Source organism: Pseudomonas sp. BP01 (assembly GCF_022760795.1).
Lineage (GTDB): Bacteria > Pseudomonadota > Gammaproteobacteria > Pseudomonadales > Pseudomonadaceae > Aquipseudomonas > Aquipseudomonas putida_Q.
On the sequence record NZ_JAFBKA010000023.1, the window covers coordinates 1 to 56,845 of the forward strand.

Below are 56,845 nucleotides of genomic sequence, written 5' to 3' on the forward strand. Positions count from 1 at the left end.
GCAGATGCCCGGCCCTTTCATTTTCAGGAATATGTCATGACCGTCGCCGCCTTGAGTGCCATCCTGGCTCAACGCAGCATTCACAGTCTGTTTCAGCCGATCATGTGCCTGAGCGAGCAACGGGTTTACCCGCGAAGACCCGCGATCAATCAAGGCGCACAAGCGCCCGCTCTGCGAAACAGTTGGCGCTTTTTTGTGCCCGGCTGTTTCGTTTTATGGCGGCTGTGCGTAGGGCGCCTCGACAAAAGGCTTACCTGATCCCCCCGCCCGCGCCACCACGGCATCGTCCAGTTTCTCCACTTGCGAATGCAGCCATCCGCCGCTGTTTGCCGTGCTCAAGGCGTTGGAACTGGCCAAGGGGACCTGTCGTGATCTGCTGTTGAGCAACGACCATGGGCTGGATTCGGCCAAGGCGGTGGTGGAGGCGCTGCTGGATGGGGTAGAGGGGCAACAGTTGACCGTGAGGGGGTTGAGGGCAAGCCCACCTTAAGAGGTAAGGCGCCGATCTTAAGATCAGGCGGTCTCTGTAGGAGCGGCCTTGTGTCGCGATGCGCCGCGCGGGCGGCGCTCGATTCATGCGCCCACACAAAACCTCAGCCGAACACCCGGCGATCCATGACACCCCCCTCAACCCATCAACCAGATGACGCCCAGCCATTTCTCCCGCACACTGCGGAAAATTCCCAAGCCCGTACCCCGCCACCTTGCAGGGCACAGCCGGAGTAGAAAATGGCGCGACAACTAATAACAAACGCCCACGACCCGCTGCACGAATCCCGCCAGGCCCGCCTGAAGCTGGCCAGCGAAGGCGAGCTGCCGCTGGGCATGCTGCGCGACGAGATCGACGCATCCTGGCGCCGCAGCCTGGGCCATGGCCTGGATTGCCTGCAGGGCGAACAGGTTGGCCTGGGCCTGGAACACGGCCACGACCTGCGCATGCTGCTGGAGCGCAATCGCCTGCTGGTCGACGCCGTCACCCCGGAACTGGACTACCTGGTCGCGCGCCAGGGCAAGGCCGGTATCGTCATCCTCGGCGACGCCCAGGCCAACGTGCTGGCCATCGAGGGCCAGACCCACGTGCTCAGCCGCGAGGGCCTGCGCGACCTGCACCCGGGCAGTTGCTGGAGCGAGTCGCTGCGCGGTACCAATGCCATCGGCACCGCCGTGGTGGAAGGCCGGCCGACGCTGATCAACTGCGGCGAACATTACCTTGACCGCCTCAGCCCGTTTTCCTGCACCTCTGTACCCCTGCGTGACCCACGTGGCGAGGTGATCGGCGTGCTCGATATCACCCGTGAAGGGGTGATGGCGCAACCGCAGGACAGCCTGTCGACACTGATGCTGGCCGCCGGCAACATCGAGAGCCGCATGTTCGGCCTGTGCCACCCAGAGCAGCTGGTGCTCGCCTTCCACAGCCGTCCGCAATACCTCAACAGCGCCTGGCATGGCCTGTTGGCGCTGAGCCTTGATGGCGAGGTGCTGGCTGCCAACGACAGTGCCTGCCAGTTGTTGCAGGTGCCGCGCCACGAGCTGGTTGGCCGGCGCAGCACTGACCTGCTCGGCGAGCGCTCACCTGCGTTTATCGCACGCCTGTGGCAGGGTGGGGTGAGCAGTGTGCAGACGGCCAAGGGCGAGTTCTACTTCCGTGCCCTGCAGCTGCCGCGCCATGGCCGGCTCAATGGCAGCACGCCGGCAAGCAAGCCGGCGCTGGGCAAGCCGTCGCCGGCACTCGACGCCCTGGCCGGTGCTGACCCACGGTTGGCGCGCAACCTGCGCATGGCGCGCCTGGGGCTGGGCAATGGCCTGCCGGTGCTGCTGCTGGGCGAGACCGGTACCGGCAAGGAAGTGGTCGCCCGGGCCCTGCACCAGGCCAGCCCGCGCGCTGACAAACCGTTTGTGGCCGTGAACTGTGCAGCCATCCCCGAAGGCTTGATCGAGTCCGAGCTGTTCGGCTACCGCGAGGGCGCCTTCACAGGCTCCCGCCGGGGCGGCATGGTCGGGCGGCTGATGCAGGCCCATGGTGGCACGCTGTTCCTTGACGAAATCGGCGACATGCCGCTGGCCTTGCAGGCGCGCCTGCTGCGGGTATTGCAGGAACGCCGGGTGGCGCCGCTGGGTGCCGGCGACGAGCAGGACATTGATGTGGCGCTGATCTGCGCCACCCACCGCGACCTCAAACGCCTGGTGCAGGAACAGCATTTTCGCGAAGACCTGTACTACCGGGTCAATGGCGTATCACTGCGCTTGCCGGCGCTGCGCGAGCGTGATGACCTGGGTGAAATCATCCAGGGCCTGCTGGACAAGGCCGGTGCCCGCGGTATAACCCTGGACCCGGCGCTGGCCGCATTACTTGAAGGCTTCGACTGGCCGGGCAACATTCGCCAGCTGGAAATGGTAGTGCGCACGGCGCTGGCCATGCGCGAGGACGGCGAGCAGGTGCTGACCCTGGACCACCTCACCGACTGCCTGCTGGACGAATTGGCCAGCGGCACGGCGCCCTCCGGCAGCCTCAAGGACAACGAGCTGGAATTGATTCGCGGCGCCCTGGCGCGCCATCAGGGCAACGTTTCCGCCGCGGCCGAGGCCCTGGGGATCAGCCGGGCGACGCTGTACCGCAAGCTCAAACAGTTGCGCGGCTAACCATGGGCCCATTGTTCGCAAGGCTGGTGGACTCCAGCGACCCTGCGCTCATGCGCCAGGCGTTGGCCTGGCTGTATGGTTTCGTACGCCCGCATCGGCGTGCCATCGGCCTGTTGCTCGGCTTGTCGCTGGGCGCCTCGCTGCTGGCGCTGGCCCAGCCCTGGCTGGTCAAGACGCTGATTGACGAGGGGCTGTTGGCCAAGGACTACCAGACCCTCTGGCACATGGCGGCGATCATGATCGGTGCGGGCCTGTTGGGTACGGTGCTGGCCGGGGTCAACCGCTACCTGCACACGCGGCTGTCGGGGCGTATCCTGTTTGCCCTGCGTGATGACCTGTACCGCCACCTGCAGCAGTTGTCGCCGACGTTCTATGGGCGGCGGCGCATGGGCGACATTCTTTCGCGGCTGGATGGCGATGTGGCGGAGATCCAGCGCTTTGCCGTGGATTCGTTGTTCTCGGCTGTATCTGCGGTCATTGGCCTGGTGGGCGCGGTGGCGTTGATGCTGATGCTGTCATGGCAGCTGTCGCTGTTGCTGGCACTGCTGGTGCCGATCGAGGTGCTGTGGCTGCGCTGGATGCGGCGCAAGGTGGAGCGCGAAGTGCGCAGCCTGCGCGAGCGTTCGGCGGATGTGTCGTCGTTCCTGGTCGAAACCTTGCCGGCGATGAAGTTCATTCAGGCGGCCGGCCAGCAAGGCCGCGAAGCAGGTAGGCTGGATCAGCTCGGCCAGGGTTACATGCGCCAGTTGCTGAAGGTGCAGGTGACCGAATTCTTCACCCAGGCCATCCCCGGCACGCTCACGTCCTGGTGCCGCGCTTGCGCGTTTCTGGTCGGCGGTTGGTGGGTGATCCAGGGGACCTGGCAGTTGGGTGCGCTGATCGCCTTTTCCACCTACATGGGCATGGCAGTAGGCCCGGTGCAGAGCCTGCTGGGCCTGTATGTGGCGGTGCAGCGCATGGCGGTGAGCCTCGGGCGGGTGATGGAGCTGAAGCGCGAGGCCGTGGCCGTGCGCCCGGCAGCCAACCCGCTGCCCATGCCCGACGGGCCGGGCGAATTGCGCCTCGAGGCGCTGAGCTTCGCCCATGAAGGGCGGCAGGGCGCGGTGCTGAACAACGTGCAGGTGTGCGTGCCGGGTGGCCTGAAGGTGGCCATCAGCGGTGCCTCGGGGGTGGGCAAGTCGACCCTTATTGACCTGCTGCAACGTTTCTATGACCCGGACGCCGGGCGCATCCTGCTGGATGGCACCGACCTGCGCGAACTCGACCTGGCCGCGCTGCGCCGTCGCATAGCCGTTGTCAGCCAGGACATCGTGCTGTTCCGAGGCACGCTTGCGCAAAACCTCGCCTACGGCGTGCCAGACGCCAGCCGCGCAGAACTGGAGCGGGTAGTGCGCCTGGCGCGGCTGGACAGCCTGGTCGACAGCCTGCCGTTGGGCCTGGACGGCCTGCTGGGCGAGCGTGGCCAGCAGTTGTCCGGCGGGCAGAAGCAACGCATCGCCATCGCCCGTGCGGTACTGCAAGCCCCGGCGATTCTGGTGCTGGATGAGGCCACCTCGGCAGTGGATGAAGCCACCGAGCGCGAAGTGATCGCGGCCATCGATCAGCTGTTTGCCGGTCGCACGCGCATCCTGATCAGCCACCGTGCTTCGACACTGGCCGATGCCGACCTGCATTTGCAGCTACATAATGGCCAGTTGCAGGTGCTGCCGCAGCAGGTGATAAAGCATGGGCACTGACGTGTGCGTTGGCATCATCGACAGCGGCTGCTCGGCGGAGCAGGCCAGCGGTTTGCTTGGCGCCCGCCGTTTCTGGCTGGAAGACGGCCAGTTGCGTGAAGGCGAAATGCTGCCCGACCAGCTAGGGCATGGCAGTGCAGTGCTTGCAGGCTTACGACGCGAGGCTGGACCAGTGCCGTTGCTGGTGGCCCAGGTATTCGGCGCCCAGGCCAGCACCAGTGCGTTACAGGTTGCTGCCGCGCTGTTGTGGCTGGTGGAGTCGGGGGCAACGCTGATCAATCTCAGCCTGGGCTTGCAGCAGGACCGGCCTGTACTGCACCAGGCTTGCGCTGAAGCCTTGGCTGCGGGTGTGCTGTTGTGTGCATCCAGCCCGGCGCAGGGCGGGCCTGTGTACCCGGCCAGCTACCCTGGGGTAATTCGGGTTACCGGTGATGCCCGTTGCGCGCCTGGGCAGTGGTCCTGGCTCGGCACCCGGCAAGCAGACTTTGGCGGTTATGTCGGGGCTGGCGGCAGGGCGGGGGCGAGTTTGGGCTGCGCGGCCTTGAGCGGCAGGATCGCGGCACTGCGGCATGAGCAGCCGGGTATGGACCGTCAGCAGGTGCACGACTGGTTGCGCAGCAATGCAGCGTTCACCGGCCCTGAGCGACGAGGTGCCAGCCATGCCTGAACCGCGCATTGTGGTACTGGGGGCCGGCCCTGCGGGTGCCGCCACGGCCATTGGCCTGCGGCGGTTGGGCTACACGGTGACGGTGGTATCGCAGTGGCGCCGTTTCGCGGCAGTTGAAGGCGTTTCGCAAAGGGTGCTGGAGGGCTTGCGGCATGCGGGCCTTGGTGGGGCCTTGAACCAGGCGGCCATGCCGGCAACCCGGCAGGTGCACTGGAACGGCCAGCACCTGCAAATGAACCAGGAATTTCTGCTGGATCGGCAACGGTTTGACCGGGCGCTGCGCGACGACCTTCAGCGTGCAGGTGTAAGTGTGGTCGAGGGGCGGGTGCGCAATGTCGTGCACGAGGGCTGTCATCAAGTTTGTCTGGATGATGGTCAGGTACTGATCGCTGATTTCCTCGTCGAGGCACGCGGTCGTCAGGCACCGCTTGCTACGGACCGCCTGCGCGGGCCGGAAACGGTCAGCCTGCTCAATGTCTGGCAGGGTAGCCCCAGGGCGCCTGCGTCGGCGGTGGAGAGCCTGGAGGATGGCTGGGCGTGGATGGCGCGCCTGGAAGATGGCCGCTGCTACTGGCAAGCCACCTTGGACGCCGGAGGGCTGCCGGGCAAGGCTGGCCTGGCGGATTACTGCGCGGCGCGGCGTGCCAGCAGTGCGCTGGTGGCCGAGCTGTTCGATGAGCGGGCGCGGGTGCCAGCCCAGGTGCATGCGCGCAGCAGTACGGCGATTTTGGCGGGCGAATGTGTCGGGCAGGGCTGGATACGGGTGGGTGATGCCGCGATGGCTGTGGATCCGCTGTCGGGCAACGGTATCTTCCAGTCGCTATCTTCGGCGTTACAGGCACCGGTGGTGATCAATACGTTGCTGCGCAGGCCTGACCGGGCCGAGTTGGCGCGCCAGTTTCACCAGCAGCGGGTCGAGCAGCTGTTCTTGCGCTTTGCCCGCATTGGGCGGGATTTCTACGGGCAGGAGCAGGGGCGGGCGGGGCAGCCGTTCTGGGCCAGGCGCCAAGGCTGGCCGGATGCGCAGCCACTGCATCAGGCGGCTGACTGGCAAGCAGTACAGGTTGAGCGGCGGCCGGTGCTGCGTGATGGGCTGGTGGATGCGGCCGAGGTGGTGGTAACGGCGGATCAGCCGTTGGGGGTGTGGCATTTGCAGGGCGTGGAGTTGGCGCCAGTGGTGCGGGAAATACGTAGTGGCCGGCCTGTCGAGGCAGTGTTGTCGGGGCTTGCGGGTGAACAGCAGAGAATGGTGCGGCGGTGGTTGGCGGAGCAGGGGTTGGTTTGATATTGCCGGGGCCGCTTTGCGGCCCATCGCGACGCAAGGCCGCTCCTACAGGGACCACGGAGGCGTCTTGTGTCGCGGGGGGCTGCGGGACAGCCGCGAATCTTTTAATTCAGAAGAACGTTCCGACGATCAACTGCATATAGGCCCCGGTATCCCGTCCACCCAGCTGCGTGCCGCCATTGGCCGCACTGCGCTCAGGCTTGTAGAACCCCACCAACGGGCTGATCAGCAAGTGGTCGTTGACCATCCATTCTACATACAGGTCCAGCTCACGCCCGCCGAGGTTGCCCTGGTCGGTGTCAAGCGTGTCGAAGTCGAAGTACAGCGCGCCGACGGTGAGATTGTCCCGCGGCTTGCCCTTCAGCGCCACATGGTGCACCTGGCTGTTCTTGTTGAACGGCCCGGCATAGTTGGCTGCCACTTCACCTTGGAACCAGGTGCCGTAGCCTCGGCTAAGGCCGTAGAACAGTGGGTCGAAACCTTCGGAGAAGCGGCTGTAGCGGTAGGTGGCGGTGGGTGACCAGGGGAGCTCGGAGAAGGTCCAGTTGCCCTCCAGGTACCAGGCATTCTCGCGCCCGCCGGTCTTGTCCTGGGTCACGTACTCGGCAGCCAGTTCAAGGTCTTTCACGCCCAGGTTGCCGCGCCCGCGCAGGCTGGCGGTGTCCATGCCGTCGCGGTGCTCAAGCCCCATGATCTGCGCGTAGCGCTGGTCCACGTCCAGGCCGCGGATCCAGCTCAGGCCGACAGTACCGGTATCGGCGACGTGTTCCAGGTTGGCCACCGCCAGGGAGGTGTCGGCCTGGTAGTGGTTGTCGGACTTCAGCCACATCAGGTCGCCGCGCCAACCCTGTTTGCCGCCCAGGCGCAGCACGGCGGTGCGGTCGAAGGCCTTGCGGGCAGCCAGGTAGTAAGCGCCGCCGCGGTCGAAATTGGCGCCCAGGTCGACCTTGCCGAGGTTGACCGGGTCGCCCTGGATCAGGAAGCCGTCACCCAGCGTCACCACCTGGCGGCCGCCAGAAATGTCCACGCCGTCTTCGCCCAGCGCCGGGAACAGGTTGGCCGAGCGCCAGCCCAGGTACAGGTCTTCGATGGCGGTGCGACGCTCATCGCCCAGGGTCAGGCCGGCGGCGTCGCCATCGCCCCAGGTGGCGGAACTGAGCAGGTTGAAGGCGCCGTAGAGGGCGCCGCTGTCGGCAAGGGCCTGACTGCCGCTGAGGCCATATTTGACGTAACCCTCCTGCCAGGCGGTGCCGCCGGGTTGGCGGTTGCCGGCCTGGTTGAAACTTTCGTCGCTGTGGAACGTGCCGAACAGGGCTTCGAGGTCGGCGTTGAGGGTGGTGCCGTTCTGGTTGTACAGCTCGTAGGCTTGGCTGGCGGGTGCGGCGAGCAGCAGGGCCAATGTGCAGGCGAGTGTGTGCCTCATGGTTTTGCTCCATGGTTTTTATTGTTGTTTTGTATTCCCTGTACCGGCCCTATCGCCGGCAAGCCAGCTCCCACAAGTACGGCACAGGACCTGAGGGCAGTGGATACCTGTGGGAGCTGGCTTGCCGGCGATAGGGCCGGTACAGGCAGAGGATCAGAGCTTGATCAGCACCGACTTGAGCTCGGTGTAGTGGTCGATGGCCGCTGCGCCCATCTCACGACCCACGCCAGACATCTTGTAGCCACCAAACGGCAGCGCCGGGTCCAGCGCGCTGTGGCAGTTGACCCACACCGAACCCGACTTGATCCGCGGGATCATGCGGTGCACCGCAGCCAGGTCGTTGGACCAGATGCTCGCGCCTAGGCCATAGGGGTTGTCGTTGGCCATACCGATCACTTCGTCGATGTCATCGAACGGCATCGCCACCAGCACCGGCCCGAAGATTTCTTCCTGCACCAGGCGGTGACGCTGGTCGACATCGACGATCACCGTGGGTTTGACGAAGTAACCCGGCCCAAAGCCTTCGCCGCCACAGGCAATGGTCGCACCCAGTTCGCGGCCAAGCTCGATATAGCCGGTGACGCGGTCCTGCTGCTTGGCCGAGATCAACGGGCCCATCTGCACGGCCGGGTCCAGCCCGTTACCCAGCTTCATGCCGTTGGCGATGCCGGCGATGTCGGCCACCACGTTGTCGAAGTGCTTGCGGTGCACGTACAGCCGCGAGCCTGCGCAGCACACCTGGCCCTGGTTGAAGAAGATCGCCGTGGCGGCGCCGGCAGCAGCTTCCTGCAGATTGGCGTCGGGCATGACGATGGTCGGCGACTTGCCGCCCAGCTCCAGGGTGACGCGGGTCATGTTGTCCATGGCCGCCTTACCGATCAGCTTGCCCACTTCGGTGGAACCGGTGAAGGTCAGCTTGTCGACGCCGGGGTGGCGGCTGAGCGCGGCGCCGGCGTTCAGGCCGGTGCCGGTCACCACGTTGAACACGCCTGCCGGGTAGCCAGCTTCGTCTACCAGTTCAGCCAGCTTCAGCACGCTCAGTGGGGTTTCATCGGCGGGCTTGAGCACGATGGTGCAGCCGGTGGCCAGGGCCGGGCCGAGCTTCCAGCAGGCCAACAGCAGCGGGAAGTTCCAGGCGACGATGGCGCCGACCACGCCGATGGCCTCACGGCGCACAAAGCCGTGGAACTGGTCGTTGGGCATCAACGGCATGGAGGCTTCGACGGTGCTACCCTCGATCTTGGTGGCCCAGCCCGCCATGTAGCGCAGGAAGTCGATGGCCAGCTGCACGTCCATCACCTGGGCCACGGCGGCGCTCTTGCCGTTGTTCAGGCATTCCAGCTCGGCCAGCTGGCGAGCGTCGCGCTCCATCAGGTCGGCCAGGCGCCACAGCAGGTTCTGCCGTTCGCGTGGGCGCAGGCGGCTCCACGGCGAGTCGTCGAAGGCCTGGCGTGCTGCGCGCACGGCGCGGTCGACATCCTCGGCGTCGGCGGCGGGCACTTCACCCAGCACTTCGCCGGTGGCCGGGTTGCGGAACGACAGGGTGCGACCGCTGGCGGCGTCCTGCCAGTCGGCGCCGATGCGCATCTTCAGCTTGCGTTCGAGAAAGGCGCGGGTGGCGGGCAGGATGGGCAGATCGGAAAGCATGGGGCTGTGCCTCTTGTCATTGGGTCTGAAGGGCACTGGCGCAATGGGCGTGCCAAAGTGGGCAGACGGCCGCAAGGCATTGAAGGTGTTGGGTTTTGCCTGGGCGCAAGGTTGTGATTGCAGGCGTGCGCTGTTGCACATTGAGACGGTGTGAGACGGTGGTGCAACAGTGGATGTCCCGGCCTCTTCGCGGGCTTGCCCGCTCCCACAGGTACAGCGTTGACCCCAGGCGTTGTGCCATTCCTGTGGGAGCGGGCATGCCCGCGAAGGCCTGCGTGGCAGGCCCTTGTCTCAGGATGAAACACCTAGTCGCGAAATGGCACGCTGCAAGTGGCCATCTTGGCTGCTGGCCAGGCCACGGAAACTGCCTAAAAGGTTGAAAGGCAACGCTTTTACAGCAACTGGCACACTTCCTGTATCACAACTGTCACATGCACACCTGCTGTACCAAAGCGTGCGAAAAACGATAAGAACAACAACCGTGGAGGTCTGACCTTGAAGACGACTCGACTCCGGCGGCATGCGGGCAAACTGGCGCTGGTCGCCGCCGCGCTGCTGAGCACCCAGGCCATGGCGGCCGAGCAGGGCCCGAGCCTGTTGCAGAACAAGTGCATGGGGTGCCATATCCCCGAAGGCAACGATACCTACAGCCGCATCAGCCACCAGCGTAAAACCCCGGAAGGCTGGCTGATGAGCATCGCCCGCATGCAGGTGATGCACGGCTTGCAGATCAGCGACGACGACCGTCGCACGCTGGTCAAGTACCTGGCCGACAAGCAGGGCCTGGCGCCCAGCGAAACCGATGGCGTGCGCTACGCCATGGAGCGCCGGCTGAACACTGTCGAGCATTTCGACACCCAGCTCAGCGAAACCTGTGGCCGTTGCCACTCCGGTGCCCGCGTCGCCTTGCAGCGCCGCCCGGCCAAGGAATGGGAGCACCTGGTCAACTTCCACCTCGGCCAGTGGCCGTCCCTCGAATACCAGGCCCAGGCGCGGGACCGCGACTGGCTGCCCATTGCCCTGCAGCAGGTGGTGCCGGAACTTGCCAAGCGCTACCCGCTGGACAACCCGGCCTGGGCTGAATGGCAGCAGGCAAAACCCAAGGCCGACGTGCTGCCGGGGCAGTGGGCGTTCAGCGGCCACATGCTGGCCAAGGGTGATGTGCGTGGTGTGATGAGCGTTTCGGCCGGGGAGGGCGACACCTTCAAGGTCGAGGTCAAGGGCGCCTATGCCGACGGTACACCGTTCAACGGCAGCGGCACGGCGATCCTGTACAACGGCTATGAATGGCGCGGCAACGTCAAGGTTGGCGACACCAACCTGCGCCAGGTGTTCGCGGCGCTGGATGGCGAAATGAAAGGCCGCATGTTCGAGGCCGAACACGACGAGCGTGGCCTGGACTTCACGGCTGCCAAGGAAGGCAAGGCGCGCCTGCTGGCGGTGCAACCGGCATTCATCAAGGCCGGCGGCGAAAGCGAGATTACCCTGGTGGGCAGCGGCCTGGACGGCAAACCCGACCTCGGTGCCGGGGTAGAAGTGACCGAAGTGCTGGAGCAGACCCCGACCCTGGTACGGGTCAAGGCCCGCGCGGCAGCCGACGCCAAGCCAGGGCAGCGCGAAGTTGCAGTGGGCGCGCTTAAAGGCGTGAACCTGGCGGTGTACGACAAGGTCGAGGAAGTGAAAGTCGTGCCGGCGTTCTCCATCGCCCGCATCGGCGAAAACGGCGCTTCGGTGCCGAAGGTGCAGGGCCGTTTCGAGGCAGAAGCCTGGGGCAAGGATGCCAGTGGCCAGCCGCTGCGCATCGGCTATCTGCCGGCCACCTGGAAGGTCGAGCCGTTCAACGAGCGTGCGGTCGAGGACGAAGACGTCAAGTTCGCCGGGCAGATGCAGGCCGACGGGGTGTTCGTGCCAGGCGGTGCCGGCCCCAACCCTGAACGGAAGATGATGACCAACAACGCTGGCAACCTGAAGGTTATCGCCACCCTGGCCGACGGTGGCCAGACCGGCGAAGGGCACATGATCGTCACCGTTCAGCGCTGGAACAACCCACCGCTGCCGTAATGGCAGGGTGCAACGGTTTTCCAACGGATCGATAACCCGGAGGTCGCATGGGCGCACTACTGAATCTGGTCGAACGCAACCTGCATGAAGTGCAGGTAGATGCCGACCGCATGCTGTTCCATATCCCCAGCAGCTCGCTGTTCACCGCCGACGCGGTGACTGGGGGCATCATCGACACCTTGCGCCAGCAAGGCTGTTCGGCCGAGGAGCTGATGCAGCGCCTGGGCCAGCAGTTTGCCGGCAGCGATATCCAGGACACCCTGCGCGAGCTGATCGCGCTGGAACTGGTCAGTGACGGCTCGCCGCTAACCCCGGAAATTGCCCTCAAGCGGGTCGAGCGCACTGCGCTGAATACCGTGGTGCTCAACGTCAACACTGGTTGCAACCTGAGCTGTACCTATTGCTACAAGGAAGACCTGGACAAGCCGTCCGCTGGCAAGAAGATGAGCACCGCCACCGCCGAAGCCTCGGTGGAAATGCTGCTCAAGGAATCGCCTGACGAGGAACGTTACAGCGTGGTGTTCTTCGGTGGCGAGCCCTTGTCCAACCGGCCGCTGATCGAACATATGGTGGCCTACTGCGAGCGGCGTTTCGCCGAGGCGGGCAAACAGGTGGAGTTCATCATGACCACCAATGCCACCTTGCTCACCGAAGAGATCGTCGACTGGCTCAATGCCCACCGCTTTGGCCTGTCGATCAGCATCGACGGCCCCAAGACCGTGCACGACCGCAACCGCATCACGGTGGGCGGGCAGGGTACCTATGACGTGGTGCGGCGCAAGGCCGACATGCTGTTGTCGCGCTACAACAGTCGCCCGGTGGGGGCGCGGGTGACCTTGACCCGCGGTATCACCGATATCGAGACCATCTGGAACCACTTGTTCAACGAAATGGGCTTTGCCGAAGTCGGCTTTGCCCCGGTCACCTCCGGCGACATGGCGGCCTTCAACCTCACCGGCGAAGAACTGGTTGAGGTCTTCGCCAACATGAAGGCGCTGGGCCGCCGTTACCTGGACGCTGCGCTGGAACACCGCAACATCGGTTTCTCCAACCTGCACCAGCTGATCACCGACATTCACGAAGGCCACAAGAAGGCCCTGCCATGCGGTGCCGGGCTGAAAATGCTGGCGGTGGACCATGAAGGCGAGCTGAACCTGTGCCACCGCTTCACCGGCTCCAGCCTGCCGACCTTCGGCAACGTGCACCAGGGCGTCAAGCAGGTGGAGCTCAACGACTTCCTCTCACAGCGCCTGGACCGTAGCAACACCGGCTGCGAGAGCTGCCGCATCCGCAACCTGTGCTCCGGTGGCTGCTACCACGAAAGCTACGCCCGCTACGGCGACCCGCAGCACCCGACCTACCACTATTGCGAACTGATGCGCGACTGGGTCGACTTCGGCATCGAAGTCTACAGCCGCATCATGGCCGCCAACCCGGCCTTCATCGACCGCTACATCACCCCGCGGAAGGCGCACTGACATGAAGCACTTGAAGCCCCTGAACAACAAGGCGCGCATCCTTGAGCAGGCCGCTGCCGAAGACCGCATCGAAGAAGTCATGGCCATGAGTGCGGTGGCCGGCTGCACGGCGACAACCGACCCGGGTTGGGAAGTGGATGCCTTTGGTGGCGTGAGCTCGCTGTGCCAACCGATGGAGGCCGATCTGTATGGCTGCTCCGACCCTTGCTGGTGGCCGGCCCAGGTGCCGGACATGATGAGCACCTATCAGGACTGGAACGCCCAGGCGACCAACTCGGCGGATGACTGGCGCAACCTGGGCACTGTGTTCCCGAAAGACAAGTGACCGGCCCAACAAGAATGACAAGGGGAAACCGCATGAAAGCTGGACGCTGCGCGCAACTCGCGCTCACCATCACCGCCACGGCTTGTGCCGGGCTGGCTCAGGCTGACGACACCGGGCCTGCGCTGAAGGCTGGCCACGAATACATGATCGTGACCAACTACCCGAACAACCTGCACGTGGTCGATGTGGCCAGTGACACGGTCTACAAAAGCTGCCAGATGCCCGACAAGTTCGGCCCTGGCACCGCGATGATGGCGCCGGACAACCGCACTGCCTATGTGTTGAACAACCATTACGGCGACATCTACGGCATCGACCTGGACACCTGCAAGAATACCTTCCGGGCCAACCTGTCCAGCGTGGCGGGTGAAGTGGGCAGGTCGATGTATTCGTTTGCCATCAGCCCGGACGGCAAGGAAGTGTACGCCACGGTCAACCCGACGCAGATGCTGAACGACCACTATGTGGTCAAGCCGCCGCGCCTGGAGGTGTTCAGCACCACCGATGGCCTGCAGGCCAAGCCGGTGCGCACCTTCCCGATGCCGCGCCAGGTGTACCTGATGCGTGCCGGCGATGATGGCAGCCTGTATGTCGCAGGGCCGGACCTCTACAAGATGGATGTGAAAACCGGCAAGTACACGGTGGCCTTGCCGCTGCGCAACTGGAACCGCAAAGGCTACAGCGCCCCGGACGTGCTGTACTTCTGGCCGCACCAGAGCCCGCGCCATGAGTTCACCATGCTGTACACCATTGCCAGGTTCAAGGACGACAAGCAGGACCCGGCCACCGCCGAGCCGCTGTATGGCTACCTGAGTGTCGACCTGAAGACGGGCAAGACCCACACCCAGGAATTCGCCGACCTGACCGAGCTGTACTTCACCGGCCTGCGTTCGCCTAATGACCCGAACCAGATCTACGGCGTGCTCAACCGCCTGGCCAAGTACGACATCAAGCAGCGCAAGCTGATCAAGGCGGCTAACCTTGAGCACACCTACTATTGCGTCGCTTTCGACAAGAAGGGCGACAAGCTGTACCTGGGCGGCACCTTCAATGACCTGGCGGTGTTCAACCCGGATACGCTGGAGAAAGTGAAGAACATCAAGTTGCCCGGTGGTGACATGTCTACCACTACGCCGCAGGTGTTTATCCGCTAGATCGGCGTTGCCTTCTTCGCGGGCTCGCCCGCTCCCACAGGGATTTGCGCCGTCTTCCAATACTGTGGAAGTCTTTGTGGGAGCGGGCAAGCCCGCGAAGAGGCCGGCCCAGACAACACAAGAACAACAAGAGAGCGCCCATGCCCCAGCCAAGCTACTCCCAGGGCAACCAGAACAAGGCCCTGCTTACCCAATGCATCGGCGACGCCTTCGATACCACCGTCGCCCGCTTCCCCGACCGCGAGGCGCTGGTGGTGCGCCACCAGGCCCTGCGCTACACCTGGCAGCAACTGGCTGAGGCTGTCGACCAGCACGCCCGCGCGCTGATGGCACTGGGCGTACAGCCCGGGGACCGCCTGGGCATCTGGGCGCCCAACTGCGCCGAGTGGTGCATTACCCAGTTTGCCAGCGCCAAGGTTGGCGCGATTCTGGTCAACATCAACCCGGCCTACCGCTCCAGCGAACTGGACTACGCCCTGGGCCAGTCCGGCTGCCGTTGGGTGATCTGCGCTGACGCATTCAAGACCTCCGATTACCACGCCATGCTGCAGGGCCTGGTCCCTGGCCTGGCCGGCGGCCAACCAGGCGCGCTGAGCTGCGAGCGCTTCCCCGAACTGCGCGGGGTGGTCAGCCTGGCTGCCTCGCCACCACCGGGCTTTCTGGCCTGGCACGCGTTGCAGGCGCGTGCCGAGTATGTCAGCCGCCAGGCCCTGGTCGAACGACAGGCGCAACTGCGCTGCGACGACCCGATCAACATCCAGTACACCTCGGGCACAACCGGTTTCCCCAAGGGCGCCACCCTCAGCCACAGCAATATCCTCAACAACGGCTACATGGTCGGCGAAAGCCTGGGCCTAACCGAGCACGACCGGCTGGTGGTGCCGGTGCCGCTGTATCACTGTTTCGGCATGGTCATGGCCAACCTTGGTTGCATGACCCACGGTAGCACCCTGATCTACCCCAGCGATGCGTTCGACCCGCTGGCCACGCTGCGTGCCGTGGCGGAGGAAAAGGCTACCGCGTTGTACGGTGTGCCGACCATGTTCATCGCCGAACTGGACCACCCGCAACGCGGCGAGTTCGACCTGTCCAGCCTGCGCACCGGGATCATGGCCGGCGCCACCTGCCCGATCGAGGTGATGCGCCGGGTGATCGGCGAAATGCACATGGCCGAGGTGCAGATTGCCTATGGCATGACCGAAACCAGCCCGGTGTCGCTGCAGACCGGGCCCGACGATGACTTGGAACGCCGGGTGACCAGTGTTGGCAGTACCCAGCCCCGGCTGGAGAACAAAGTGGTGGACGCCGACGGCAACACCGTACCGCGTGGCGAGATAGGCGAACTGTGCACTCGCGGCTATAGCGTCATGCTCGGTTACTGGAACAACCCCAAGGCCACGGCCGAGAGCATCGATGAAGAGGGCTGGATGCACACCGGCGACCTGGCGGTAATGGATGAACAGGGCTATGTGCGTATCGTGGGGCGCAGCAAGGACATGATCATTCGCGGCGGCGAGAACATCTACCCGCGCGAGCTGGAAGAGTTTTTCTTCACCCACCCGGCGGTGGCGGATGTGCAAGTGATTGGCGTGCCGTGCAGCAAGTACGGCGAAGAGATCGTGGCCTGGGTGCGGCTGCACCCGGGGCATACCGCCAGTGAAGAAGCGCTGCGTGAGTGGGCGAGGGCGCGGATTGCGCACTTCAAGGTGCCCCGGTACTTCCGCTTTGTCGACGAGTTCCCGATGACGGTGACCGGCAAGGTACAGAAGTTCAGGATGCGCGAGATCAGTGTCGAGGAGTTGTCCTCCCGATGATGCATTACCTGTACCGGCCTCTTCGCGGGTAAACCCGCTCCCACAGGGGGCGCACGGAATTTGAACACTGTGGTGAACCTGTGGGAGCGGGTTTACCCGCGAAGAGGCCGGTACAGGCAGCAGTAAATCTCAGCCTTGCAGCAGTTCCGGGCTGTTGAAGTTGCTTAGCCGGCGATCATCCTCGGTGCATTCCAGCCCCTGCACCGCCTCGCGCAGCAGGGCCTTCTGCAAGCTGCGCTCACCCGCTGCCCAGGCCTGCTCCAGCATTGGCAGTATTCGCCGTGGCAGCACGCTGAACATCGGCTGCCAATACCCACCCTGGCGCACCATTGCCGCACTGTCGCCGGCCACCGCCAGCCGCAGCAAGTCTTCGATCAGTTCGCGGTCAACCCGCGGTGCATCACAGGCCAGCAGCACCACCCACTCATGCCGAGCCACCTTGAGCCCGGCAATCACCCCTGCCAGCGGCCCCGGGAAGTCGGCTTCTGCATCGCCCACCAACTGGTCTGCATATGCCCGGTAAGCCGCCTGGTTGCGGTTACAGGAAATCACCAGATCGTCGCTCAGCGGACGTAGCACACGATGGACGTGCGCAATCAGGGGCTCGCCTTGCCAGTAGACCAGGCCCTTGTCACGCCCGCCCATGCGCTGTCCGCGGCCGCCGGCGAGGATCAGGGCTGAACTGTGGGGCAAGGGGTTGGTCATGATTTCAACTCTAGGCAATGGCAGAAAGCAACCCTCCCACGGCCTGCAACAGTTGTCCAGAATGCCTTCGCCCGGGTTGAACCGACCTGACATTTTTGCCAGTTGTGCCGATCATGACCTCGTCCTTCAATAAGGCTGCAAGCCCCGTATCGCGATGGTGCCGAGAATTTTAATGAGGAGAGACACTTGAACAAATCGCAACTGGTAGCAGACGTGGCGCAACGCGCCGACTTGAACAAGGCAACCGCACAAAAAGTGGTTGACGCGTTTATCCATGCAGTCAAGGTATCACTCAGTGAGGGCAATGAGGTGGCCCTGGTGGGCTTTGGGACCTTTAAAACCGAGCAAACAAAAGCGCGAGCAGGGCGTAATCCGCAAACTGGCAAGCCGATGCAGATTGCTGCAGCGACCAAGGCCAAGTTCGTCCCCGGCAAAAGTTTGAAAGATACCGTCAATTTCAGCGAGTAGCACGGCCAGAAGGTCTAGGCACGCAAGTGACCGGAAAGGGGGCCGAGGCCCCCTTGATCATGCCATTCAATCCCCGCTCGGTAGGGACTCGCTTGCGGATTCGACTTTGTTCTTGCCCTTGCCCGCAAGGCGCACCACCACCACGAAAAACACCGGCACAAACACCACCGCCAACGTGGCGCTGAGCATGCCGCCGATCACCCCGGTGCCGATGGCCTGCTGGCTGGCCGAGCTGGCGCCGCTGGCGATGGCCAGTGGTACCACGCCGAGGATGAACGCCAGCGAGGTCATCACGATCGGCCGCAGGCGCAGGCGGGCGGCCTGCACGGCGGCGTCGACGGCGTCCACGCCCTGGTCGACCAGGTGCTTGGCGAACTCGATGATCAGGATGGCGTTCTTTGCCGACAAGCCTATAAGGGTAATCAGGCCAACCTTGAAGAACACGTCGTTGGGCATGCCGCGCAGGGTCACGGCCAGCACCGCACCCAGCATGCCAAGCGGCACCACCAGCAGCACGGCGGTCGGGATCGACCAGCTTTCGTACAGCGCTGCCAGGCACAGGAACACGATCAGCAACGACAATGCCATCAGCATCGGTGCCTGGCTGCCGGACAAGCGTTCTTGCAGCGACAGGCCGGTCCACTCAAGGCCCGCGCCGGGCGGCAGCTGCGCCACCAAGCGTTCGATTTCGGCCATGGCCTCGCCCGAACTGTGGCCAGCTGCCGGCTCACCGGAAATCGACACCGCCGGGTAGCCGTTGTAGCGGGTCAACTGCACCGGGCCGCTGACCCATCTGGCCTGGACGAATGCACCCAGTGGCACCATCTTGCCGCTATTGTTGCGCACGTGGATTTTCAGCAGGTCTTCGACCTGGCTGCGCTGGTCGCCTTCGGCCTGCACCACCACACGCTGCATGCGGCCCTGGTTGGGGAAGTCGTTGACGTAGCTGGAGCCCACCGCCACGTCCAGTACCGAGCCGATATCGGCAAACGACACCCCCAGGGCATTGGCCTGGCGGCGGTCGATTTCCAGCTGCACTTGCGGGCTTTCGGCCAGCGACGCTTCGCGCACGTTGGTCAGCACCTTGCTTTTGCCCGCATTGGCCAGCAGCGTATCGCGGGCAGCCATCAGCGCGGCGTGGCCCATGCCGCCGCGGTCTTGCAGGCGGAACTCGAAGCCGGTCGACTCGCCCAGGCCGTCGATAGGTGGCGGCAGCACCGAAAACGCCACGGCGTCCTTGAGCTGAGAGAAGGCCGCGCTGGCGCGGTCGGCAATCGACTGGGCGCTGTCGTCGGCACCGCGCTCGGACCAGTCCTTGAGGGTGGTGAAGGTCAGTGCCGCGTTTTGCCCGCTACCGGAGAAGCTGAAGCCGAGGATCACGGTAGTGTTGCCTACGCCGGGTTCTTCGGCGTTGTGTGCCTCGATTTGCGCAGCCACCTGTTCGGTGCGCATGCGGCTGGCCCCTGGCGGCAGCTGGATGTCGGTGATGGTGTAGCCCTGGTCTTCGGTGGGCAAGAATGCCGTGGGCAACTGGCTGAAGCCATAGCCCAGCACCGCCATCAGCACCGCGTACAGCAGCAGGTAGCGGCCGCTGCGCTTGAGCGCCTGTACCACCCAGCGCTGATAGCCGTTGCTCATGCTTTCGAAGCGGCGGTTAAACCAGCCGAAGAAGCCTTTGCGCTCATGGTGATCACCCTTGGCCACCGGTGTGAGCAGGGTGGCACACAGCGCGGGGGTGAGGCTGAGGGCCAGAAATGCCGAGAACAGGATCGACACCGCCATCGACAGCGAGAACTGCTGGTAGATCACCCCAACCGAACCCTGCATGAAGGCCATTGGCAGGAACACCGCCACCAGCACCAGGGTGATGCCGACGATCGCACCGCTGATCTGGCCCATGGCCTTGCGCGTTGCTTCTTTGGGCGGCAGGCCTTCCTCGGCCATGATGCGCTCGACGTTTTCCACCACCACGATGGCATCGTCGACCAGGATGCCGATGGCCAATACCATGCCGAACAGGGTCAGCACGTTGACTGAGAAGCCCATGGCCAGCATGACCGCGAAGGTGCCCATCAGCGCCACCGGCACCACCAGGGTGGGGATCAGGGTGTAGCGCAGGTTCTGCAGGAACAGGAACATCACCGCGAACACCAGCAACATGGCTTCGAACAGGGTGGTGATGACCTGCTCGATCGACACCTTGACGAACGGCGAGGTGTCATAAGGAATGTCGTACTTGACGCCTTCCGGGAAGTACCGCGCCAGGTCCTGCATTTTCGCCCGTACCAGGGTGGCGGTTTCCATGGCGTTGGCACCCGGTGAGAGCTGCACGCTGAACGCGCTGGCCGGCTTGCCGTTCAGGCGCGTGCCGTACTGGTATTCCTGGGCGCCGATCTCGACCCGGGCGACATCACCGATGGTCACCGTGGAACCATCCAGGTTTGCGCGCAGGACAATGGCGGCGAATTCCTCGGGGGTACTCAACTGGCCCTTGACCACTACGTTGGCGGTGATTTCCTGGGTGTCGCGGCTGGGCAGGTCGCCGATGCTGCCAGGCGCCACCTGGGCGTTCTGCGCCGCGATGGCCTCGGCCACGTCGTTGGGCGTGAGGTTGAAGCCGATCAGCTTGCCCGGGTCGATCCAGATGCGCATGGCGCGCTCCGAGCCGTACAGCTGGGCCTTGCCGACACCCTTCAGGCGGCGGATTTCGTCCATCACGTTGCGCGCGAGAATGTCCGACAGTGCGGTTTCGTCGAGCTTGCCGTCTTCGGAGGTGAGGGTGCCCAGCAGCAGGAAACCGGTGGACACCTTTTCCACCTGCAGGCCCTGCTGGGTGACCGGGCGCGGCAGGCGCGACTCGACCACCTTCAGGCGGTTCTGCACGTCGACCTGGGCGAGGTCCGGGTTGGTACCCGGGGCAAAGGTGGCGGTGATGGTGGCGCTGCCCAGGCTGCTCTGCGACTCGAAGTACAGCAGGTTGTCGGCGCCGTTGAGTTCCTGCTCGATCAGGCTCACCACGCTTTCGTCCATGGTCGCCGCCGAGGCACCCGGGTAAACGGCGTAGATTTCCACCTGCGGCGGCGCCACGTTGGGGTACTGGGCTACCGGCAGCTGCGGGATGGCCAGCGCACCGGCCAGCAGAATGAACAGCGCGACCACCCAGGCGAATACCGGGCGGTCGATGAAGAATTGCGGCATGAATCAGGCCCTCACTGGCCGGTATGCTGTGCAATGGGCGGTGCCCCGGATGCGTTGTCGACCTGCACCTGGTCACCGGCCTTGACGTGTTGCAGCCCCTCGACCACCACCCGCTCGCCGGGGGCCAGGCCTTCGCTGACGACCCAGCGGTCGCCTTGGGCGCTGCCCAGTACCACCTGGCGATCGCTGACCCGCGCTTGCTGGTCGACCACCAGCACCTTGGGCACGCCGGCACTGTCGCGCAGGATGGCGCGCTGGGGCACGCTCAGGCCCTTGGGTTGCACGGCCTGTTCCAGGCGCACGCGCACGTAGCTGCCGGGCAGCAGGTCGAGGTCCGGGTTGGGGAACTCGCTGCGCAGGGTGATCTGGTTGGTGGTGGGGTCGACGCTGATGTCCGAGAACAGCAGCTTGCCTGGCAGTGGGTAGGCGCTGCCGTCGTCCTGGATCAGCGTGGCGCGGGCCTGACCGTCGCCTACCTGCTGCAGTTCGCCTGCGCGCAAGGCGCGGCGCAGGGCGTTGAGCTCGCGGGTAGACTGGGTCACGTCGGCATGGATCGGGTCCAGCTGCTGGATGGTCGCCAGCGGGGTGGACTCGTTCTGGCCGACCAGTGCGCCTTCAGTGACCAGGGCACGGCCGATACGGCCGGAAATCGGCGCCGTTACGGTGGCGTAGCCGAGGTTCAGGCGGGTGCGTTCCAGGGCAGCCTTGGCGGCGGCCACTTCGGCATCGGCCTGCAGGAAGCTGGCCTTGGCGTTGTCATATTCCTGGCGGCTGACAGCCTTGTCGTCGACCAGTTCGCGGTAGCGCTGCTCCTGCAAACGCGCCTGGTACAAGGTGGCCTCGGCCTTTGCCAGGGTGGCGCGGGCGCTGTCATGGTCGGCCTTGAATGGCGCTGGGTCGATCAGGAACAGTACATCGCCCTGTTTGACGTCACTGCCTTCGCGGTACACCCGCTTGAGCACCACGCCCGCGACGCGCGCACGCACTTCGGCGGTGCGCGGCGCCAGGATGCGGCCGCTGAGTTCGCTGCTGATGGCCAGTGGCTGCAGTTGCAGGGTTTCTACCCGCACTTGCGGTGTGGGGGCTTTTTCGTCTTGCTCGGCGCTGTCGCCACAGCCGGCCAGGGACAGGCTCAGAAACGCCATGAGCGCCAATGGGCGCAGGCGAGGGGGGAGGGTAGTAGGCATGCGGATCTTCCGATGATGACCTGGCGTATGGTACGGCAGGTACTGCCCGTGCGGCTGTTAACACCTGTAGGGCGAGTGTGAAAAAGTGTGAAGAACAATCCTTTCGTGCGGCTGGGTTCTATATTCTGCGTATGCCTGTGCCGGCCTCTTCGCGGGTAAACCCGCTCCCACAGGGATCGCGTACAGGCCTACCTCAACCCAGATTCCCAAGCACCTATGCCGAATATTTTCCTGGTCGAAGACGACAGCGCCCTGTCCGAGTTGATCGCCAGCTACCTGCAACGCAACGACTTCCATGTCCAGGTGATCGCCCGGGGCGATCATGTGCTGGACGAATATCGTCGGCAAAAACCCGACCTGGTCATCCTCGACCTGATGTTGCCGGGTATCGATGGTCTGCAACTGTGCCGGCTGCTGCGCCAGGAGTCGCAGAACCTGCCGATCCTGATGCTCACTGCCCGCGACGACAGCCATGATCAGGTATTGGGCCTGGAAATGGGTGCCGACGACTACGTGACCAAACCCTGCGAGCCGCGCGTGCTGCTGGCCCGCGTGCGTACCCTGCTGCGCCGCAGCAGCGTCAACGAGCCGCGGCTGGATAACGACCTGATCCTGATCGGTGGCCTGCGCATCGACCTGGCCGAGCGCACGGTCAGCTGGCGCGGCGAGGAGGTGGAGCTGTCCAGCGGCGAGTACAACCTGCTGGTGGTACTGGCGCGCAATGCCGGCGAAGTGCTGAACCGCGACCGTATCTTGCAGCAGCTGCGCGGTATCGAGTTCAACGGCACTGACCGTTCGGTGGACGTGGCCATCTCCAAGCTGCGGCGCAAGTTCGACGATAACGCCGGCGAAGCGCGCAAGATCAAGACCGTGTGGGGCAAGGGCTACCTGTTCAGCCGCGTCGAGTGGGAGTGCTGACCGGCCATGCTCAAGATCCTGGTGCGGCTGTACCTGGTGATCATCGTCGCCTACGCCGGTGCGCTGCTGTTCATTCCTGACACCATCGTCGGCCTGTTCCAGGAGCGCTTCATGGCCTACAACCTGGACCAGGCCAAGGGCGTGCAATCGTTGATCGTGCGCCAGTTCCACCAGGCCCCGCGCGAGCAGTGGCCGGCCGTGGAGCAGGACCTGGCCAGCGCGTTCGTCCCGCTGGAAGTGAAACTGCTGCGCATGGACCAGGCCGAACTGAGCGCGGACGAACAGGCGCGCCTGGAGCACGGCCAGTACGCCGTGCGCATTGCCGAGTGGGGTTACTACGAAACCGTGCTGGCACCGCTGGACAAGCACTGGCTGGTGCGCCTGCACGCCCCGCCAGACCCGCTGGACATCAATGTGCTGTCGTGGGGCGTGACCGTGCTGATCGGTGCGGCCATGCTGGGGTGCCTGCTGTTATGGGTATGGCCGCACTGGCGCGACCTGGAGCGCCTGAAGGAAACCGCCCGGCGCCTGGGCCAGGGGCAGATGGCCGAGCGCACACACATTTCGCCGCATTCCAACATTGGTGAATTGGCCGGGGTGTTCGACACCATGGCCAGTGACCTGGAACGCCACGTCAACCAGCAGCGCGAGCTGCTCAATGCGGTGTCCCATGAGCTGCGTACACCGTTGACCCGCCTGGACTTCGGCCTGGTGCTGCTGTTCGACGAAGTGCCGCCGGCCAGTCGCAAGCGCCTGCTGGAACTGGTGGGGCATGTGCGCGAGCTGGATGAGCTGGTGCTCGAACTGCTGTCCTACAGCCGCCTGTACAACGCCGACCACGCCCGCGAGCGGGTCGAGGTGTCGCTGCTGGAACTGGTCGACAGCGTACTCGGCGGTTTTGCCGAAGAGCTTGATGGCCGGGGTATCCAGTGGGAAGTACGGGCCGAGGGCAATTTGCCCCGGTTTGTGCTGGACCCACGGCTGACAGCGCGGGCGGTGCAGAACCTGGTGCGCAATGCCATGCGCTATTGCGATGAAAGCCTGCTGCTGCGCTTGCGTCTGGAGGGCGATGGCGCCTGTCTGCTGACGGTCGAGGATGACGGGATCGGTATACCGGTGGAGGAGCGGGAGCGGATTTTCCAGCCGTTCTACCGGCTGGACCGCAGCCGCGACCGCAACACCGGCGGGTTTGGCCTGGGGCTGGCGATCAGCCGGCGGGCGATCGAAGGGCAGGGCGGGACCCTGACTGTGGCGCAGTCGGCGCTGGGTGGCGCGCAGTTCAGGATTCGCTTGCCAGCCGGGTAGTGCGCAGCACGTGATGTTTTTCAGGCAATCGCGTTGTTGCCCAAACTTCGGGCTTTTTCTTGTTGGCCGCATCTTGTAGTTTTACAGATCGTTTACCCAGGGAGCTGAACATGCAAGGCAAGGCCCGCAAGATCGTCCAGGCCATTCTCTACGAAGCCATCGCCGTCGCCTGCGTGGCGCCCGCGCTGGAGCTGGCGTTCGGTGCCGGCATGGCGCAATCGGCGGTATTGTCGGTGCTTATGTCGGGCATCGCGATGAGCTGGAACATGGGCTACAACTGGGTGTTCGAGCGCTGGGAAGCGCGCCAGCGCCAACGTGAGCGCACATTCATGCGGCGTTTGCTGCACGCCTTAGGCTTCGAGGGCGGGTTGGTGGTGATCCTGCTGCCATTGGTGGCGTACTGGCTGGATGTGAGCCTGTGGGCGGCGCTGCTGACCAACCTGGCGCTGTTCGTGTTCTTCTTCGTTTACGCCTTTGCCTTCCAGTGGGGCTTCGACAAGGTGTTCGATGTGCCGCTTTCGGCGCAGCAGGCCAAGTGTTGACTTTGTGCTGCACTACCGGCTAAGTTCCTACCCCATGAATACATTCCCGCATGTGAACGCCATTATTATTACCGCCATTATCAGCTTGGCGGGCTAGCGCGTACGTGCACCTGACCCGCCCTGGAGGCGGGTTTTTTCTTTCTGACTCCTGGGCAACGTAAACAGCCAAGGAGTCATTGATGACCAGTTTCAGCGTCCCTCGTACTACCGTCACCCCCCAGCAACTGCTGTCGGAGCAGGTGCGGCGCATTCTGGCCGCGCCGGTGTACGACCTGGCCATCGAAACCCCACTGCAAGCCGCGCCTGCCCTGTCTGCCAGCCTAGGTAACCAGGTGCTGCTCAAGCGCGAAGACCTGCAACCTACCTTCTCGTTCAAGATCCGCGGCGCCTATACACGTCTGTCACGCCTCAGTGCGGTGCAACGCGAGCGCGGGGTGATCACCGCCTCGGCGGGCAACCATGCCCAGGGCGTGGCCCTGGCGGCGTCGCACCTGGGCCTGAAGGCCACGATCGTCATGCCGACCACCACGCCGTCACTGAAGGTGGAAGGGGTGCGTTCGCGCGGCGGGCATGTGGTGCTGCACGGTGAGAGCTTCCCGCACGCCCTGGCCCACGCGCTGAAGCTGGCCGACGGCGAAGGGGCCACCTTTGTGCCGCCCTTCGATGACCCGGACGTAATCGCCGGGCAGGGTACCGTGGCCATGGAAATCCTGCGCCAGCGCCCTGGCGCGCTGGACGCCATTTTTGTACCGGTGGGCGGTGGCGGGCTGATCGCCGGTATCGCCGCCTACGTGAAGTACCTGCGCCCCGAGGTGAGGGTGATTGGCGTCGAGCCGGAGGACTCCAACTGCCTGCAGGCCGCCATGGCCGCCGGCGAGCGGGTGATCCTGCCGCAGGTCGGCACCTTTGCCGACGGTGTGGCGGTAGCGCAGATCGGTGCCCACTGCTTCGAGCTGTGCCGGCATTTTGTCGACGAGGTGGTGACCGTCAGCAGTGACGAGCTGTGCGCGGCGATCAAGGACATCTACGACGATACCCGCTCTATCACCGAACCGTCCGGTGCCCTGGCCGTGGCCGGGATCAAGAAGTACGTGGCACGTGATGGCGTGCAGGGGCAGACCCTGGTGGCCATTGATTCCGGGGCGAACGTCAATTTCGACCGCCTGCGGCATGTGGCCGAGCGGGCTGAATTGGGCGAGCAGCGCGAGGCGATCATTGCCGTGACCATCCCGGAGCAGCCGGGTAGCTTCCGCGCCTTCTGCCAGGCGCTGGGCAAGCGGCAGATCACCGAATTCAACTACCGCTATTACCCAGGCAAGGAAGCGCGCCTGTTCGTCGGGGTACAGACTCACCCTGTGCACGACCCGCGTGACCAGCTGCTGGCCAACCTGCGCGAGCAGGGTTACAGCGTGCTGGACCTGACCGACAACGAGCTGGCCAAACTGCATGTGCGTCATACCGTGGGTGGCCACGCGGCGCCGGGTGCTGATGAGCGGGTGCTGCGCTTTGAGTTCCCCGAGCGCCCAGGGGCGTTGCTGGGCTTCCTGGAACGGTTGGGCAAGCGTTGGAACATCAGCCTGTTCCATTACCGCAACCACGGCGCGGCGGAGGCCCGGGTATTTGCTGCGCTGGAGGTGCCGGCGGATGAGTCGGCGGGTTTGCCCTTGGCACTGGACGAGATGGGGTATCGGTATTGGGATGAGACTGACAACCCAGCGTACAAGCTGTTCCTGGGCTGACGGTTAACCCACACCGACACCGGGGGCCGCTGTGCGGCCCACCGCTGCGCCTGCCGGGATTGCGCGGGCGGCTGCCTGGCGAGCAGCGCCCATGATCACCCCACTTCGGCTTGCTTGTTCAACTGCTCGCACTGCACCTGCGCAGCGGTCCGGCTCGGGTAGCTCGGCTTGAGCCGCTCCTTCGCCTGGTTGTCGTAAATGTCGAACCCTCCACACACGGTGGCGGCGTAGAAGCGGCTACCTACGCGGAACGACTCCTTTTCGATCGGCACAGCGGGAACGATAACGAATCTGGTTTGCATGTTTCGTGCCTCCCCAGGCAGAGACTTAAGTATTAGTCGCACCCGTGATAAGCATCAAGAACGCTCATGAATAAAACCGATGTTGATGAAGCATTGGTGAACCCGTCCGTCGCCTGGGTGGCGGCTATTGGGTTTCCTCATCCACAGTGGTGGAACAACCCTTGGGCCAGGTGGTCTCCTATGATGGCTTCAACCGGACCAGGCGGTATTGCACACGCGACGCCCAAGTCCTGTGGAGCCCTCAGATCCCCGCCATTCAGGGACCAGGCGGTTGTTTACGTTCAGGCGGGTAAAGTTAGGTAAAAGCGGCCACGGCACATACACGGATCAGTATTGTGGTTTGTACTGACCAGTTAAAGATGCCATTGATGAACACACTTCCGTCGCAGCCAAGCGCTGAACGCGGGGCGTTCTCCAGTTTCGAGGCGTGTCGCAACACCCGACAGGGCCCGGTGGTGATCCTTGCCTCCGGTGCCTCTGCCAGGCATTTTCCGCTGGGCGAATTCGCCCATTTGCCCATCATCGCCATGAACGGGTCGGTCGCGATGACCGCCGAACACGGCCTCAAGCCTTTCTTTTACGTTTGCACCGACAAAAGTTTCCGCCAGCAACAGCCGGGCTTCTTCGCCACTGCCGTGCGCGACAGCGAGCGCCTGGCGCTGTGGCCTGAGCAGTATGCGGGTGCCGATGTGCCAGCCGGCACCGAGTGTTATGCCTTGCACAAGGCCGACACGCCGGGCCTGATGGACGGCTTGCGTGGCCATGGTGCCAGCTGTGTGTGCAACCGCGCACTGTGGAGCAAACGCAGCCGCTCGATTGCCTTCAGCAAAGACTTGGCCCATGGTTTCTTCGATGCCCGCACAGTGGCGTATGTGGCCTTGCAGCTGGCCTATCACCTGGGCTTTGAAGAAGTGTTGCTGGTAGGGGTAGACCTCGATCAGAGCGTTGGGCGCTTTTACGAGAATGGCCAGGGGCAGTGCTCGCCGTGCGGGCTCGACCAGCATTGGGACAGCCGTATTCTGCCGTCGTTGACGCTGATGGCCAGGGAAGTGGTCAACGAGCATTTCCATGTCTACAACCTGTCGGCGACGTCGCGCATTCCCGCCGCACTGATCCCCAAGGTCAATCTCAACCAGGCGCGGCACATTGCTGGCTGCGCAATTACCTGAGCAATAAAACGGGTGCAGGAAGAACTGTGGATGCGTACAGTCAGTTGATCGCAATCTGCAGGAGCCCGCTATGTCCAGCGCTTTCACTTTCATGCAATCGCCCGTCGGCACCCTGACCCTGGTGGCCCGCGGCGATTGCCTGGCAGCCGTACTGTGGGAAGAGGAACGGGAAAACCGCGTGCGCCTCGGTGCCTTGCACCGTGACGACCAGTGCCCGGTGCTACAGGACACCGCGCGTCAGCTTGGCGAATACTTTGATGGCAAACGCCGTCGCTTCGAGCTGGCGCTGGATCTTGCCGGTACCGAGTTCCAGCGCCAGGTGTGGGCCGCGCTGCTGGCGATACCCTTTGGTGAAACCCGCAGCTACAGTGACATCGCCCGGCAAATCGGCAACCCCAGCGCGGTGCGAGCGGTAGGCGCCGCCAACGGTCGTAACCCGATCTCGATCATCGCGCCTTGCCACCGCGTGATCGGTGCTTCGGGCAGCCTGACCGGCTTTGCCGGTGGCCTGGCGGCCAAGCAGTATCTGCTGGCGCTGGAGGGGCGGCAAAGCCTGGCACTGGACCTGTAGGCGTCAGCCGAACCAGCTGGCGACCAGGCAGACCAGCACCGCAAGCGCCGAACCGGCCATCAGGGTGTACTGCCGATGGGCGCAGCGCGCATGGGGCTTGACTGCACGCAGGTACTCGCCGGGTGTCGGGGCATTGGGCCTGTGGCGCAAACCCTCGGCCACGTCGGCAAGCTGGCCCTGGATCAGCAAGCCGACCAGGTAATAGGTGCAGGTGTAACTCAGCAACGCCAGAAACACATAGATCATGCGGGGTGCGGGTCCAACGGATGGGCCATTGCGCTGGCAGTGCCAAGGTCCAGGATGATCAGCCCTTCACTGTGATCATCCAGGCTGGCCAGCAAACGCCCCTGGCTGTCCCACGCTGCTGAACCGCCGGCCCCGATGAAGGTGTCGGCCGGCCCCACGCAGTTGGCCATCAACACCGGCATACCCAGTTCCCGAGCCACCTCCGGGTAATGCGCGTAGCCCTCGCGGATGCCCTTGGCGGTTTTCGCCACGCTGACCAGGTACAGGTCGGCGCCGTGCTCGCGGGCTGCAGCTGCGTGCGCCATGAACATCGATTCGTAGCAGATCGCCGGTGCCAGCCGGTGCTCGCCTACCTGCAGCAGCAGTGCCTGATCGCCAGGGGTGAAATAGGGCAGCTCGTCATCATGCAGGCGCCGTTTGGCATAGGTCTGGCGCGGTGCCCCGGGGCTGAAGATCGGCATGCCGATGCGAATGCCGTCGGGTGTCGGCAACGGCAGGCCTACAGCCACCGTGATACCCAGACGGTCACAGGCTGCCTGCAGCGGGCCCAGTCGCTCGGAATTGACCGGCAAGGCGGCCTGGCGCGCAAGGCTTGGCTCATAGCCGGTCAGCGACAGTTCGGGGAAAACCACCAGCTCGGCGCCAAGGGCCGCGGCTTGCTCGATGCAGGCCAGATGACGCTGGAGGTTGCCTGGCAAATCGCCCTTGAGCGACGCCAGTTGTACGGCGCACAGTTTCATGAAAAAAACCTTCCCTGGTACAGGTTGAAGGGCTGAGCATACTATCGGCACCAACGGCTGTACCAGTGAAGGGTTTTTCAGGTTGCCGGGTGCGTTGCGAAGCGCTGGCGGAACCAGTCGTCGAGCATGGCCTTCTCGGCATACAGGCGGTCGCTGCTGCTGGCGACCCGGCCGGGGCGGCTGAGGTACATCTTGTCACTGACCCGTTCCTGGGCCTGCTGGGCGGGTTTGCCCGGCTGGTTGAGGGTGTAGGTCAGGTCGATGGTCGGCCAGGTGATCTCGCGCATGAAGCGCACATCGTAGGCCTGGCTGTGCCAGGGCTCGAAGCGCCCGGCCAGGTCGATATCGCGGATGTCGATAACCAGTTGCTGGCCCGGTTGCAGGTAACGCTGACCGAGCTTTTGCAGGTACTGGGTGAGGGATTTCATCACATAGGCATCGGCGCCACGCGCATAACCGTGGCTGTCCAGGCTGGCATCGCGGAATTTTTCCGGGTGGTCGAAATGCACCTCGACCTGCGCGGGCGGGGCGCCTTGTGCCATGCTGTGCAGTGACAGCGCCATGAGCACGGCACACACGAGGGCGGTACGCATGATGCACCTCCGGAGTAGAGGGGGGGTGTCTCCATTTTACGCCCGCCATGGCAGCGCCTGCAGAGGAAGATTGTAATGGAGCGGTTTCGGCGGTTACTCGCCAATATCCGGGGACGTGACCTTGCAGTGGGCGATATCCATGGTCACTTCCAGCGCCTGGAGCAGTGCCTTGAAGCGGTGGGTTTCGACCCGGCCGTAGACCGCCTGTTCAGTGTGGGTGACCTGGTCGACCGTGGGCCGCACAGCGAGGCCGTGCTGGAGTGGCTCGCACGGCCTTGGTTCCATGCGGTGCAAGGTAACCATGAGGCGCTGGCAATCACTCGCGTGCGAGGGGGGAGGCTTGACCTGGACATGTACCGCGCAGCGGGCGGAAGCTGGTTCCTGGACCTGCCGCGCAAGGCGCAACTGCGTTTCGTGGAACGCTTCGAGCAATTGCCGATTGCCATTGAGGTGGAAAGCGCGGCCGGCCTGGTCGGGTTACTGCATGCAGACAGCCCGTTTGCGGACTGGGCAGTGCTACGTTCCAGCCTGCAACTGGATGACGACCCTGAAGTACGCAAGGTGTGCCAATGGTCGCGGCGGCGCCTGAAGCAAGGCGATACAGAGCAGGTACAGGGCCTGCGTGCCTTGCTGGTCGGCCACACGCCGGTGCTGGAGGCAAAGCCGCTGGGCAATGTCTGGCACCTGGATACGGGGGGCTGGGCGGGCGGCCATTTTACCTTGATGGACATGCGCACCCTGCGCCTGGTCAGCCCTGGGCCAGATGCAGCACCAGCGCCGCAGCCAATATCACCAGCATGATCCCTGAAGCCCGCTCCAGCCATGGCAGGCAGCGGGCGAAACGCTGCAGTACCCGCTGGTTGCCGATGGCCACGGCTACTAGCAGGTCCCAGAGTAGGACGATGCTGAACATCCACAAGGCGTAGGTCGATTTCCAGCCGGCGCTGGCACTGGCGACCATGCTGGCCAGGCTGGCATAGAACAGCGCGTTCTTGGGGTTGAGGATGCCGGACAACAAACCCATGCCCACATTGCGCCACCAGCCTTGAACCCGCTGGTTGTCAGCGACTGCGCGCAGGCTGGTTTGCCCGGCATGACGCAGGAACAGTACGCCGATGTACAGCAGGTAACCGGCGCCGGCCAGTTGCAGGGTGGTGAACAGCAGGCTGCCTTCCTGCAGCACCGACAGGCCGGTGAAGGCCATGGCGATGAACGCGCCATTGGCCAGGGCAATGCCCAGGCAGGCGCCACTGGCGATGCGCCAGCCGCTGTTGATCGAGCTGCGGGCGACCAGGAAGAAGTCCGGGCCGGGTGAGAGCAGGGCGAGAAAGTGGGCGAGGGCGATGATCAGGAACTGTTGCATGGGCGGGGCGGCTCTGCGGGAAAAACCGCAGTCTGCTGCCGGGCCTGTGCCAGCGTATTGAACAATATTGCAAACCCAAGCGGGCCACGGTCCCTGTCTAGCAGCGCCCCGGCAAGGCCGCTCCTACAAAGGGATCGCGCAGGCCTTTAATTGCCCCGGTACTGCCCCGGCGTCACCCCCACATGGGCCTTGAACACCCGCTGGAAATGGCTTTGGTCGGCAAACCCGAGCTGGTAGGCCACCTCCGCCAACGCCAGCCCTTCACCCAACAACTGCCGCCCGCGATTGACCCGGGCATTGAGCACATAGGCATGTGGCGTCAAACCGGTGGCGGTGCGGAACGCGCGGATCAGCTGGTAGCGCCCAAGGCCGGCCTCGCGGGCCAGTACCTCCAGGTTCAGTTGCGCGGGGTCTTGCCCTTCGAGGCGCGCGATCAACCCGCTCAACGCAGTCGCCGCCAGGGCGGGGGCCGCTGCCAGAGGGGCTTGTGCGGAAAAGTCCAGGTCACCCACAAAGGCAATCAGCGCCGCATCCTTCTCACTGTTGCTGGCGCTGGAGAACAGCAACCTGTTCAGCTCGCAGAACTGCCCATACACCGCCGGCGCCCGGCAGATACGCGCCGGCTCGCCGGGCCCGGCGCCGCCCAGCCCCGACTCCAGGCGCACGTGTGCCAGCCAGTCGGCATGCACATGCAGCATCTGATAGCTCCAGGCGTGGTCGGGCTCGGGGTTGCAGGCATGTACGCGGTGGGCTGGCACCAGCACCAGCGTGCCGGGCGTCAGCCGTTCCTGACCATGCGCGGCACCGCTGAAATGGCTGTGGCCGGCATCCACCGCACCGATGGAAAACGTCGGGTGGCTGTGGGCCTTGTAACAGGCCCGGCTATGACAGGCGCGGCGGCTTTCCACATGCGGGAGTGCCGGGTCGCGCCACAGCGCGGTGTGGGGGCGGGGCATCACAAGGTCCTCGATTTCACCGGCAGCGTAACAGGTGCCGCGTACCCATACAGTTTTTATCGCTGGCTGTAACTTGACCGCAAGGCCCGGCACGCGCCGAAATAGACGCCTGTTGCCCAAGGAAAACAACAATGGACCTTTCAAGCCTGCTGCTTTTCATTCCCGCCTGTTTCGCCCTGAACATGGCGCCGGGGCCGAACAACCTGCTGTCGTTGCACAACGCCAGCCGCTACGGCCTGCGCACGGCCTGCGTGGCCGGTGGTGGTCGCATCGTCGCCTTCAGCGGCATGATCGCCTTGGCGGCCATGGGCCTGGCCGTGGTGCTGCACACCAGTGAATACCTGTTCCTGGCCATCAAGGTAGTGGGTGCGGCGTACCTGTTCTACATCGCCTGGCAACTGTGGCGTGCACCGGTAGGCGAGGCAGTGGTGGCAGCGGACCACCCGCGTGGCACCTGGCGCCTGATCCGGCAGGAGTTCTGGGTGGCGGCCGGTAACCCCAAGGCCATCCTGATCTTCACCGCCTTCCTGCCGCAGTTCGTTTCGGTCGGCAGCACCACGCCGGTGAGCGAGCAGTTCCTGTGGCTGGGGGTGTTGTTCCTGCTGCTGGAATGGGCAGCCATCGCCATCTACGCAGGCTTGGGCGCCTACCTGCAGCGCTGGTTCAGCCAGCCCGGCCCGCGCCGCGTGTTCAACCGGGTCAGCGCCTCCCTACTGGGCTGCGCCGGCCTCGGCTTGCTGGCGGCGCGGCGCTAGAACTGCCAGCGCACCCCCAGGTTGACGCCGCTGGCTTGCTGCTGGCGGCTGTCCAGGTTGGCGGTGTACTGCACGCCGCCATGCAGGCTCAGCGCTTGGCTGACCTGCGCCACCACGCCGCTTTCCAGTTGTACCGAGGTGTAGCGGTAGTCGGTCTTGATCTTGTCGACATCATCGAAGGTCAAGGTGTCGCGGCCACCGTCGCCGTGCCACAGGTTGACTTGCGCATAGGGCTGCAACAGGCGCCCGCTGCTTCCCGTGAACGCACCTTCCAGCCGCACCCCCAAGCGCCCGGTCAGCTCTACCTGGGCGTCATGGCTGATGTGCGAGACACGATCGTTTGCGCTGTCGAGCGAGACTTTTTGTGCAATCAGCTGGGCTTGCGGCTCCAGCGTCCAGCGTTCGGACAGGGCGATGGGGTAGCCGGATTCCAGCGACGCCGTCCAGGCGTGGCCATCGATGTCCAGCTTGTCGCCGCGGTGCGAGCGGGCACGTCCATCTAGACGGGTGTACTGCAACACTGCATCCAGATACGCGCCTTGTGACCCGACCAGCGTCCAGTAAGTGCCGACGCTGTCACCATCAAGTTTCAGGTCACCCACGCTGCGGTCTTGCTCGGCCAGGGCGAAACCTTTGACATCGGCGTCCAGGCGGCTGTGGTTGACGTAAAAGCCGACATGTTGGCGATAACCGCCGTCACCCGTCTTGGCATACAGGTCCTGGCCCAGCTTGAAACCGTACAGGTCGCCATCCAGGCTTGGGCTGACCGTACCGCTCCATTGCTGGCGCAAGGTGCCGCCGTAGGCCTGCCCCCAACTGGCAGGCAGGGCGCCTTCGCCTTTGAGCAACTGTTGGTCGCCCTGGCGCTGGTGGAAGGTGCCCAGGGCCTGGCGGGCGATGATCGCAGCGCCTCTTGGGGCGGCAGCGTAAACCGGGACCTCCGGGCGATACAGCGGCAGGCTTTCGCCTTGCACGGGGGCAGGCAGGTCGACCTGACCGGGTGCCGGTGCGGCAACAGGTGGCGTCAGGGCAGGTGCTATCACCTGTGGCTCACCCGGTTCCGATGGTTGGGGCGGTTGTTCGGGCCCGGGTACAGGTGCCGGAGCAGGTGGCGCGACGAGCGTCGAGCGCAGGTACCAGCTGTTTTCGCTGCCAGCGGTTACACCACCTTTGAACAACCGGTAGTCATAGGCACCCACCGATAGCGTTTGCGTCTGCACGAATGCAGTGGCAGTGCTGGTGGCGCCGTCACGGGCTTCGACGACCTGGATGCCGTTCTGTGCAGTTGCTGCACCCGCGCCATTGAGGTTGTTGACGAGCAATCGCGTGGAGCCGCTGATGGCGCCACGGCTGACCACCAGGCGGTCGGAGGCAGCGCCATCGCCTGCCAGCACGCTATTCAGGCGCAGGGTGCCATTGTTGCCGGTGTAATCGCCCTGGATTGTCAGGCGGCCCTGAGCGTCGTTGCCACGGCTCAGGTCGAGGGTGCCGGCGTTGACTACCGATGCCTTGCTGTCATTCTGGATGCTGACGATGCTGCCCTGGCGGCTGATCAGCGAGCTGCTTGCATCGATTTGCAGGGTCCCGGTCCCAGTGGCGGGGATCACGCGTGGCTGATCGCTGCCGAGGTCTCCCAGCGTGAGGGTGTCGTTGAGGGTGAGCTGGCTGCCCTGCTTGAGGTTGATGGCCTCCCAGTTTATATACGACGCACCCTGGCCGACCTGGCTCTGCTCGAACGTCAGGGTGTCCGTGCCGGTGCCGCCGTCCAGGATAACGGCCGAGTTGCCAAGGTCGAGGGCGCGGACGATGGCGGTGTCATCGTCACTCTCCATGATGACCCGCTTACCGATCTGGCCACCCGTCCAGGTAAATTCATCCTTGCCGTTGCCCGAGCGTATTTCGCCTTTGAGCGTGCCGCCGCTGATGGTGATCTTGTCAACGCCGCTACTGGTACTGATATCACCGCCGATGGTGCCGCCCGTCATGATGATCGTGTCGTTGCCAAGCCCACTGACAACGTTGCCAACAACAACGGTTTCTACACCGAGTCCCTGGGAAATCTCGAGGAAGTTGTCAGCGAGCTTGAGGTCGATTCGGCCAATGCTGCCGCCTTTGAACCACGCGGTGTCACCGTCTTCAAAAGCGCCCGTGATGGTGCCGCCGGTCATGTTGAACGTGTCCATGTCACCGCCCTGGTTCAACGACCCTAGCGTGCCGCCAGACATCGTGAAGGTGTCTTCGCCATTGCCTTGTTGCAATGACTGGACCGTTCCGCCGCTGAGGATGAACTCATCAGCGGCATCGGTTTGCACGAGGGCGCCCAGGGTTTCACCGGGTGTAACCGTCAGGGATTGGGAATGAGCCAGCAATGGCAGTGCCAGCAGGGGGAAGGGCAGCAGCAAGCGGGGGCATCGCATAGGCAGGTCTCCGGGGCCATTGAAGGGTCCACTACCTGAAGCGACGCCAGCGGGGCGGCTTCGGCCCTGCCAGAGTTGTATGTAATGTTTGGTGAGGGGGCAACTGGCAAAAATGTCAGGTGGCCCGCTGCTATCAATCGCGGTAGAACGTTTGCACCAGGTGGTAACCGAACTTGCTCTTGATCGGCCCGTGCACTACACGCAAAGGCTTCTTGAAAATCACCTGGTCGATGGCGCCGACCATCTGCCCCGGGCGGACTTCACCCAGGTCGCCGCCGCGCTTGCCGGAAGGGCAGATAGAAAACTTTTTGGCGAGCACGTCGAAAGCCTCGCCGTTGGCGATGCGCTGTTTGAGCTTCTCGGCTTCGTCAGCGGTCTTGACCAGGATGTGGCGGGCTTGGGCTTTCATGGGGTACCTGAGCTTCGGGGCGCAAAAAAAAGGGGCGCATTATGCCTGATAGATTCGCTTTGTAGGAGCGGCCTTGTGTCGCGATGGGCCGCTCCTACAGGGACCGCGGTAGTTATTCGACTTTAGCTTTTTGCACGTCCTGCGACGCCGACCAGATGCGGTAGCGCACCTCGACATCCTTGGGCACATACACCACCACCGGCAGCTTGCTGTTGTAGCGCAGCAGGAAGCCGTCACCGACCACCGGCACGAAGGCCTGGGTCTTCTTGCCATCCGGGCAGGCCATCAGGGTGCTGGCCGGGCCGCTGACTTTGTCCAGACGGTAGTAGTTGTAGCCCCAGCCTTCCAGGGTGCGTTCTTCCAGGCTGCCGCCCAGGCGCTGGCGATTGCAGTCGACCTGCAACGTCTTGCCGGCGAGGATTTCCAGTTTGTAGGCCGACTCATCGGCCTGTGCCGGCAGGTGGATGACCTGCCGGGTGAAGCCTTTTTCCGCCTCTGGGTAGGGCGCGACATCCTTCAGGCTGGCAGCCATCACAGGCGCGGCGGCAGCCAGGGTAAGGGCCAGAATTGCGGTCATCGGGGTAGGGCGCATACGGCCTCCTTGCAGATAAACGAATGCGAACCCGCCGCCAGGCCCAGGCCGCCCATCACTGGGCCAACCAGCCACCATCGACGTTCCAGGCGGCGCCGCGAACCTGGCTTGCGGCCTCGCTGCACAGGAATAGTACCAGTTCACCCAGGTGCTCGGGGGTGACAAACGCCAGCGACGGTTGCTTCTCGGCCAGCAGATCATGCTGTGCTTGCAGCGGATCGCCACCGTTGGCAGCACGATCGTCGATCTGCTTTTGCACCAGCGGGGTCAGCACCCAGCCGGGGCAGATGGCGTTGCAGGTGACATTGCTGGTGGCAGTTTCCAGGCCCACCACCTTGGTCAGGCCGACCACACCATGCTTGGCTGCCACGTAGGCTACCTTGCCGGTCGAGCCGACCAGGCCATGCACCGAGGCAATGTTGATGATGCGCCCCCAGTTGCGTGTGCGCATGCCCGGCAGGGCCAGGCGCGTGCCATGGAACACGGCTGACAGGTTGAGGGCGATGATCTTGTCCCAGCTTTCCAGCGGGAACTGCTCCACCGGCGCTACATGCTGGATACCGGCGTTGTTGACCAGGATGTCGACGCCGCCGAATTCGCGGTCGGCCAAGGTGAACAACGCTTCAATCTGGGCCACGTCCGACAGGTCGGCCGGATGGTGAACCACCTTCACTCCATGGCGGGCGATTTCGGCTATGGCCAGTGCCGGGTCGCCAAAGCCGTTGAGCACGACATTGGCGCCAGCGCGTGCCAGCACCTGGGCGATACCCAAGCCGATGCCGCTGGTAGAGCCGGTAACGAGTGCAGTCTTGCCTGTCAGGGTCATGCAAAGCTCCTTATCAAATAAAGGCAGAGCGTGAAAACTCATCCTCGGGGATCAAATGCTTCGCGCAAGGCATCGCCGATAAACACCAGCAACGACAAGATCACCGCCAGCGCAAAAAACGCCGTAAAGCCCAGCCACGGCGCTTCCAGATGTTGCTTGCCCTGGGTCACCAGCTCACCCAGCGAGGCGCTGCCTGCCGGCATGCCGAAACCGAGAAAATCCAGTGCAGTCAGGGTGGTGATCGCCCCGGTCAGCATGAACGGTACATAGGTCAGCGTTGCGTTCATGGCATTGGGCAAGATATGCCGCAGCATCACCTGGCTGTCCGAAAGCCCCAGCGCGCGTGCGGCTTTCACGTACTCCAGGTTGCGCCCACGCAGGAACTCGGCGCGCACCACATCGACCAGGGCAAGCCAGGAGAACAGCGCCATGATGCCCAGCAGCCACCAGAAATCCGGCTCGACAAAACCGCTGAGAATGATCAGCAGGTACAGCACCGGCAACCCCGACCACACCTCCAGCAGGCGTTGCCCGAGCAGGTCGACCCAACCGCCGTGGTAGCCCTGCAACGCGCCGGCCGCGACGCCGATAAACACGCTGACCACGGTCAGGGCGAAGGCGAACATCAGCGATACCCGCGTGCCATACAGCACCCGGGCCAGCACATCGCGGCCCTGGTCGTCGGTGCCTAGCCAGTTGCTCGCGCTGGGCGGGCTGGGGGTGGGTACCCGCAGGTCGTAGTTGGGGGTGTCGGCGCTGAACGGGATGGGCGCGAACAGCATCCAGCCGCCTTGGTCGGCGATCAGTTGGCGTACATAGGCACTGCGATAGTCGGGCTGGAACGGCAACTGGCCGCCGAATGCCTGTTCGGTGTAGCGCTTGAGCGCCGGTACGTACAGGTCGCCCTTGTAGCCCAGCAGCAGCGGCTTGTCGTTGGCCACCAGCTCAGCGCACAGGCACAACAGCAAAAGGCCGGCGAACAGCCACAGCGAGACCCAGCCGAGGCGGTTGCGGCGAAAGCGTTGCCAGCGGCGGCGCGAGACGGGGGAAAGCATCAGTGCGCCCTCGTGTCAAAGTCGATACGCGGGTCGAGCAGGGTGTACGACAGGTCACCGATCAGGCGGATCAACAGGCCCGCCAGGGTGAAGATGAACAGGGTGCCGAACACCACCGGGTAATCTCGCGATACGGCGGCCTCGTAACTCAGGCGGCCCAGGCCATCGAGCGAGAAGATCACCTCGATCAGCAACGACCCGGCGAAGAACACCGTGATCAGTGCCTGCGGTAATCCGGCCACCACCAGCAGCATGGCATTGCGCAGCACATGGCCGTACAGCACCCGGCGCTCACTCAGGCCTTTGGCGCGGGCGGTGACCACGTACTGGCGGGAGATCTCGTCGAGGAACGCGTTTTTGGTCAGCAATGTAAGGGTGGCGAAACCGCCAATTACCAAGGCCCCCACCGGCAGCACCAGGTGCCAGAAGTAGTCGGCCACCTTGCCCAGCAGGCTGAGTTCGTCGAAGTTTTCCGAGACCAGCCCGCGTACCGGGAACCAGTTGAGCGAGGTGCCGCCGGCAAACAGCACGATCAGCAGCAGGGCGAACAGGAACGAGGGCAGGGCGTAGCCGATCACGATCAGTGCGCTGCTCCAGGCATCGAAGCGGCTGCCGTGGCGCACCGCCTTGCGGATGCCCAGCGGGATCGACACCAGGTAGGTGATCAGCGTGGCCCAGAAACCCAGCGACAGGGTGACCGGTAACTTGTCGAGGATCAGGTCGGTGACTTTGGCGCCGCGGAAGAAGCTGTTGCCAAAATCCAGCCTGGCATACTGGCCGAGCATCAACCACAGGCGTTCGGGGGCGGACTTGTCAAAGCCGTACTGGCGCTTGATCTCTTCGATCAGTTTCGGGTCCAGGCCGCGTGTGGCCCGCAACTCGCTGTGCACCACTTCGGCGCGGGCGCCGGGTGCGCCGCCACCCAGGCCTTGCAGGCGCGCCACGGCCTGTTCCACCGGGCCACCCGGCGCGGCCTGGACGATGACGAAATTGACCAGCAGGATCGCCAGCAGCGTCGGGATGATCAGCAACAGGCGGCGCAGGATGTAGGTGGTCATGGCGCGGCCTTCCGGCGTTCGGCCATTTGCACGTTGGTCAACGGGGTGGGGCTTACCTCCCACCAGGTGTCCAGGCCTTCGTCATAGGCGGCCTGGACCTTGGGCAGGCCGAAGCGGTTCCACCAGGCGGTGGAGCTGCCCGGCGGGTAGTAGTTGGGGATCCAGTAGTAGTTCCATTGCAGCACCCGGTCCAGGGCACGGGCGTGGTTCAGCATGTCGGCCTGGGTGTCGGCGCGCACCAGGCCGTCGATCAGCTGGTCCACGGCCGGGTCCTGCAACACCATCAGGTTGTTCGAGCCGGGGTCGTGGGCAGCTGCCGAGCCAAAGTAGTTGTACAGCTCGGCACCGGGCGACAGGGTGACCGGGTAGCCGGTGACGATCATGTCGTAGTCACGTGCCATCAGGCGGTTGACGTACTGGGCAGAATCGACATTGCGAATGTTCAGGGTGACGCCGATCTGTGCCAGGTTGCGTTTCCACGGCAGCAGCAGGCGCTCCAGGCCTGACTGGCCGTTGAGGAAGGTGAAGGCCAGCGGCGTGCCCTGGCTGTTCACCAGGCGGTCACCTTCGGGGTGCCAGCCGGCTTGTTCAAGCAGGTCCAGGGCCTGCAACTGCTGCTTGCGGACAATCCCCGAGCCATCGGTGACCGGGGCGGTGAACACGGTGGTGAAGACTTCGTCCGGTACTTTGCCGCGCAGCGGATCGAGCAGCTTCAGTTCGCCTGCATCCGGCAGCTGGCGGGCTGCCAGCGGCGTGTTGGAGAACACGCTCTGCTGGCGGATGTACAGGTTGCGCATCATCTGCCGGTTGCTCCACTCGTAGTCCCACAGCATACCCAGCGCCTGACGCACGCGGCGGTCCTTGAACTGCGGCTGGTCGAGGTTGAACACAAAACCCTGGGCGACCTGCGGTTTGGCCGGGCCCAGGTGGGCGCGTTGCAGGCGGCCGTCGTCCAGTTGCGCGCCGTTGTAGCCCAGGGTGTAGGCGGTGGCGGAGAACTCGCGGTTATAGTCGTAGCCACCGCCTTTGAGCACCTGGCGCGCCACTTCGGTGTCGCCAAAGTACTCGATGCGCAGCTGGTCGAAATTGTAGCGGCCCCGGCTGGCGGGCAAGTTGCGCGCCCACCAGGTCGGGTCGCGTTCGAAGGTGATGCTGCGGCCGTTGTCGATGCGCCCGATGCGGTACGGCCCGCTGCCGACCGGCTTGTCGAAGCCGGCACCATTGGCGAAGTCGCGCTGCTGCCAGTCATGTTCAGGTAGCACCGGCAGGCTGGCGAGGTCCAGCGCCAGGGTGCGGCCGTGGTCGGGCTTGAAGTCGAAGCGCACGTGCCGCAGGCCTTCCACGGTTACGCCGGTCACGTCGGCGAACTGGGTGCGGTACTTGAGGCTGCCCTTGCTCATCAACAGCTCGAAGGTGAAACGCACGTCCTCGGCGCGCACCGGTTTCCCATCGGCGAAAGTGGCACGCGGGTCAATCTCGAAACGCAGCCAGGCATCCTCCGGGCCACGCTCCATGTTTCGGGCGATCAGGCCATAGACAGTGTAGGGTTCATCGAACGAGCGGACCGCCAGTGGCGCGTATAGCAGGCCGTCGACCTCGCTGACGCCGATGCCCTTGTCGATATACGGCAGGATATGGTCGAACTGGCCGATCTCGATGGCCGAGCGGCGCAGGATGCCGCCTTTGGGGGCGTCTGGGTTTACGTAGTCGAAATGCTGGAAGTTGGGGGTGTAGCGGGGGGCTTCGTCGTAGACGGTGAGGGCGTGGCTGGGAGCGGCCTGGACCGTAAAGCCCATGCACGAAAATACAAGCCCCCACAATACTTGTGGGAGCGGGTTTACCCGCGAATGCGTCGGAGCAGGCAACGAGGTTGTCTGGTCTGGCCTCTTCGCGGGTAAACCCGCTCCCACAGGGGGTCTGATCACCGGGAGGGGTGAATCAGTCCTGGCGGCTGGTCACTTCCAGCAGGTGGTAGCCGAACTGGGTCTTCACCGGGCCTTGCACGGTGTTGACCGGGGCGCTGAACACCACGGTGTCGAATTCCTTGACCATCTGGCCCGGGCCGAACGAGCCCAGGTCACCGCCCTGACGGCTGGACGGGCAGGTGGAGTTGGCTTTGGCGATTTCAGCAAAGTCGGCGCCTTTTTCGATCTGGGTTTTCAGTTCGTTGCACTTGTCTTCGCTGCTGACCAGGATGTGGCGGGCGGTTGCACGGGCCATGGGTACTGCTCCTTGGGGTAAAAAGGCAAGCCTAGCGCACTTGCCTGGGGTATGTCTCGCCAGGCTCGCAACCTTCGGCTTACAGTTTTTGTGCCGCCTCACGCAACATGGTCTCGGTCGAGGCCCAGCCCAGGCAGCCGTCGGTGATCGATACGCCGTACTTGAGTGCACCCTTGCCCAGCGCCTGGCAGCCATCGAACAGGTGCCCCTCGATCATCACGCCAACAATGGAGCGGTCGCCACCCAGGCGTTGTTCCAGCACATCGTTGAACACTGCAGGCTGACGTGCCGGGTCCTTGCCGCTGTTGGCATGGCTGCAATCGACCATGATCCGCGCCTGAATACCCACCTTGGCCAGTGCCTGGCGGGCCATGGCGATGCTGTTGGCATCGTAGTTGGGGCCTTTGTGGCCACCGCGCAGTACCAGATGCGTGTCCGGGTTGCCCAGGGTTTCGATGATTGCCGGGTGGCCCTGCGTATCCATGCCGAAGTGGCGGTGCGGGTGGGCAGCGCTTCGCATGGCGTCGCTGGCAATGGCGATGCCGCCGTCCGTGCCGTTCTTGAACCCCACCGGCAGTTCCAGGCCACTGACCATTTCGCGGTGAATTTGCGATTCGGTGGTGCGTGCGCCAATCGCAGCCCAGGCCAGCAGGTCGTCGAAGTAGCCGGCGGCCATCGGTTGCAGCAGCTCGGTGGCAACCGGCAGGCCACGCTCGATCATGCTCAGCATCAGCCCGCGGGACAGTGCGATACCCGAGTGCATGTCGTCGCTGCCATCAAGGTGCGGGTCGTAGGCCAGGCCTTTCCAGCCCACGGTCGTACGCGGTTTTTCGACGTAGGCGCGCATCACCAGCAGCAGCTTGTCACCGACTTCGCGGCTGAGGGCGGCCAGGCGGTCGGCGTATTCCAGGGCCGAGCGTGGGTCGTGGATCGAGCATGGGCCGACGATGACCAGCAGGCGCTCGTCGCGGCCTTCGAGGATGTTGCGTATAGCCTGGCGGTGGGCCTGAACTTGCTGGGCCAGTTCACTGGACAGTGGCATTTGCTGCTTGAGCAGGTGCGGGCTGGGCAGGCGCTTGCTGACGGTGGTGTTGGCTGCTTGCGGCTGGGTCAGGGGCAGGGCGAGGTTGGAAGCTTGCATGGCGTTTTTCCCTGGGCGGACGGCGGGTTCAGGCCCGCGTGGTCGGCCCTATCGAGGTGTTCGACAGATCGTTGAATTCGTATTGGCTGCTGCATTGCCACCTGTAGAGGACCGATCGGAGGCGGCAGGCTGGCCCGAACGGGATTGGCTAAATCGCCAGGCATAGGTGTTTGCGTAGTAATAAGTGGCGTAGTTCATGAATCTGTCCTCAATGTGAATCGGTGTTGTTCAACGGCCTGAAAAGCAAAACCCCCGGTCGGGGAGCCGACCGGGGGTTTGAGTATTCTCATGTTCGGCGGCCCCTCGAAGGTGGGCGCCGTGTGAGTATCGGCGCCTAGTGGCTAAACCAATACCCAAAGTAATAGCTGGCAGGTGCCACGCAGCCGGCAACGGCCAGCACAGGGCGCAGGTTGCGACCGGTGTGGTTGGCGTGGTTGCAGACGTGTTTTGGCATGTTGCTCTCCAGTGAATGAGCCCGAGCTTACTTCAGTTACGGCGGCCCATTCAATGGATAAATGCTATGGGGTCGATCATTTATTTTTGTACTGGATGGTTCAATGGCCGTAACGCCCGACCAGGCTCTGCGCACCCAATGCGTGGCCTTGCAGCAACTGCAATAGACCATTGCGGTCCAGGCCATCGGGCAGGGTGCCTAACGGCAGGTCGGTGGCGATCAGGGTGAGTGCGTAATGGTGCGGGTTATCGCCTGCGGGTGGGCAGGGGCCTCGGTAGCTGAGGGTGCCACGCGAGTTGCGCCCGACAGTCACGTATTGGCCACTGAGCCCCGCCATGCCTTCCTTGAGCCCATCGTGCTCCGGGTCGATGTTGTAGGCTACCCAGTGCACCACGCCGATACCCTTGCCGCCGTCCGGGTCGAACATGATCAGCGCCAGCGACCGGGTACCTGCGGGCAGGTTGTCCCAGCTCAATTGCGGGGTGCGCTCTTCACCTGCGCCGCAGGCCGGGTCCGGCCCGACCTGCTGCAGGGCGATCACGCCACCATCGGTGAATGACGAGGAACTGATCGACAGCGCCCCTTGGTTGCTGCTGTTGGCCAACGCCGTGCAAGGCAGCAGGGCGGCGAGCAGCCACGGTTTGACGTTCATGGCGAATCCTTGGCAGGGCGTTGGGGCGCAGTGTAGCCGAGGCAAGCCTTAGTGGCTGTCCTGGTCCTCGGCGGTGCCGCCGGTGTGCCCGGCGCCAGAGCCGGTCGCCTCGCCCGTGCTGTTGGAGCCGCCACTGGCCCCGTCGGCGGCATCGCTGTTGCTGCCGGTGCCGCTGCTGTCGTTGTCCTGGCCACTGCCGGGGCTGTTGACACTGCTGTCGTCACCGGCGGTCTTGCCGCCAGACTGGTCGGTTTGCGGACGGCTGTCGGTGTTGGTGTCGGTGGCGGCGAAGGTGGTGCCGGTGAGGCTGGTCAAGGCCAGCGCCAGGCACAGGGAAAGCGGGCGAATGCGGATCATGGGAATGCTCCTTTGCGGATGATCTGTCATTCGTTTGGCTGGCGACGGGTGGCGGGGTGCCTTTTGGGCGACGGGTGGTCATTTCCGGTGCTGCTTTGCAGCCCAATCGCGACGCAAGGCCGCTCCCACAAGGAAATGCGATTTCCTGTGAGAGCGGCCCTGGAATCAATGAGATTCCGAGCGCTGTGCTGGCGCCGTGTTTTCGACCGGCTCCAGCGGTGGATGCTCCTGCGCCGCATGCATCAGGTCTTCGGTCACCCGCAACTCGGCACCCGTTGGCGAGAAGGTGGTCGACGCGGTGAACGGTGCCGGGTGCTCAGCGGCCGGGCGCTTGCCGCGGCGCCACATGAAGAAGCAGACCATGGCCAGGTTGACCACAACAAACGCCCAGAATAACCCGGCCTCGCCAAACTCGGTCATCACCGGCGAGATCGCCACCGGCGCCATGGCCGAACCCAGCGAGTTGATCAGCAGCAAGCCTTGAATCATCGGTACCAGCGCATCGGAAGGCGCGCGGTCGGCCGCATGGCTCACTGCCACTGGGTACAGCGTGAATACGCCACCACCGAGCAGGAACAGCATGGCCGGCAGCAGGATCGAGTCCGACGGCAGGAATACCGTGACCAGCGACAACACCACGCACAGTGCAGCCAGGGCAATCAGCACATCCTGGCGGTCCTTGCGGTCAGACCAGCGGCCCACCGGGTATTGCAGCAGCATGGCGCCGAGGATCACCCAGGCCATCATGTTGCCGACCTCGCCGACCGCCAGGCCGATGCGCTGCAGGTACAGCGGCAGCAGGGCATAGATGCCGGCAATCGCCACGCCCGAACCGAAGCAGCCCACCAGGCCAGACGGCGCCACACCTAGCAATTGGCGCGGTTTGAGGGGTTCGACCTGGTCCAGCAGTGGCGATACCCGCGGGAGGATCACGATGGGCAGCACCGACAGCGCAGCCAGCACGCCTGCCAGCATGAAGGGGGCGGTGTCGCCAAGCTGGGTGATTTCGCCAAGGCCTGCCTGGGCAATCACCCCGGCGCCGTAGAAGGCAATCATGTACAGCGCCAGCAGGCGGCCGCGGATTTTCGCGTCGCCGGCCAGCAGCAGCCAGCTTTCGATCACCAGGAACACGCCCACTGCTGCCCAGCCGTTGATCAGGCGCAGCACCGACCACCAGGTGACGTCATAAAACAGCCCTTGCAGCAGGATGGTCGCGGCGATCAGCGAAGCAAAGCTTGTGTAGGCGCGGATATGGCCGATGCGCAAGATCAGCCGGTCGTTGAAGATGGCACCCAGGGTCAGGCCGATGAAGTAGGTCGACGAGACAACACCGATGGTGGTGGCCGATTCACCGGCAGCGCCCAGGCGCAGGGTGGTCAGCGAAGACATGAAGCCGTTGCCCAGGGCAATGATGAACAGCCCGAGCAGGGGCGCCAGCGCCATGGCCAGCAAACGCGGAGACATACGAACCTCTAGTTGGATGAGCGGAATGAGCGCCTTCTCGGACGCGCACACCGGCTCGACCCTACAAGGGGGCGAGTGGCGACACGGATGCGACCTGGGCAAGACTCAACCGCTGGCCCCTTTGGGAATGGGCCGGGCGGGGAGGGTTGAGCCTATTTCACATGTGCGTTCATGTGTTCAGGCACGGACTCTGTCATTGCTGCGGGTTGCCACCGTTCAAGGCGACGGGCGAAAAGGAAGCGGGATTCTACGGGCTTGGAAGCTTTTGCCCAAGGGGCACGGGTATGCGACGAGACGCCGCAGTCCAAGGGCGACATGAAAGTGTCTTGGGCAGACATCCTGGGGCCGCTGGTCGGCCCAATCGCCGGCAAGCCAGCTCCCACAGGTATTGCACATGCCTTGGAAATAACACGCTTCCTGTGGGAGCTGGCTTGCCGGCGATTGGGCTGCAAAGCTGCCCCGGTCATCTCACGGACTGCTGCATAATGCTGAACCCACACCAAGGAAGGCCCATCATGTTCGCGTCGTTGTTCGCAGTCCTGGCCCCGGTTTTCATCGTTGCCGGCATCGGCTTTGCCTGGGCCCGCAAGGGCCTGGACTACCCCACCGACTTCATCGCCCGGGTAGTGATGACCGTCGGTACCCCGTCGCTGGTGCTGTCCACCCTCAGCCGCACCGAGCTGAACCCGGATGCCTTCACCAGCATGGCCGTGGCCTGCCTGCTGTGTACCCTGGGCATGGCCCTGGCCGCGTTGCTGGTGTGTCGCGCTTCTGGCATGCATTGGCGAGTACTGCTGCCGGCGTTCATGTTCCCTAACACGGGCAACATGGGCCTGCCGATAAGCCTGTACGCCTTTGGTGAGCACGGCCTGGCACTGGCCGTGGCGTTTTTCCTGACCCTGTCGATCGTGCAATTCACCATCGGCATGGCCATTTCCGGCACGGCGGCTTCGCTCAAGGCGCTGCTGCGCAACCCTATCGTTATCAGCCTGGCCGGTGCCATGCCCATCATCTTTCTCGATTTCGAGCTACCACGCTGGCTGGCAAACACCGCAGATTTGCTGGGCGGCATGACCATCCCGTTGATGCTGCTGACCCTGGGGGTGTCACTGGCCAGCATTCGCCTGCGTCACGTGGGCAGTGGCCTGTTGCTGGGCGGCTTGCGCATTGGCCTTGGGGCTGCGATGGGCTGGGCAGTGGGGGCGGCGCTAGGTATGGACAGCCTTGAGCGCGCGGTCCTGGTGGTGCAGTCGGCGATGCCGGTGGCGGTGTTCAACTACCTGATGGCGGTGCGGGCCAACCGTGAACCAGAGCAGGTGGCGAACCTGGTGATGTGTTCCACGGTGCTGTCGTTTGCCTGGTTGCCGGTGGTGCTGGCCTGGTGGATGTAGGCCGGCAGCAACCACATCAATCCTGGCTATGGGTGTCGATACTGACCACCACTGACATCCCCGGCCGCAAGTGCCTGGCAGCCGGCTGGTCGGCATCCACGGTAATGCGCACCGGAATCCGCTGGGCAATCTTGACGAAGTTGCCGGTGGCGTTGTCCGCCTGCAGCAAGGCGAATTCCGAGCCGGTCGCTGGCGAAATCTGCTGTACATGCCCGTGTAGCTTCAGGTGGTTGAGCGCATCCACGGTGAAGCTCACCGGTTGGCCGATGCGTACATTGGCCATCTGGGTTTCCTTCATGTTGGCAATCACCCACACGGTGTCGGGCACCAGCGCCATCAATTGCGCGCCGGAATTCACATAAGCCCCCAGGCGTGTACCGATCTGCCCCAGCTGGCCGTCGCGCGGGGCGGTGACCCGGGTGTTGTCGAGGTCGATGCGCGCCAGCTCCACAGCCGCCTTGGCATTCTCCACCGAGGCCTGCAGCGCGGCCCGGTTGACCACCACCGTTTCCCGGTCCTGGCGAGCGATTTCCAGCGCCGCCCTGGCTTGGGCCAGGCTGGCGACGGCAGCAGCTTCACTGGCACGGGCCAGATCCAGTTCACGGCGTGATACAGAGCCGTCATTGACCAGCGCCTGGTTGCGGCCAAGGTCGGCTTTGGTCTTGGCTGCCTGGGCCAAAGCATCGCCAATGGCTGCCTGACGCTGGGCAATGGTGGCTTCGGCGCTTTTACGCTGCTGGAGGTTGTTGGCCAGGGCCGCCTGCTGTTGCTGCAGTTGGGCGATGGCCTGGGCCAGGCGCTGCTTGTAGATGCGGTCGTCCAGTTGCACCAGCAGGTCGCCGGCCTTGACGAACTGGAAGTCGTGCACCGGCACGTCGACGATGTAGCCACTGAGTTGCGGGCCGATGATGGTCACCTGGCCGCGTACCAGGGCATTTTCGGTACTTTCGATGGCGCTGCCGAACGGAGGCAGGCGCCAGGCATACAGCACCAGCAGGATGCCGGCCAGGGCCACGCAGGCGAAGCTGATTGTTGACAGGATGCGCACCCGCCGCGAGCGCCCCGGGCTGGTCGGCTCGCTGGGCGGTGTGGTGCCTTCCGGGGTTTCGGCGATGGCGGTGGTGGTCGTGGTGCGGGTGTCGTCGGTCATCGGGTGGGCGCGCCGGGGGTGGAGTCGGTGGAGGTGCTCTGGCGCCGTGCGTACCAGAGCCAGGTGCTACGGATAGAGATCCAGACCATGGTCAGGATAGCGATGCTGCCGATCAGCACGAACACATCGTTGTAGGCCATGACATTCGCCTCGCGGGTGGCAGCAGTGGCCAGCACACGCATGCCGGCTTCGTTGCGCAGCGCCGGGTCGGCGATGAGGCCACCGTAACCGGCGCCGCCGCTTTGGACTCGGGCAGTCACCAACGGTTCGAGGTAGCTGAGGCGGTCCATCAGGTGGCTGGAGTGGAACTTTTCGCGCCAGGTCTGGAAGGTGCCCAGCAGGGCCGCACCGATCAGGCCGCCGAGGTTGTTGCAGATGCCGAACAGTACCGAAAAACTCACCAGGTTGCGCGGGTTGGCGCGCACATGGCTGATGCCCAGGGCCATCGAAGGGCCGAGAAAAAAGGTGCTGCCGAACGCCAGCAGGAACTGGCTGAAGTACATTTGTGCCGGGCGTGTGAGGTTGCTCGAGCTGCTGTCCATGAACGCGCCTGTGGCCATGGCCAGTAGCGAGACGAACAGCGGGATTACCAAGTGGTTGGGGTTGATGGTGAGGGCACTGCTGGCCAGGCCAGCCACCGCCCCCAGCAGCATGATCCAGTACAGCATGCGCATCTGCTCGCTGCCCATGTTGAGCACCTGCAGGAAACCGACCGCGCCGGTGGACTGTTCGGAAGTGACCATGCGGATCAGCACCACACACAGTGCCAGGCGAATGATCGCACCGCTGCCCAGCCAGTGGGTCATCAGCAACGGGTTGCGCCGGTTGTGCTCGATGGCCAGGCCAGCGAAGATCAGGGCGATCGATGCCGCCAGTGCCACGCCGATCCACGGCGCCTCCAGCCACCATTCGATGCGCCCCAGCGACAGCGCGGCGCAGAGCAGGGCGGTGCCGCTGGCCATCAGGGTGAAGGTCAGAAAATCCAGTGGCTCGAACGTCTTGAAGCGGTCACCGGGCGGCAGCTTGAGCATCAGGACGCAGCCCAGCGCAGCCAGTGCCAGGCCCAGTTCGAACAGGTACAGGCCACGCCATTCGGCGATCTGCAGCAGGTCTTCGGAAAAGATCCGCGCCAGCGGCAGCGCCAGCTGCGAGGCGCCCAGGCCCAGCACCATAGCCTTCAGGCGCCATTGCGCGGGGAACGCCTGGATCATGTAGTACAGCCCCAGCGAGCTGAGCGCTGCGCCAACCATGCCGTGGGCCGCACGCACGGCGATGGCCGAGTTGAGATCATTGACCAGCAGGTGGGCGAAGGTGACCAGGGCATACAGCACCAGGAACACTTCGGTGAACGCGCGCAGGCCGAACTGCTGGCGGAACTTCACCAGCAGCAGGTTGATGGACACGTTGGTCATGACGTAGGCGGCCGGTAGCCAGGCCATTTCTGCGGTCGTCGCGCCCAGGGCGCCCTGCAGGAATACCAGGTTGGCGGTGACCAGCGCGTTGCCCAGGCCACCGGTGATTGCCACCAGCAGGCCGACCACCCCGTAGGCCAGGCGTTTGGCTGGCGAATGCACAGGCGTGGAGGGTGAGCCCGGCAGGCTGGGTTTTTCGTGGGGGAGCCACTGGCGGGGGGCGTATTTGTCCATGGGGGAGACTGTACTTGAGCGGCAACTGCAAAGAAAACAGTTACAGCCTGCTCCGGCCTCTTCGCAGGTATGACACTGGCCTTGAGGCTGGCGCTGTACCTGTGGGAGCGGGTTTACCCGCGAAGAGGCCGGCACAGGCTAAAACAGGCCCCGGCCTCCAGGCTCAGAAGTCCACGCTGGCCGACAGGCGCAGCACCCGTGGCGTACCTTGGGTCAGGTAGTTGTTCGAGGTCGACGCGGATGCCCAGTACGCCTTGTTCGCCACGTTCTCCACATTGGCCCGCAACGTCACCTGCTTGTCATCGACCTTGAAGCGGTAGCGCCCGCCCAGGTCCACCCGGGTCCAGGCCGGGATGCTCAGGCTGTTGGCCGCATTCACATACTGCCCGCCGGTACGCAATACTCGGGCGCTGAGTGCGGCGCCCTGAATGCCTGGCACGTCCCAGTCAGCCCCCAGGTTGTACTGGAAGCGCGGCACGCCGGCAGCGCGGTTGCCGTCGTTGCTGCCATTGGCGGTGTTCTTCTGCTCGGTGTGCATGAACACTGCACCGGTCAACAGGCGCAGGCCGTCCACTGGCTCACCGAACAGGTTCAGCTCCACACCCTTGTTGACCTGCTCACCGTCCATGCTGAACGTATCCAGCGCTGCCCCGGGAACGCGGTAGGTGACGCTGTTTGGCTGCTCGATACGGTACACGCCCAAGGTGGCACCATAGCTGTTCCAGTCCAGCTTCACCCCGGCCTCCACCTGCTTGCTGCGCTTGGGCGGGAATACTTCATTGGCATTGCTGACACTTGACGGTGCCGTCGGGCCCTGGGCCAGGCCCTCGATGCGGTTGGCATAGAACGACACATGCTCCCAAGGCTTGATCACCAGGCCATACACCGGGGTGGTGATCGACTCATCGTAAGGCGTGTTGCGCACACCTGTGGCCGTCGCCCAGCTGTCGACGCTGATCGATTGCCGGCGCACGCCCACGGTCAACAGCACGCGCTCATCAAGAAAACCCAGGGTGTCGGACAACGCAACGCTCTTGTTGCGGTTCTTGCCGACGATGCGCGGGTCGTGCAGGTCGCTGCCGAAGTAGGTGTCGGTCGGGCGCGGCACCTTCACCGGGTTGTACAGGTTGCTGTCATAGCGCTTGCTGGCGGCCAGCGCCTCGTAGGCCGAGCGCTGTTCACCCCACATGCCCGACAGGCCAAAATTGACCCGGTGGCTGACCGGGCCGGTTGCAAAGCGCCCGTTGAGCCCTGCGACAGCACTCTTGTTGTCCTCGTCGTGGGGCGAATACAGGAAACCACCGCGCGCGGTGCCGTTGTCGTCGCTGATGTACAGCGAGGAATACTCGCCATTTTCGCGGGTGTGCTTGGCGCCGGCACCGGCGTACAGCATCCAGTTGTCGTTCAGGTCATACTCGGCGTTGACCATGCCGTAGGTGTCTTCGAGCTGCGACCAGGTCCAGTCCTGCGAGTAGTTGTCACGCGCCGATGGGGCGTGGGGCACCTTGCTGCCGGTGGGGTAGATCACGGCGCGGCCCTGGTTGATGCGCTCTTTCTGGTAACCCAGGTCGGTGGACAGGCGCAGCCGTTCGCCACGGTAATCAAGGGCCACGGCCACCAGCGTGGAGTGCTGGGCCTCGTCGTCGACGCCGGTGCCGCCGTCATGCTGGGCCAGGTTGATGCGAGCACCGAAACGGTTATCTTCACCAAAACGCTTGCCCAGGTCGAGGTGGCCGCCAACGTTGTCGCCAGTGGCGTAGTCGAGGGTGATATGCCGAGTGGGGGTGTCTTCGGCGCGCTTGGGCACCAGGTTGATGGCACCACCAATGCCACTGCCCTGGGGCGCGACCCCATTGAGGAAGGCGCTCGACCCCTTGAATACCTCCACCCGTTCCAGCGCCTCGGTGGTCACTATCTGGCGCGGCAGCACCCCGTACAGGCCGTTGTAACTGATGTCGTCAGTATTCAACGGCAAACCGCGGATGTTGAACACCTGCGAAAAGTTGCCAAAGCCCGCCGATTGGCGCACCGACGCGTCATTGAGCAACACGTCACCCAAAGTGCGGGCCTGCTGGTCGGCGATGGTTTTGGCGGTATAGCTGGTAACGCTGAACGGCACGTCGCTGATTGCCTGGTCGCCGAGCACGCCCAGCCGGGCGCTACGGGCTACCTGGCCCCCTTGCCAGGTGTCGCTGCTGGCAGCCAGGTCGCTGTTGATGGTGGTCGCGCCCAGCTCCAAAGCACTGCCCAGGTCTACCGTCGGCGCCAGGGTGTAGCCGCCACTGTCGGTGGTTATCAGGCTGTAGCCACTGCCGGCCAGCAGGCGGGCGAAGCCTTCCGGCACGCTGTAGTTGCCGTCCAGCCCTTGGCTTTGTGCGCCCTTGAGCAGCGCCGGGTCGAACGACAGCGGTACCCCGGCGCTGGCGGCAAAGCGCGCCAGCACGTCGGCCAATGGCCCGGCAGCCAGGTGGTAGGTACGCGAGGTAGCATCGGCGGCCATTGCTGTGGGGGCCAGGGCGGCCATGGCGATGGCAAGGCTCAGGGCCTTCAAAGGCAAGCGGTACGTCTGGCGGGGCGTCATGCGAGGGTCCTGTGGGTGCAGAAAATGAAGGTTCTGCACTCATCACCGGACGACGCAGGAAAAGGTATCACCGAAATATTCACAGCCCCTGTAGGAGCGGCCTTGCGTCGCGATGGGCCGCAAAGCGGCCCCGGCAATCTTGCAAGAAGGCACAGAACCTGGGACCGCTACGCGCTCCATCGCGACGCAAGGCCGCTCCTACAGGGCCCGCGTCAGGCGAGAGGTTCTACGGTTACCCAGTAACGGGTCAGGCCCTGGATTGTCACCGGCAGGGTGTCGCTCAGCAGCCGCAGGCTGGCATCGGTATCGGCCAGTGGGAAGGCGCCAGACACCTTCAGCTCGCGCACTGCCGGGTGGCAGCGCAGCACGCCGGGGCGATAGCGGGCCAACGCTTGCAGCAGATCGGCCAGACGCATGTCACGGGCCAGCAGCATGCCGTGCTCCCAGGCCAGGTCGCCGGTTTCCAGCGCAGCGGCGGGCAGTACCCGGTCGGCATCGAAAGCGCTGCGCTCGCCGGCCCGGAGCAGCAGGCCGCTGGTGGCGTGCACCGGGCGGGCCTCGACCGCGCCTTCGAGCACGGCTACCCGGGTCAACGGGCCATCGAGGTGCACGCTGAAACGGGTGCCCAGTGCAGTCGCCTGGCCATGCAGGGTACGCACCACCAGTGGCCGAGCCGGGGTGGCAGGGTCCTTGGCGCTGGTAAGCAGGATTTCGCCCGCCAGCAAGTCGATGCGGCGCTGTCGGGCGTCGAAGGTGATATCGATGGCTGTGTCGGTGTTCAGCAGCACCTGGCTGCTGTCGGCAAGTGTCAACGCGCGTTGCTCGCCGACCGCTGTGCGCGCATCGGCGGTCCAATGCTGCCAGGGTGTTTCTCGCCAGGCCAGCCAGGCCGCCGGTGCTGCCAGCAGCCACAGCCCCAGGCGATGCAGGGCCTGGCGGCGGCTGACTGCACCGTTACGGCTGAGGCGGCGCAGGGTTTCACCGGTAACGGGTGTGGGCAGGCGGCGGAAATCACCCAGTATGGCCTCTGCACGCTGCCAGGCCTGGGCGTGCTGGGCGCTGCGCTGGCACCAGGCCTGCACGGCGCGCTGATCGTCTTCGGTGGCCGTGCCCGATTGCAGCTGCACCAGCCAGTCAGCGGCTTCGCCAAGGATAAGCGGGTCGATACGCTGCTCCATCACTCGATGCTCAGGCAGGCAAGGAAAGCCGTGCGCATGTCGCGCTTGATCGTGATCAGTGAAACCTGCAACTGCTCGGCGATTTGCGCATAGGTCAGCCCGTCCAACTGCGACAGCAGGAACACTTGGCGGACCCGGGCCGGCATGTCGCGCAGCATGGCGTCGATGCGGTACAGGGTTTCCAGGATCAGCCAGCGCGTTTCCGGGGAGGGCACCTCGGGTTGCGGCAAATGGGCGATGGCCTCCAGATAGGCCCGCTCGACATCCTGACGGCGCCAGCGGTCGACCACCAGGCCCTTGGCGATGTGGGTCAGCAAGGCCCGGGGTTCGTTGCCAAAGCAGTGATTACCCTGGCGGCTGAGCAGGCGCACGAATGTGTCGTGCGCCAGGTCGGCGGCATCGCAGGCGTTGCCCAGTTTGCGCCCTAGCCAGCCCTGCAGCCAGCCATGGTGCTCGGTGTACAGTGTCTGGACCTGCAGGTTGAGGGTAGGGTCGGCGGGCGGCATGGCGTGCGCAAGGTTCCGGCAAAAGGGGTGCAATTAAGAATTGATCGCATTCTAAGCGCCGTTTGTGGAACCTGGCAATGCGCAGGCGCTACAAGGCCTTGGCCAAAAACGCCGCTGTGCGGCTGTCGGCACACCCGGCCACCTCCTGCGGCGTGCCACTGACCACTACCTTGCCCCCGGCATCTCCGGCCCCTGGCCCGATATCGATCACCCAGTCGCTCTGCGCCACCACGCGCATGTCATGTTCGACCACCACCACGCTGTGGCCGCCCTCGACCAGGCGGTTCAACTGCACCAGCAGCCGGTCGGTGTCTTGCGGGTGCAAGCCGTTGGTGGGCTCATCCAGCACGTACAGGGTTGCCCCACGGGCCGTGCGCTGCAGTTCGGTAGCCAGCTTGATGCGCTGCGCTTCGCCACCGGACAGTTCGGTGGCTGGTTGGCCCAGGCGCAGGTAACCCAGGCCGATATCCTGCAGCACTTGCAGGCAACGGCGCGCCGGTGGCTGTTCGGCAAATACCTGCAGGGCCTGATCGACGGTCAGTTGCAGCACTTGGGCGATGTTCATGCCTTGCCAGCTCACCGCCAGGGTTTCGGGGTTGTAGCGGGCGCCATGGCACGTCGGGCAGGGCGCGTAGACGCTGGGCATGAACAGCAACTCGACGCTGACAAACCCTTCACCTTCACAGTTGGCGCAACGGCCCTTGGCGACGTTGAAGGAAAAGCGCCCGGCGTCGTAGCCCTGGGCCTTGGCCTGATCGGTGGCGGCGAACAGCTTGCGCACATGGTCGAACAGGCCGGTGTAGGTGGCCAGGTTGGAGCGAGGCGTGCGGCCGATCGGCTTCTGGTCGACCTGCACCAGGCGCTTTATGCTGCCAAGCCCCGCACTCACATGGCCGCTGCTGGCCCGTTCAGGTTCGTCTTCCAGGTTTTGTTCTTCGGGCTCGCTACGTTGCTCGGCATGGCCCAGGTGCGCGCCCACCAGGTCCAGCAGGGCCTGGCTGACCAGGCTGGACTTGCCCGAGCCGGAAATACCGGTAACGGCGGTAAAGCAGCCAAGCGGGAAGGCGGCGCTGACGTTTTGCAGGTTGTTGCGGGTGATGCCTTCAAGCTTCAGCCAGTCGCGGGCCTGCCGGGGCTCACGCGTGGTCCGGGCCGGGGCACTGAACAGGTAGGCGCGAGTGCGCGACGGCTCGACCTCGGCCAGGCCTGCGGGCGGGCCGCTGTAGAGGATGGTGCCGCCATGCTCGCCGGCATCTGGCCCTACATCCACCAGCCAGTCGGCGCGGCGCATGGTGTCCAGGTCGTGCTCCACCACATACACCGAGTTGCCAGCCTGCTTCAGGCTCTGCAGGGCTTCGAACAGCGCTTCGCTGTCGGCCGGGTGCAGGCCGGCCGACGGCTCGTCGAGCACGTAGATCACGCCGAACAGCTGCGAATTCAGCTGGGTGGCCAGGCGCAGGCGTTGCAGCTCACCGAAGGACAAGGTCGGAGTGCTGCGCTCCAGGGCCAGGTAACCGAGGCCAAGGTCGAGCAGTGTATCGATGCGTTCGAGCAACTCGTTGGCGATGCGTTGGGCAGCCAGGCGCTTTTCTACCGTCAGCGCATCCTGTTTTTGGGTCAGGTAGTCCGCTGCCGCCACCTTGCGCAATACCTCGGCCAGCGCCTGCAACGACAGGTGCGACAGCTCGGCGATGTCCAGGCCGGCGAACGTCACGCCCAGTGCCTCGCGCTTCAGGCGCTTGCCCTGGCACAGCGGGCAGGGGCTGGGGCGCATGTACTGGGCCACGCGCTTGCGCATCTGCGCGCTTTGCGAGTGCATGAAGGTATGCAGCACGTATCGCCGGGCGCCCATGAACGTACCCTGGTAGCTGGGCTCCTGTTTGCGCTTTAGCGCTTCGCGGGTCTGTGCCGGGGTCAGGCCGGCATACACAGGTGCGGTGGGCGTGTCCTCGGTGAACAGGATCCAGTCGCGCTGCGCTTGCGGCAGGTCGCGCCAGGGAATGTCGACGTCATAGCCCAGCGTTACCAGGATGTCGCGCTGGTTCTGCCCCTGCCAGGCCATCGGCCACGCCGCCACCGCGCGCTCGCGGATGGTCAGCGACGGGTCGGGGACCATGGTTGCTTCGGTCACCTCGTAAACCCGACCCAGGCCGTGGCACTCCGGGCAGGCGCCCTGGGGCGTGTTCGGTGAAAAGTCTTCGGCGTACAGCATCGCCTGCCCGGCCGGGTAGTGGCCGGCCCGCGAGTAGAGCATGCGGATTGAGCTGGACAGGGTGGTCACGCTACCCACCGAGGAACGTGCGCTGGGCGTGCCGCGTTGCTGCTGCAGCGCAACCGCCGGCGGCAGGCCGTCAATGGCATCCACGTCTGGCACGCCAACCTGGTCGATCAGGCGCCGGGCGTAGGGTGCCACCGATTCGAAATAGCGACGCTGGGCTTCGGCATACAGCGTGGAAAAAGCCAGTGAAGACTTGCCCGAGCCGGACACGCCGGTGAATACCACCAAAGCATCGCGGGGCACATCCACATCGATGTTCTTCAGGTTGTGCTCGCGGGCGCCACGGACTCGAACAAAACCCGTTGGCGAGGTAGGGCGCTGACGCATGCGGCGATCCTTGAACGTTGGGGGAGTGGCCGTCAAAGTAACAGCATTCTAGCGGGTGCCTAGCACATCACGGATGTTGTCCACGACATTGTTGTCTTTGATCACATCACTGAGCCAGCCTTCCAGCGGCATGTTGCCCCACTTTATTGCACGTTC

The 56,845-nt window shown here is 64.3% G+C and carries 50 protein-coding genes and 1 pseudogene (1 of these 51 cut by a window edge); 21 read left to right on the forward strand and 30 right to left on the reverse strand.

Annotated elements, in window-relative coordinates:
* Positions 1-36: 36 nt before the first annotated feature.
* From JOY50_RS19600 to JOY50_RS19625, 6 genes and pseudogenes are all read left to right on the forward strand, one after another.
* Positions 37-129 (forward strand): annotated as a pseudogene (locus tag JOY50_RS19600) (diguanylate phosphodiesterase); the annotation flags it as partial.
* Between the two features lie 202 nt (positions 130-331).
* On the forward strand, positions 332-490 hold the full coding sequence (locus tag JOY50_RS19605) for a hypothetical protein (RefSeq protein ID WP_165931593.1): 159 nt from the start codon (positions 332-334) through the stop codon (positions 488-490).
* 239 nt (positions 491-729) lie between these two features.
* On the forward strand, positions 730-2,640 hold the full coding sequence (locus JOY50_RS19610) for a sigma-54-dependent Fis family transcriptional regulator (protein WP_243055665.1): 1,911 nt from the start codon (positions 730-732) through the stop codon (positions 2,638-2,640).
* A 2-nt stretch (positions 2,641-2,642) separates the two neighbouring features.
* The gene (locus JOY50_RS19615) at positions 2,643-4,376 is read left to right on the forward strand and encodes an ABC transporter ATP-binding protein (protein ID WP_243055666.1); all 1,734 of its coding nucleotides are present in this window, start codon (positions 2,643-2,645) and stop codon (positions 4,374-4,376) included.
* On the forward strand, positions 4,366-5,043 hold the full coding sequence (locus tag JOY50_RS19620) for a peptidase S8 and S53 subtilisin kexin sedolisin (protein WP_243055667.1): 678 nt from the start codon (positions 4,366-4,368) through the stop codon (positions 5,041-5,043). Before JOY50_RS19615 ends, JOY50_RS19620 begins: the two co-directional genes overlap by 11 nt.
* A complete protein-coding gene (locus JOY50_RS19625; protein WP_243055669.1) occupies positions 5,036-6,328 on the forward strand; it encodes an NAD(P)/FAD-dependent oxidoreductase in 1,293 nt (430 codons plus the stop codon). The genes JOY50_RS19620 and JOY50_RS19625 overlap by 8 nt, the downstream gene beginning before the upstream one ends.
* Before the next feature lie 109 nt (positions 6,329-6,437).
* Here JOY50_RS19625 and JOY50_RS19630 read toward each other — a convergent pair whose 3' ends face one another.
* Positions 6,438-7,751, reverse strand: a complete 1,314-nt coding sequence (locus JOY50_RS19630) for a hypothetical protein (RefSeq protein WP_138737109.1) — start codon at positions 7,749-7,751, stop codon at positions 6,438-6,440.
* 153 nt (positions 7,752-7,904) lie between these two features.
* Positions 7,905-9,398: an aldehyde dehydrogenase gene (locus JOY50_RS19635; protein ID WP_132840565.1), complete on the reverse strand. Its 1,494-nt coding sequence runs from the start codon at positions 9,396-9,398 to the stop codon at positions 7,905-7,907.
* Between the two features lie 495 nt (positions 9,399-9,893).
* On the opposite strand from JOY50_RS19635, the gene peaA reads away from it, so the two are divergent.
* The 5 genes from peaA (at position 9,894) to JOY50_RS19660 (ending at position 16,230) form a co-directional block, all read left to right on the forward strand.
* Entirely contained in the window at positions 9,894-11,459 is a 1,566-nt protein-coding gene (gene peaA, locus JOY50_RS19640) for a quinohemoprotein amine dehydrogenase subunit alpha (protein WP_132840568.1), read from the forward strand.
* 47 nt (positions 11,460-11,506) lie between these two features.
* Positions 11,507-12,937: a quinohemoprotein amine dehydrogenase maturation protein gene (gene peaB / locus JOY50_RS19645; protein ID WP_028613872.1), complete on the forward strand. Its 1,431-nt coding sequence runs from the start codon at positions 11,507-11,509 to the stop codon at positions 12,935-12,937.
* 1 nt (position 12,938) lies between these two features.
* Complete coding sequence (qhpC, locus tag JOY50_RS19650; RefSeq protein ID WP_016499473.1) at positions 12,939-13,262, forward strand: quinohemoprotein amine dehydrogenase subunit gamma; 324 nt, start codon at positions 12,939-12,941, stop codon at positions 13,260-13,262.
* 32 nt (positions 13,263-13,294) lie between these two features.
* Positions 13,295-14,416 (forward strand): quinohemoprotein amine dehydrogenase subunit beta, encoded by a 1,122-nt coding sequence (peaD, locus tag JOY50_RS19655; protein WP_132840570.1) that lies wholly within the window; start codon positions 13,295-13,297, stop codon positions 14,414-14,416.
* A gap of 140 nt (positions 14,417-14,556) precedes the next feature.
* A complete protein-coding gene (locus tag JOY50_RS19660) occupies positions 14,557-16,230 on the forward strand; it encodes a fatty acid CoA ligase family protein (protein WP_132840573.1) in 1,674 nt (557 codons plus the stop codon).
* A gap of 129 nt (positions 16,231-16,359) precedes the next feature.
* Here the strand turns inward: JOY50_RS19660 and mobA are convergent, their stop codons facing one another.
* A complete protein-coding gene (mobA, locus tag JOY50_RS19665) occupies positions 16,360-16,935 on the reverse strand; it encodes a molybdenum cofactor guanylyltransferase MobA (protein ID WP_132840575.1) in 576 nt (191 codons plus the stop codon).
* A gap of 186 nt (positions 16,936-17,121) precedes the next feature.
* Between mobA and JOY50_RS19670 the strand changes: the two genes are divergently transcribed.
* The gene (locus tag JOY50_RS19670; RefSeq protein ID WP_132840578.1) at positions 17,122-17,403 is read left to right on the forward strand and encodes an HU family DNA-binding protein; all 282 of its coding nucleotides are present in this window, start codon (positions 17,122-17,124) and stop codon (positions 17,401-17,403) included.
* Positions 17,404-17,469: 66 nt separating this feature from the next.
* Here the strand turns inward: JOY50_RS19670 and JOY50_RS19675 are convergent, their stop codons facing one another.
* The gene (locus JOY50_RS19675) at positions 17,470-20,601 is read right to left on the reverse strand and encodes an efflux RND transporter permease subunit (RefSeq protein WP_243055670.1); all 3,132 of its coding nucleotides are present in this window, start codon (positions 20,599-20,601) and stop codon (positions 17,470-17,472) included.
* A gap of 11 nt (positions 20,602-20,612) precedes the next feature.
* Positions 20,613-21,788 carry an efflux RND transporter periplasmic adaptor subunit gene (locus JOY50_RS19680; RefSeq protein ID WP_243055672.1) on the reverse strand — a complete coding sequence of 392 codons (1,176 nt, stop codon included), beginning with the start codon at positions 21,786-21,788 and terminating at the stop codon, positions 20,613-20,615.
* 216 nt (positions 21,789-22,004) lie between these two features.
* Here JOY50_RS19680 and JOY50_RS19685 point away from each other — a divergent pair, with 216 nt between their 5' ends.
* The 4 genes from JOY50_RS19685 (at position 22,005) to ilvA (ending at position 26,292) form a co-directional block, all read left to right on the forward strand.
* A complete protein-coding gene (locus tag JOY50_RS19685; protein WP_016487321.1) occupies positions 22,005-22,706 on the forward strand; it encodes a response regulator transcription factor in 702 nt (233 codons plus the stop codon).
* Positions 22,707-22,712: 6 nt separating this feature from the next.
* Positions 22,713-24,011 carry an ATP-binding protein gene (locus JOY50_RS19690; RefSeq protein ID WP_243055673.1) on the forward strand — a complete coding sequence of 433 codons (1,299 nt, stop codon included), beginning with the start codon at positions 22,713-22,715 and terminating at the stop codon, positions 24,009-24,011.
* A gap of 110 nt (positions 24,012-24,121) precedes the next feature.
* Positions 24,122-24,553: a PACE efflux transporter gene (locus JOY50_RS19695; protein ID WP_016487315.1), complete on the forward strand. Its 432-nt coding sequence runs from the start codon at positions 24,122-24,124 to the stop codon at positions 24,551-24,553.
* 179 nt (positions 24,554-24,732) lie between these two features.
* Complete coding sequence (gene ilvA / locus JOY50_RS19700) at positions 24,733-26,292, forward strand: threonine ammonia-lyase, biosynthetic (RefSeq protein ID WP_132840586.1); 1,560 nt, start codon at positions 24,733-24,735, stop codon at positions 26,290-26,292.
* Between the two features lie 95 nt (positions 26,293-26,387).
* On the opposite strand, the gene JOY50_RS19705 is transcribed toward ilvA, so the two are convergent.
* Complete coding sequence (locus JOY50_RS19705) at positions 26,388-26,594, reverse strand: hypothetical protein (protein ID WP_028613880.1); 207 nt, start codon at positions 26,592-26,594, stop codon at positions 26,388-26,390.
* A gap of 368 nt (positions 26,595-26,962) precedes the next feature.
* Between JOY50_RS19705 and JOY50_RS19710 the strand changes: the two genes are divergently transcribed.
* Entirely contained in the window at positions 26,963-27,763 is an 801-nt protein-coding gene (locus tag JOY50_RS19710) for a lipopolysaccharide biosynthesis protein (protein WP_132840589.1), read from the forward strand.
* 70 nt (positions 27,764-27,833) lie between these two features.
* Positions 27,834-28,334, forward strand: coding sequence for a methylated-DNA--[protein]-cysteine S-methyltransferase (locus tag JOY50_RS19715; protein ID WP_243055675.1), 501 nt, complete (start codon positions 27,834-27,836; stop codon positions 28,332-28,334).
* A gap of 3 nt (positions 28,335-28,337) precedes the next feature.
* On the opposite strand, the gene JOY50_RS19720 is transcribed toward JOY50_RS19715, so the two are convergent.
* The 3 genes from JOY50_RS19720 to JOY50_RS19730 form a co-directional block, all read right to left on the reverse strand.
* A complete protein-coding gene (locus JOY50_RS19720; protein ID WP_132840594.1) occupies positions 28,338-28,580 on the reverse strand; it encodes a hypothetical protein in 243 nt (80 codons plus the stop codon).
* Positions 28,577-29,320: a carbon-nitrogen hydrolase family protein gene (locus JOY50_RS19725; RefSeq protein ID WP_138737102.1), complete on the reverse strand. Its 744-nt coding sequence runs from the start codon at positions 29,318-29,320 to the stop codon at positions 28,577-28,579. The genes JOY50_RS19720 and JOY50_RS19725 overlap by 4 nt, the downstream gene beginning before the upstream one ends.
* Positions 29,321-29,397: 77 nt before the next feature.
* Positions 29,398-29,913, reverse strand: coding sequence for a DUF3016 domain-containing protein (locus JOY50_RS19730; protein WP_028613885.1), 516 nt, complete (start codon positions 29,911-29,913; stop codon positions 29,398-29,400).
* Between the two features lie 75 nt (positions 29,914-29,988).
* Here JOY50_RS19730 and JOY50_RS19735 point away from each other — a divergent pair, with 75 nt between their 5' ends.
* Positions 29,989-30,714 (forward strand): metallophosphoesterase, encoded by a 726-nt coding sequence (locus JOY50_RS19735; protein ID WP_243055676.1) that lies wholly within the window; start codon positions 29,989-29,991, stop codon positions 30,712-30,714.
* On the opposite strand, the gene JOY50_RS19740 is transcribed toward JOY50_RS19735, so the two are convergent.
* Together JOY50_RS19740 and JOY50_RS19745 are read right to left on the reverse strand one after the other, a co-directional pair.
* Positions 30,662-31,276 (reverse strand): LysE family translocator, encoded by a 615-nt coding sequence (locus JOY50_RS19740; RefSeq protein ID WP_243055678.1) that lies wholly within the window; start codon positions 31,274-31,276, stop codon positions 30,662-30,664. The two genes, JOY50_RS19735 and JOY50_RS19740, sit on opposite strands and share 53 nt — an antisense overlap.
* Before the next feature lie 146 nt (positions 31,277-31,422).
* Complete coding sequence (locus JOY50_RS19745; RefSeq protein WP_243055679.1) at positions 31,423-32,232, reverse strand: AraC family transcriptional regulator; 810 nt, start codon at positions 32,230-32,232, stop codon at positions 31,423-31,425.
* A 131-nt stretch (positions 32,233-32,363) separates the two neighbouring features.
* Between JOY50_RS19745 and JOY50_RS19750 the strand changes: the two genes are divergently transcribed.
* The gene (locus JOY50_RS19750) at positions 32,364-32,987 is read left to right on the forward strand and encodes a LysE family translocator (RefSeq protein WP_138737100.1); all 624 of its coding nucleotides are present in this window, start codon (positions 32,364-32,366) and stop codon (positions 32,985-32,987) included.
* Here the strand turns inward: JOY50_RS19750 and JOY50_RS19755 are convergent.
* The 12 genes from JOY50_RS19755 to JOY50_RS19810 form a co-directional block, all read right to left on the reverse strand.
* Entirely contained in the window at positions 32,984-35,404 is a 2,421-nt protein-coding gene (locus JOY50_RS19755; RefSeq protein WP_243055680.1) for an autotransporter outer membrane beta-barrel domain-containing protein, read from the reverse strand. The genes JOY50_RS19750 and JOY50_RS19755 overlap by 4 nt on opposite strands.
* Positions 35,405-35,537: 133 nt before the next feature.
* A complete protein-coding gene (locus tag JOY50_RS19760) occupies positions 35,538-35,813 on the reverse strand; it encodes a peptidylprolyl isomerase (protein WP_016499499.1) in 276 nt (91 codons plus the stop codon).
* 112 nt (positions 35,814-35,925) lie between these two features.
* Positions 35,926-36,405 (reverse strand): serine protease inhibitor ecotin, encoded by a 480-nt coding sequence (gene eco / locus JOY50_RS19765; protein ID WP_132840610.1) that lies wholly within the window; start codon positions 36,403-36,405, stop codon positions 35,926-35,928.
* 55 nt (positions 36,406-36,460) lie between these two features.
* The gene (gene hbdH, locus JOY50_RS19770; protein ID WP_243055681.1) at positions 36,461-37,231 is read right to left on the reverse strand and encodes a 3-hydroxybutyrate dehydrogenase; all 771 of its coding nucleotides are present in this window, start codon (positions 37,229-37,231) and stop codon (positions 36,461-36,463) included.
* Positions 37,232-37,269: 38 nt separating this feature from the next.
* The gene (locus JOY50_RS19775) at positions 37,270-38,286 is read right to left on the reverse strand and encodes an ABC transporter permease (protein WP_132840615.1); all 1,017 of its coding nucleotides are present in this window, start codon (positions 38,284-38,286) and stop codon (positions 37,270-37,272) included.
* Complete coding sequence (locus JOY50_RS19780; protein ID WP_243055682.1) at positions 38,286-39,344, reverse strand: microcin C ABC transporter permease YejB; 1,059 nt, start codon at positions 39,342-39,344, stop codon at positions 38,286-38,288. Before JOY50_RS19780 ends, JOY50_RS19775 begins: the two co-directional genes overlap by 1 nt.
* Positions 39,341-41,140 (reverse strand): extracellular solute-binding protein, encoded by a 1,800-nt coding sequence (locus JOY50_RS19785; protein WP_138737095.1) that lies wholly within the window; start codon positions 41,138-41,140, stop codon positions 39,341-39,343. Before JOY50_RS19785 ends, JOY50_RS19780 begins: the two co-directional genes overlap by 4 nt.
* Positions 41,141-41,282: 142 nt before the next feature.
* Positions 41,283-41,564 (reverse strand): peptidylprolyl isomerase, encoded by a 282-nt coding sequence (locus JOY50_RS19790; RefSeq protein WP_028613896.1) that lies wholly within the window; start codon positions 41,562-41,564, stop codon positions 41,283-41,285.
* A gap of 79 nt (positions 41,565-41,643) precedes the next feature.
* The gene (locus tag JOY50_RS19795) at positions 41,644-42,705 is read right to left on the reverse strand and encodes a 3-deoxy-7-phosphoheptulonate synthase (protein ID WP_138737094.1); all 1,062 of its coding nucleotides are present in this window, start codon (positions 42,703-42,705) and stop codon (positions 41,644-41,646) included.
* 554 nt (positions 42,706-43,259) lie between these two features.
* A complete protein-coding gene (locus tag JOY50_RS19800) occupies positions 43,260-43,811 on the reverse strand; it encodes a YbhB/YbcL family Raf kinase inhibitor-like protein (protein ID WP_132840624.1) in 552 nt (183 codons plus the stop codon).
* 48 nt (positions 43,812-43,859) lie between these two features.
* Positions 43,860-44,168 carry a hypothetical protein gene (locus tag JOY50_RS19805; protein ID WP_132840626.1) on the reverse strand — a complete coding sequence of 103 codons (309 nt, stop codon included), beginning with the start codon at positions 44,166-44,168 and terminating at the stop codon, positions 43,860-43,862.
* A gap of 165 nt (positions 44,169-44,333) precedes the next feature.
* Positions 44,334-45,632, reverse strand: coding sequence for an MFS transporter (locus JOY50_RS19810; protein ID WP_243055683.1), 1,299 nt, complete (start codon positions 45,630-45,632; stop codon positions 44,334-44,336).
* 515 nt (positions 45,633-46,147) lie between these two features.
* On the opposite strand from JOY50_RS19810, the gene JOY50_RS19815 reads away from it, so the two are divergent.
* Positions 46,148-47,023, forward strand: coding sequence for an AEC family transporter (locus tag JOY50_RS19815; RefSeq protein ID WP_243055684.1), 876 nt, complete (start codon positions 46,148-46,150; stop codon positions 47,021-47,023).
* A gap of 16 nt (positions 47,024-47,039) precedes the next feature.
* On the opposite strand, the gene JOY50_RS19820 is transcribed toward JOY50_RS19815, so the two are convergent.
* From JOY50_RS19820 to tssA, 7 genes are all read right to left on the reverse strand, one after another.
* A complete protein-coding gene (locus tag JOY50_RS19820) occupies positions 47,040-48,173 on the reverse strand; it encodes an HlyD family secretion protein (RefSeq protein WP_132840630.1) in 1,134 nt (377 codons plus the stop codon).
* Positions 48,170-49,819, reverse strand: a complete 1,650-nt coding sequence (locus JOY50_RS19825; RefSeq protein ID WP_132840632.1) for an MFS transporter — start codon at positions 49,817-49,819, stop codon at positions 48,170-48,172. Before JOY50_RS19825 ends, JOY50_RS19820 begins: the two co-directional genes overlap by 4 nt.
* Positions 49,820-49,982: 163 nt before the next feature.
* Positions 49,983-52,400, reverse strand: a complete 2,418-nt coding sequence (locus JOY50_RS19830; RefSeq protein ID WP_243055686.1) for a TonB-dependent receptor — start codon at positions 52,398-52,400, stop codon at positions 49,983-49,985.
* 212 nt (positions 52,401-52,612) lie between these two features.
* The gene (locus JOY50_RS19835; protein ID WP_138737714.1) at positions 52,613-53,578 is read right to left on the reverse strand and encodes a FecR domain-containing protein; all 966 of its coding nucleotides are present in this window, start codon (positions 53,576-53,578) and stop codon (positions 52,613-52,615) included.
* The gene (locus JOY50_RS19840) at positions 53,578-54,084 is read right to left on the reverse strand and encodes a sigma-70 family RNA polymerase sigma factor (RefSeq protein ID WP_028613906.1); all 507 of its coding nucleotides are present in this window, start codon (positions 54,082-54,084) and stop codon (positions 53,578-53,580) included. The genes JOY50_RS19835 and JOY50_RS19840 overlap by 1 nt, the downstream gene beginning before the upstream one ends.
* An 88-nt stretch (positions 54,085-54,172) precedes the next feature.
* Positions 54,173-56,689, reverse strand: coding sequence for an excinuclease ABC subunit UvrA (locus tag JOY50_RS19845; protein ID WP_243055687.1), 2,517 nt, complete (start codon positions 56,687-56,689; stop codon positions 54,173-54,175).
* Between the two features lie 48 nt (positions 56,690-56,737).
* Positions 56,738-56,845: the final stretch of a type VI secretion system protein TssA gene (tssA, locus tag JOY50_RS19850; RefSeq protein ID WP_138737716.1), read on the reverse strand. 978 nt of this gene lie beyond the right edge of the window; the window shows 108 of its 1,086 coding nt (coding positions 979-1,086); its start codon lies off the right edge, out of view; the stop codon is at positions 56,738-56,740.

Bases quoted from the DNA above. Each gene is read 5' to 3' on its own strand.
- JOY50_RS19610 (WP_243055665.1), top strand. From the start codon at position 730: ATGGCGCGACAACTAATAACAAACGCCCACGACCCGCTGCACGAATCC.
- JOY50_RS19615 (WP_243055666.1), top strand. From the start codon at position 2,643: ATGGGCCCATTGTTCGCAAGGCTGGTGGACTCCAGCGACCCTGCGCTC.
- JOY50_RS19620 (WP_243055667.1), top strand. From the start codon at position 4,366: ATGGGCACTGACGTGTGCGTTGGCATCATCGACAGCGGCTGCTCGGCG.
- JOY50_RS19625 (WP_243055669.1), top strand. From the start codon at position 5,036: ATGCCTGAACCGCGCATTGTGGTACTGGGGGCCGGCCCTGCGGGTGCC.
- JOY50_RS19630 (WP_138737109.1), bottom strand. From the start codon at position 7,751: ATGAGGCACACACTCGCCTGCACATTGGCCCTGCTGCTCGCCGCACCC.
- JOY50_RS19635 (WP_132840565.1), bottom strand. From the start codon at position 9,398: ATGCTTTCCGATCTGCCCATCCTGCCCGCCACCCGCGCCTTTCTCGAA.
- peaB (WP_028613872.1), top strand. From the start codon at position 11,507: ATGGGCGCACTACTGAATCTGGTCGAACGCAACCTGCATGAAGTGCAG.
- qhpC (WP_016499473.1), top strand. From the start codon at position 12,939: ATGAAGCACTTGAAGCCCCTGAACAACAAGGCGCGCATCCTTGAGCAG.
- peaD (WP_132840570.1), top strand. From the start codon at position 13,295: ATGAAAGCTGGACGCTGCGCGCAACTCGCGCTCACCATCACCGCCACG.
- JOY50_RS19660 (WP_132840573.1), top strand. From the start codon at position 14,557: ATGCCCCAGCCAAGCTACTCCCAGGGCAACCAGAACAAGGCCCTGCTT.
- mobA (WP_132840575.1), bottom strand. From the start codon at position 16,935: ATGACCAACCCCTTGCCCCACAGTTCAGCCCTGATCCTCGCCGGCGGC.
- JOY50_RS19675 (WP_243055670.1), bottom strand. From the start codon at position 20,601: ATGCCGCAATTCTTCATCGACCGCCCGGTATTCGCCTGGGTGGTCGCG.
- JOY50_RS19680 (WP_243055672.1), bottom strand. From the start codon at position 21,788: ATGCCTACTACCCTCCCCCCTCGCCTGCGCCCATTGGCGCTCATGGCG.
- JOY50_RS19685 (WP_016487321.1), top strand. From the start codon at position 22,005: ATGCCGAATATTTTCCTGGTCGAAGACGACAGCGCCCTGTCCGAGTTG.
- JOY50_RS19690 (WP_243055673.1), top strand. From the start codon at position 22,713: ATGCTCAAGATCCTGGTGCGGCTGTACCTGGTGATCATCGTCGCCTAC.
- JOY50_RS19695 (WP_016487315.1), top strand. From the start codon at position 24,122: ATGCAAGGCAAGGCCCGCAAGATCGTCCAGGCCATTCTCTACGAAGCC.
- ilvA (WP_132840586.1), top strand. From the start codon at position 24,733: ATGACCAGTTTCAGCGTCCCTCGTACTACCGTCACCCCCCAGCAACTG.
- JOY50_RS19705 (WP_028613880.1), bottom strand. From the start codon at position 26,594: ATGCAAACCAGATTCGTTATCGTTCCCGCTGTGCCGATCGAAAAGGAG.
- JOY50_RS19710 (WP_132840589.1), top strand. From the start codon at position 26,963: ATGAACACACTTCCGTCGCAGCCAAGCGCTGAACGCGGGGCGTTCTCC.
- JOY50_RS19715 (WP_243055675.1), top strand. From the start codon at position 27,834: ATGTCCAGCGCTTTCACTTTCATGCAATCGCCCGTCGGCACCCTGACC.
- JOY50_RS19720 (WP_132840594.1), bottom strand. From the start codon at position 28,580: ATGATCTATGTGTTTCTGGCGTTGCTGAGTTACACCTGCACCTATTAC.
- JOY50_RS19725 (WP_138737102.1), bottom strand. From the start codon at position 29,320: ATGAAACTGTGCGCCGTACAACTGGCGTCGCTCAAGGGCGATTTGCCA.
- JOY50_RS19730 (WP_028613885.1), bottom strand. From the start codon at position 29,913: ATGCGTACCGCCCTCGTGTGTGCCGTGCTCATGGCGCTGTCACTGCAC.
- JOY50_RS19735 (WP_243055676.1), top strand. From the start codon at position 29,989: ATGGAGCGGTTTCGGCGGTTACTCGCCAATATCCGGGGACGTGACCTT.
- JOY50_RS19740 (WP_243055678.1), bottom strand. From the start codon at position 31,276: ATGCAACAGTTCCTGATCATCGCCCTCGCCCACTTTCTCGCCCTGCTC.
- JOY50_RS19745 (WP_243055679.1), bottom strand. From the start codon at position 32,232: ATGCCCCGCCCCCACACCGCGCTGTGGCGCGACCCGGCACTCCCGCAT.
- JOY50_RS19750 (WP_138737100.1), top strand. From the start codon at position 32,364: ATGGACCTTTCAAGCCTGCTGCTTTTCATTCCCGCCTGTTTCGCCCTG.
- JOY50_RS19755 (WP_243055680.1), bottom strand. From the start codon at position 35,404: ATGCGATGCCCCCGCTTGCTGCTGCCCTTCCCCCTGCTGGCACTGCCA.
- JOY50_RS19760 (WP_016499499.1), bottom strand. From the start codon at position 35,813: ATGAAAGCCCAAGCCCGCCACATCCTGGTCAAGACCGCTGACGAAGCC.
- eco (WP_132840610.1), bottom strand. From the start codon at position 36,405: ATGCGCCCTACCCCGATGACCGCAATTCTGGCCCTTACCCTGGCTGCC.
- hbdH (WP_243055681.1), bottom strand. From the start codon at position 37,231: ATGACCCTGACAGGCAAGACTGCACTCGTTACCGGCTCTACCAGCGGC.
- JOY50_RS19775 (WP_132840615.1), bottom strand. From the start codon at position 38,286: ATGCTTTCCCCCGTCTCGCGCCGCCGCTGGCAACGCTTTCGCCGCAAC.
- JOY50_RS19780 (WP_243055682.1), bottom strand. From the start codon at position 39,344: ATGACCACCTACATCCTGCGCCGCCTGTTGCTGATCATCCCGACGCTG.
- JOY50_RS19785 (WP_138737095.1), bottom strand. From the start codon at position 41,140: ATGGGCTTTACGGTCCAGGCCGCTCCCAGCCACGCCCTCACCGTCTAC.
- JOY50_RS19790 (WP_028613896.1), bottom strand. From the start codon at position 41,564: ATGGCCCGTGCAACCGCCCGCCACATCCTGGTCAGCAGCGAAGACAAG.
- JOY50_RS19795 (WP_138737094.1), bottom strand. From the start codon at position 42,705: ATGCAAGCTTCCAACCTCGCCCTGCCCCTGACCCAGCCGCAAGCAGCC.
- JOY50_RS19800 (WP_132840624.1), bottom strand. From the start codon at position 43,811: ATGAACGTCAAACCGTGGCTGCTCGCCGCCCTGCTGCCTTGCACGGCG.
- JOY50_RS19805 (WP_132840626.1), bottom strand. From the start codon at position 44,168: ATGATCCGCATTCGCCCGCTTTCCCTGTGCCTGGCGCTGGCCTTGACC.
- JOY50_RS19810 (WP_243055683.1), bottom strand. From the start codon at position 45,632: ATGTCTCCGCGTTTGCTGGCCATGGCGCTGGCGCCCCTGCTCGGGCTG.
- JOY50_RS19815 (WP_243055684.1), top strand. From the start codon at position 46,148: ATGTTCGCGTCGTTGTTCGCAGTCCTGGCCCCGGTTTTCATCGTTGCC.
- JOY50_RS19820 (WP_132840630.1), bottom strand. From the start codon at position 48,173: ATGACCGACGACACCCGCACCACGACCACCACCGCCATCGCCGAAACC.
- JOY50_RS19825 (WP_132840632.1), bottom strand. From the start codon at position 49,819: ATGGACAAATACGCCCCCCGCCAGTGGCTCCCCCACGAAAAACCCAGC.
- JOY50_RS19830 (WP_243055686.1), bottom strand. From the start codon at position 52,400: ATGACGCCCCGCCAGACGTACCGCTTGCCTTTGAAGGCCCTGAGCCTT.
- JOY50_RS19835 (WP_138737714.1), bottom strand. From the start codon at position 53,578: ATGGAGCAGCGTATCGACCCGCTTATCCTTGGCGAAGCCGCTGACTGG.
- JOY50_RS19840 (WP_028613906.1), bottom strand. From the start codon at position 54,084: ATGCCGCCCGCCGACCCTACCCTCAACCTGCAGGTCCAGACACTGTAC.
- JOY50_RS19845 (WP_243055687.1), bottom strand. From the start codon at position 56,689: ATGCGTCAGCGCCCTACCTCGCCAACGGGTTTTGTTCGAGTCCGTGGC.